Below are 43,874 nucleotides of genomic sequence, written 5' to 3'. Positions count from 1 at the left end.
GGTCTGAAAATCACCCGTTACGCCGCTCTCCGCACCCACCCCCTCCACCGCCCCCTCCCGCAGCGCGTCCCTCTCGCCTTGGTCGGGTGAGGGGGTGATGAGGGGGTGCTGTGGGTGGGGTGGGTGCGGGGTGGGTGGTGGAGGGGGTGGTTGGTGGGGGTCAGGGGAGGAGGCGGAGGTCGGTGGGGGGTTGGGTGGCGGTCTGGTGGCGGAGGAGGTGGGGGCCGAGGCGGAGGGTGAGGTCGAGTTGTTCGCCGGGGTGGGTGAGCTGGTCGGCGAAGGCGTCGAGCTGGTCGGGGGTGATCCGGCGGCCGGTGTAGCGGGTGGTGTGCTGGGTGGGGGTTTCGGTGCCCCAGCAGAGGGTCAGGTCGACGTTCGTGGGCTCCGGGCCGAGCAGGGTGCGGGCGGCTGTCCAGTAGTCGTCGGCGCCGGGGGAGTCGATGCCGAAGGCGGCCTCGATCAGGCCGTGGCGGCGGAGCAGGGCGATGGTCTCGCGGGCGTGGGCGCGGAGTACCGCGTAGGTGTCCAGGGGGTACGGCTCGCGGCGGGCGGGGGTGAGCAGCAGGCAGTGGTCGTAGCGGTGCTCGGTGGCTTGGCCGGGGCGGGGGCCGGGGAGGTCGGCGGGGTCGGTGGAGATGCGGACCCGCATGGTGCTGCGGCCGTCCGGGGCGGTGGCCTCGCCCCAGGGGCCGCCGTCCGTCCCGTACCGGAGGCCGAGCAGGGTGGCCAGTTCGCCGGTGGTGGGGGCGAGGCCGTCGGGCCAGCGCAGGTGGAGGTCGGCGTCGACGGACACGGGGTGCTCCTGGGGCTGCCGGGCGGGGGCGGGGTTGCTCGGATGCTACGGGTGCGGAAGATCGGCCTGCCAGCGGATTTCGCCGTCCACGGTGTGCGGGGTGGGGTGCAGGCCGAGGGTGCGGGCGATGCGGGCGGAGGCGTGGTGGTCGGGGTGGACGTGGGCGACGGCGGTGGTGATGCCGGCGGCGGTGAGGTGGGCGAGCAGGGCGCGGGCGGCCTCGGTGGCCAGGCCGCGGCCCTGCCAGGGGGTGCCGACCACCCAGGCGAGTTCGGCCTCGGCGGCCGCGGGGTGGACGGTGGCCTGGACGTAGCCGGTCAGGGCGTCGTCGGTGCGGAGACGGAGGACCCAGTTGCCCCAGATCTCGGCCGGGTCCGGGGAGCCGGCGGCGAGCCGGGTGCAGCGGGCGCGCCACTGCGCGGGGGTGGCCGGGCTGCCGCCGGTGAAGGTGTGCAGGGCCGGGTCGGCGAGGGCGGCGGCGAGGTCGTCGGCGTGCTCGGGGGCGAGGGGGAGGAGGTCGAGGCGCTCGCTGTGGAGGGTGGTGATCAGCATGGCGGTATTCAAGCGGGTGGGGGTGGCGGCCTCGGCGCGGCGTCCTTTCCGGTGGGCGCGGGGGAAGGTCGAATGGGTGGTTCGAGTCGGACGACGGAGGAGGCCCACGTGCGGTACCTGGTCAGGGAGAAGCTGTTCGCGGTCGGCGACGACTACTGGATCGAGGACGACCGGGGGCACAAGGCCTACCTGGTGGACGGCAAGGTGCTGAGGCTGCGGCACACCTTCGAGCTCAAGGACGCGCACGGGCACGTGGTCGCGGTGGTGAAGGAGAAGATGCTCACCGTCCGGGACGCGATGAAGATCGAGGACGCCGAGGGCGAGGTCGTCGCGACCGTCAGGGAGAAGCTGTTCACGCCGTTCCGCGACAAGTACCTGGTGGAGCTGGCCGGCGGTGGTGAGCTCAGGATCCACGGCGACCTGATCGACAAGGACTACCGGGTCGAGAACCAGCACGGCGACCGGCTCGCCCGGATCTCCCGCAAGTGGTTCCGGGTCCGCGACACCTACGGGGTGGAGGTCGCCGACGGGGCGGACACCGGGCTGCTGCTCGCGATCGCGGCCTGCGTCGACCACCTGGTGGCGGAGGAGCACTGAGTCACCGGTTCAGGACGTGGTCCCGGCCCCAGGCGCCCAGCGGGGCCAGGGCCGCGTTCAGGCGCCGCCCGGCGTCGGTCAGCGCGTACTCGACCCGGGGCGGCACCTCGTCGTAGGCCTCCCGGCGCACGATGCCGTCCGCCTCCAGTTCGCGCAGGTGGGCGGCCAGCACCTTCTCGGTGATCCCCGGCACCAGCCGGCGCAGCTCGCCGAAGCGGCAGTGCGGGCGCTCGCCGAGGGCCCAGAGGATCAGCACCTTCCACTTGCCGCCGATCACGTCCATCGCGGCGTCGATCCCGCAGACGTGCGCCCCCGGCCTCGGCACGGTCGCCATGCCCACCCCTTCCGACCTCGTCGCTCACCCCAGGGTAACCACCCACTCCGAAGTGCGTACTTGATCACGGGTGGGGCGGGGACGAGGCTGATCGGCATGGCACAGAAGACAGTTGAGACCTCACCCAAGACCCACGTCACCCTGCTCGGCCTCGGCGCGATGGGCACCGCGCTGGCCCGCGCCTGGCTCGCCGCCGGGCACCCGCTCACGGTCTGGAACCGCACCGCCGCCCGCGCCGCACCGCTCGCCGCCGAGGGCGCCGTGGTGGCGGCCACCGTCGGTGAGGCCGTCGCGGCCGGGCGGCTGGTGGTGGTCTGCCTGCTCGACGACGACTCGGTGGAGCAGGCGTTGGAGGGGGTGGAGCTGGCCGGGAAGGACCTGGTCGACCTGGTCACCAGCACCCCGGGGCAGGCCCGCGCCCGGGCGGCCTGGGCCGAGGCGCGCGGGGCCCGCTACCTGGACGGCGGGATCATGGCCGTGCCGCCGATGATCGGCGTCCCGGCGGCCGGGGCGTACGTGTTCTACAGCGGTTCGGCCGAACTCTTCGAGGAGCACCGGGAGGCGTTGGGCGTGCCGGCGGGGGCCCGGTACGTGGGTGCGGACGCCGGGTACGCGGCGCTGCACGACGTGGCGCTGCTCAGCGCGATGTACGGGATGTTCGCCGGGGTCGCCCACGCCTTCGCGCTGGTCCGGGGCGAGGCGGTGGCGCCGGGTGACCTCGCGCCGCTGCTGCGGGACTGGCTCACCGCGATGGCCGGATCGGTCGAACGGACGGCGGCGCAGCTGGAGAGCGGGGACCTCACCACCGGCGTGGTCTCCAACCTGGCGATGCAGGTCGCGGGCCGGGGGACGCTGCTGCGCACCGCCGAGGAACAGGGGGTGAGCGTCGAACTGCTGGCCCCGTACTTCCGTTTGATGGAACACCGGTTGGCGCTCGGCAGCGGCGCCGAGGACCTCACCGGGGTGGTCGACCTGCTGCGGCGGTGAGGGCCGGCCGGTAACGTACCGGCATGGCTGACCTTGAAGAACGCGCCAATGTCGTCGCGTCCGGACCTCGGCAGACCGGTGCGGGGGTGGGCGTCCGACGACGCCGCGCCGCCGATCTCGCCGACTGCGTACGGGCCCTGGGCGACGTCCACACCATCGACGGCTACCCCGCCGAGTGGCCCGAGCGGCCCGCCGCCTGGCTCAGCCCGGACGGCCTGCTGGCCGCCTGGGTCGCCGAGGCGGACGGCCGGATCGTCGGCCACGTCGGCCTGGTCCGCAGCGGCCCCGGCGACCTCGCCCCCGGGCTGTGGAGCCTGCGCACCGGCGGCAGACCGGAACTCACCGCCCTGATCGGCCGCCTGTACGTCGCCCCGGCCGCCCGCGGCCGCGGGGCCGGCACCGGGCTGCTCGCCCACGCCGTGGTGCACGCCCGGACCCTCGGCCTGCACCCCGTGCTCGACGTGCTCGCCACCGACACCGCCGCCCTGGCCCTCTACCGGCGCCTCGGCTGGACCCTGCTCGGCAGCGGCGAACAGCGCTGGGCCTCCGGCCGCACGGTCGACGTGCACTGCTTCGCCGCGCCGCGGGGGTAGCGCGCGGGTGGCTCCGGTGGCCCGGCGCCCGGGCCGCCGGGGCCGGTGGGGCCGGTGGCTCGGGGGCGAGGGGATCCCCCGGTGGGGGGAGGGGGATGGTCACGTCGGGGGAGGCCGGGGTCGGGGCGGGTGGGTGAGCCTGGGGCCATGGTGATCGGGGAGTGGGTGCGGGACGGTCGGGCGGTGGTCGGCTGGGGCCTCGGGTACGCGGGGTTCGGGGCGGGCTGCGGGTCGAGCGGGACGGCGCTGTGGGGGGCCGGCTGGGTCGGGTGGGCGGTGGCCGGGGTCGGGGCGGTGGCGGTCGGGGCCGGGTGGGCGGCGGCCCGGGGGCGACCGGGGCGGGGGCTGACCGGGGGGTTGTGGCTGCTGTGCGGGCTGGCCGCGGTGGCGTCCTGGAGCCTGCTGATGGACGTGGTGACGCTGCTGTTCGGGCAGGCCGTGGACAGCGTCCCGGACGCGGTGCACAAGGTGCTGGCGGCGGCCGGGGCGCTGCTGTTGGCGGGCACCGCGCGGGCCCGGGGGCCGGTCGCGGCGCGGACGGCCTTCCGGGCGGCGCCCTCGGCGGCCCCGGCCACCGTCCAACTCGCGGCCTGGGCGGGGACCTTGGCCTTCGTGCCGTACGTGGTGATGAAGCTGGTCTGGGCCTTCGGCGGCAGCTTCGCGGGGATCAGCGGCGACCGGATGTACGCCGACTACGTGCGCAACGGCTCCTCCGGGCTCTGGCTGGCCCTGGAGCGCCGGGGGCTGGACGGCACCGTGCTGCTGGCGGCGCTCGGGGTGTTCCTGCTGTGGGGGCTGGTGCGGCCGTGGGGGCAGGTGTTCCCGCGCTGGACCCTGCCGCTGCGCGGTCGGCCCGTACCGCGCTGGCTGCCGCTCACCCCGGCGCTGATCGGCGCGGCCACGCTGGCGCCGTACGGGCTGCTCGGGATCGGCTACCTGTCGCTGTGCGCCGCCGGGGTGACCGGGATGCGGGTGGGCGCGCTGGGGACGCCGGAGCAGGCGATGCAGATCGGGTGGGTCGGGATGGGCGCCTTCGCCGGGTACGGGGTGGCGCTGGCGGTGGCCACCCGCTCGTACTGGCGGCGGACCGGGGCGTGAGCGGGGGCGGGGAGGACCGGGAAGTGTTTGCTGAGGCGGCAACAAAGCTTGCCGATACGGGATGGTCGGTCGCAGCCTGGCGGTGGAGGTGAGCGACGATGACCGAGAAGACGACGACCGGGAAGAACGGCGCGAACGGCACGGCGGAGGGCTACGACGCGGTGGTGGTCGGCGCCGGCGCGGCGGGACTGAACGCCGCCCTGGTGCTGGGCCGGGCCCGGCGCCGGGTCGCGGTGGTGGACGCGGGTGAACCGCGCAACGCCCCCGCCGCCCACATGCACGGCTTCCTCAGCCGGGAGGGCATGCCCCCGGCCGCGCTGCTCGCGGTCGGCCGCGAGGAGGTCGCCCGGTACGGGGTACACCTGATCGACGGCCGGGTCGAACACGTCGAGCGGGCCGGACCGGCCGAACCCGGCTTCGTGGCCCGACTGGCCGGCGGACCGGTGCTGCACGCGCGCCGGCTCGTCGTCGCCACCGGGCTGCGGGACGGCCTGCCCGACCTGCCCGGCCTCGCCGAACGCTGGGGCCGGGACGTCCTGCACTGCCCGTACTGCCACGGCTGGGAGGTCCGCGACCGCCCGCTCGGGGTGCTCGGCACCGGCCCGGGGGCCGTCAACCAGGCGCTGCTGCTGCGGCAGTGGTCGGACGACGTGGTGCTGCTCGCCCACACCCTGGAACCCACCGCCGCCGAACGGGAACGGCTCGCGGCGCGCGGCGTCCGGGTCGTCGAGGGCCGGATCGTCCGGGTGGTCGCCGACGACGGGCGGCTGCGCGGCGTCGAACTCGACACCGGGCGGGTGGTCACCCGCGAGGCCGTCTTCGTCGCCCCCCGGCCGGTGCCCCGGGACGCGCTGCTCCTCGGACTGGACTGCGCCCGGGACGACGACGGCTGGGTCACCACCGACCGGACCGGCCGCACCAGCGTCCCCGGCGTCTGGGCCGTCGGCAACGTCGCCGACCCGCGCGCCCAGGTGGTCGTCGCCGCCGGGGCGGGCGCGGCCGCCGCCTTCGCCCTCGACCACGACCTGGTGGACGAGGAGATCGGACGGGCGGTCGCCCTGTGCCGCGCGTCCGGGCCGGCCCTGCCGGTCTGAGCGGGGAAGCTACCAGCGACCGACCGACCGATCCACCCACGCACCCACGCACCCACGCACCCACCACCGGAGAGGCACCACCATGTCCGCACACCAGCACGGTCAGCACCAGCACGGGCACCAGCACCAGCACGGCCACGGGCAGGTGCCGGCCGCCGACCTCGACTGGGACGCGCTCGCGGCACACCTGGAGCGGGAGGCCGAGCTGCGGGCCGACGCCGTCACCGCGGCCGGGCAGTGGCTGTCCGGCCTCGCCGGGGACGGTACGGTCCGCCGGGTCCTCGACGTCGGCGCCGGGCCCGGGGTGATCGCCCAGCAGCTCGCGGCGGTCCTCCCGGCCGCCGAGGTGGTCGCCGTCGACCGGTCGGCCGCCCTGCTGGAGCGCGCCCGGACCCGCTCCGGCGGCCGGCTCGGCATCCAACAGGCCGACCTGCCGGCCGAGTTCGACAAGCTCGGCGAGGCCGACCTGATCTGGTCCGGCAACGCGATCCACCACCTCGGCGACCAGCAGGCCGCGCTCACCGCGCTGGCCGGCCGGCTGCGCCCCGGCGGCCTGCTCGCCGTCGCGGAGAGCGGCCTGCCGCCGCGCTTCCTGCCCCGCGACTTCGGCCTCGGCCGGCCCGGCTTCCAGGCCCGGCTGGACGCCGCCCACGAGGACGGCTTCGCCGCCATGCGGGCCGAACTGCCCGACGCCACCGAGGAGGTCGAGGACTGGCCGGCCATGCTCCGGCGGGCCGGACTGGAGCCCAGCGGCACCCGGACCTTCCTGGTCGACCACCCGGCGCCGCTGGCCCGCCCGTTCCGCGAGTACCTGCACACCCAGCTGGTCCGGCGCCACGACCAGTTGGCCGAGGCGATCGACCCGCGGGACCGGGCGACCCTGGAGGCGCTGATCGACGAGGACGCGCCGACCGGGATCCTGCGGCGGCCGGACGCGTTCTACCTGTCGGCGATGACGGTGCACACCGGACGCCGGGCCTGAGGGGGTCGCCGAGCCCTGCCGACGTGGGTCAGGGAGCGACCTGGAGGAAGGCCAGGACGGCCAGCACCCGGCGGTGGTCCTCCTCGGAGGGCGGCAGGTCGAGCTTGAGGAAGATGTTCGCGGTGTGCTTCTTCACGGCCCGCTCGGTGATCACCATCCGCTCGGCGATGGCCCCGTTCGAGCGCCCCTCCGCCATGAGCTCCAGGACTTCGCGCTCACGCGGCGTCAGGCGTTCCAGCGGCTTGCTGCGGCCGGTGTTGTTGACCAGCATCGCGATCACCTGCGGGTCCAGCGCGGTGCCGCCCGCCGCCACCCGGTGGACCGTCGCCACGAACTCGTCGGGGTCGAAGACCCGGTCCTTGAGCAGGTAGCCGATCGCGCCGGTGCCGTCGGCGAGCAACTCCTTGGCGTAGAGCTGCTCCACGTACTGGGAAAGCACGAGCACCGGCAGACCGGGGATCTGCCGGCGCGCTTCCAGAGCCGCCTGCAGGCCCTCGTCGGTGAACGTCGGGGGCAGTCGTACGTCGACGACTGCCACGTCCGGCCGTTCGGTGAGGAGGGCCTGCAACAGGTCCGGTCCGGTGTCCACCGCGGCCACGACCTCGAAGTCGTAGGCCTGCAGCATCCGGACCAGGCCGTCCCTCAGGAGGAAGAGGTCCTCCGCGAGTACAACTCGCACGGCAGCTCCATCGTCAGGGTCGTGGGGCCGCCGAGCGGGCTGCGGACGGCCAGGACTCCGTCGAAGGTAGCAAGCCGGCGCTCCAGGCCGCGCAGGCCGGTGCCGCGGGAGGGGTCGGCGCCGCCGGTGCCGTCGTCCGTGATCTGGGCCTTCAGGGTGCCGTTCTCGTACCAGAGTTGGACGTCGACCTGGCTCGCGCCGGAGTGCTTGGCGGCGTTGGTGAGCGCCTCGGAGACCGCGAAGTAGACGGCGGACTCGACCGGGGCCTCGGGGCGGCCGGGCAGTTCGGCGGAGACCGTCACGTTCAGCGGGCTGTCCATGCCCAGGGCCCGGACGGCGTCGGCCAGGCCGCGGTCGGCCAGCACCGGCGGGTGGATGCCGCGGACCAGGTCGCGCAGCTCGTTCAGGGCGGAGGCGGAGGCCTGGCGGGTCTCGGCGAGCAGCTGCTTGGCGGCCTCCGGGTCACGCTCGACCAGCCGCTCGGCGACGCCCAGGTTCATGCCCATGGCCACCAGCCGGGCCTGCGCACCGTCGTGCAGGTCCCGCTCGATCCGGCGCAGTTCGGCGGCCTGGGTGGTCAGCGCGTCGCGCCGGGTCTCGGTGAGGTGGGCGACCTTGCGCTCGGCGGCCAGCGCCTCGGCCCGGGCGGTCGGGCCCAGCAGCGCCTTGGCGAGCGCGGTGTGGCCGCGCAGCGCGGCCGGGGCGATCGCCAGGCCGGCCAGCATCACCGGGACGCCGAACAGGGCGGCGGTGCCGGCGGCACCCGAGTCGGTGACGTGGATCCACAGGTACCAGGTGTTGCCGCCGTTGTCGGCGATCGACTGCCAGACCTGCGGCAGCACCAGGCCGAAGACGCCGTAGGCGACCACCAGGAGCGGGAACAGCGCCACCGTGAAGCCGATCACCGGGTCGACCACCAGCCAGAGCAGGTCGCGCCAGGTGGCCTGGTCCGCCAGCATCGCCTGGCAGCGCTTCCAGGCCCCCTGGAGGCCGGGTGCGGCCTCCGGCAGCGGCTGGTAGGGGTCACGGATCTCGACGCCGGTCCAGCGGGCGGCGAGCCGGCGCCGCAGGCCGGCCAGGCCGCGGACCGCGAGGAGCGTGGGCGGCACCAGCAGCGCGCCGACCGCGAGGCCCATCAGCGAGGCGGTGACCGTGGCGGCGGTGAGCAGCAGCAGCTGCGGCACGGCGAACGCGGCCAGCGCGGGGCCCCGCAGCAGGGACCGGACGGCGTTGCCCAGCATGCCGAGCGGGTTGCGCCGGCTGCGGCCGCCCGTGGTGTCGGTGTTCTGCACGTTGTTCACAACTCCCGTGGTGATGCTGCTGGTCATGACCGCTCGGCCCTTTCCGTGACGGCCTCGCGGCCGGTATCCCTACCCGTTGCTTGCTGACGACATCCAGATTGCCGTCCGCCGCCGCTCCGATCACTGGGCCCTGGACCCCTGTTGGTGGTACCTGGGTACACCCCCCGATCGACGCCCAGAGGCCATGTCCCGGAAACGGTGCCCGGCCTAGTGTTGCGGGTGTCGGGGAGCGACCCGCCGCAAGGGCGCCGGAGCTTCCGTAAATCACTTGTATCGAACGGGAGTTCATTATGAGCGTGCGACGTGGCGAGGCGAACCGGCCGCTGGCCCGGCGGGGTTGGGTGCGACTGGTCCTGGTGCTCGCGGCGATCGGCCTGTTCCTGTACGGGCTCACGCCGGACCGGGCCCACGCGGCCACCGCGACGGCGGGCAGCGGGAGTTCGGCGGCGGCCGGCGGCTCGGCACCACCTGACCCCGGATCGGTGAAGCGGCTCTTCGACGAGATCGTGCCGAAGCTGCTCGCCGAGCACCGGATCCCCGGCGCGGCGGTCAGCGTGGTGGCCGGCGGCCGGCAGGTCTTCGCCGGCGGCTACGGTGTCTCCGACGTGCCCGGGGACAAGGCCGTCGACCCCGACCGGACCGCGTTCTTCACGGGCTCCGACGCCAAGGTGTTCACCGCCGTCGCCGTCCTCCAGCAGGTCCGGGCCGGGAAGTTGGACCTGCACGCGGACGTCGACACCTACCTGAGCACGTTCAAGGTCAGGGACAGCTACCCGGGACACCCGGTCACCGTCGAGAACCTGCTCACCCACACCGGCGGCTTCGACGACACCTTCATGGGGCTGGCCCAGGCCGGGCCGCAGCACGTCGGGAGCCTCGGCGACGCGCTGGCCGCCCACCAGCCGGACCGGGTCCGGGCGCCGGGGGTGGTCGCCGCGTACGACAACTACGGCGTCGCACTGGCCGGCTACCTGGTCGAGGTGGTCTCCGGACAGCCCTTCGACCAGTACGTCGCGCAGCACGTGCTGCAGCCGCTCGGGATGGAGCGCACCACCTTCACCCAGCCCCACCCGGCCGCCGTCGACGCCGAACTCGCCCACGGCTACCGGCCCGAGGGCGACGGCCAGACCGAGACCGAGGGGCTGTACGGGCCGCTCACCCCGACCGGCGCGGCCGCCGTCACCACCGTCACCGACATGGGGCGGCTGATGTCGGCCCTGCTGAACGGCGGCTCCCTGGAAGGCCGTCCGGTCCTGGACCGGGACGGCACCGCGCAGCTGCTCGCCCGCCACTTCGGGCCCGACCAGCGGATGCCCGGGATGGCCTACCTGCTCGAACAGCGCAACCGCAACGGGCAGCAGCTGCTGGTCAAGGACGGCGACGTGCCCGGCTTCCACAGCAACCTGGCGCTGCTGCCGGAGCGGGGGGTCGGGCTGTACGTGACCGTCAACGGGGACGGCGAGGACTCCACCGGCGGGTGGGCGACGCAGCAGGTGCTCAACGCCTTCGTGGACCGGTTCTACCCGGCTCCGGCCGCCGCCGCCCCGGCGGTGGTGGGCGGGGACCTGGGGAAGTTCACCGGCGACTACCGGTCGACCCGGGTCAGCCAGTCCAACCTGACCAGGGCGTCGGCACTGATGGGCTCCGTGCACGTGGCGGCGCGGGGCGCGGAGCTCGTCGTGAGCGGGCCGGTCGTCCGGGACCCTCAGGCGGGCGAGACCCGGTGGCAGCAGGTGGAACCGGGCCTCTTCCAGCAGGTGGGCGGGAGCGCCCGGATCGCCTTCGAGCTGAACGGCGACGGGGACGTGGTCTCGATGCTGACGGACGGCGACCCGACCGTCGCGTACCAGCCGCTGGCCTGGTACCAGGCCCCGGAGCTGCACCAGCGGGTGGCGCTCGGGAGCCTGGTGGTGCTGGGGCTCACGGTGATCGGGTGGCTGGTCGCCGCGGTGGTGCGGTCGGTGCGGGGCAAGGGGCGGGCCGGGGCGCCGGTGGCCCGGCTGCTGGGGTGGGTGACGGGACTGCTGCTGGTCGTGGCGACCGGGTGCATCGCGCTGCTGACCTCCGACTCCAACGCCCTCAACCAGACGCTGTTCCTGGGGGATTCGCCGCTGCTGACGGTGGTGCCGGCGATGTACCTCGGGGCCCTGGGGCTGACCCTGCTGACGGTGCTCTGCGCGGTCCTCGCCTGGGTGCGGGGCTGGTGGGGGGTGTTCGGTCGGCTGCACTACACGGTGCTGGCCGTGGCGGCGGTGCTGTTCCTGGTGCTGGCCGGGGGCTACGACCTCATCGGGACCGGGCACTTGGCGGGCTCCTTGGATCTGATCGGGTGAGGCGGGGCGGGGCGGACGGAAGGGGACGGCCACGGCCCCCGGCGGCGACGCCGGGGGCCGTTGGGTGTCAGGCGACGATCTGCCAGGAGGTGGTCGGCACCGGTGGGCGGAGCGAGACGTCGTGCCAGCGGACGGTGCGGCGGGTGGGCGTGGCGGCGGCCGCCGCGGCGCGGGTGGCTCTCTGCTGGAGCAGGAGCACGGTGAGGGTGGCGATCTCCTCGGGGGTGAGGTCGTGGGCGGTGCGGAAGAGGGCGGTACGGAAGAGGGCGGGGCGGTCGGTCACGGGAGCCTCCGGGTGGGGGAACCCCGACGGCCCCCCCCCCGGGGGGCGGGGGCCCCCGGGGGGCCCCCCCCCACCCACACCCCGCCGACCGACCGCGACCGCCCACCCTGACCGCCGACCTCGACCGACAGAAGTGGCCACCATGCGTATCGTCCTGCTGCACATGCCCTGGGGTGCGATCGACGTGCCCTCGCTGGCCCTCGGGATCCTGCACACGGCCGCCGACCGGGCCGGGCACGCGACCGAAGTGCGGTACGCCAACCTGGACTTCGTGGACTGGGCCGCCGGGGCGGCCGGCTTCGGCGTGGACGACTACCAGTACTTCTCCGAGAAGTCGTACTTCCAGGGCGCGGGCGACTGGGCCTTCGCCGGCGCGCTGTACGGCGACGACGCCCCCGACGACCGTACCGACAGCCACGACGGGTCCGCCGACTACTTCGCGTACCTGGCCGCCGCCGGTGCGAGCCCGCAGGAGATCGCCCTGACCCGGTCCGTCCGGGCCCTCGCCCCCGCGTTCATCGCCCGGCTGGTCGACGAACTCGCCGCCGACCCACCGGACCTGGTCGGCTTCACCACCACCTTCCAGCAGAACACGGCCAGCCTCGCCGCCGCGAAACTGCTCAAGCAGCGCTGCCCGCAGGTGCGCACGGTCTTCGGCGGCGCGAACTGCGACGGCCCGCAGGGCGCCGCGCTGCACCGCAACTTCCCCTTCCTGGACTACGTGGTGCGCGGCGAGGGCGAGGCCGCCTTCCCGGCGCTGCTGGCGGGCGACGACCCCGCCACCGTCCCCGGCCTGTGCTGGCGCGACGCCGCCGGGAGGTCGACGGCCAACCCGATGGCCGAGCGGCCGCTGCCGCCCGCCGCGATCCTGACGCCGCGCTACGACGGCTTCTTCGAGCGGCTCGACGCCTCCGTCGCGGCCGGCTGGGTCGACCCCAAGCTGGTCCTCGAAGGTTCCCGCGGCTGCTGGTGGGGCGAGAAGCACCACTGCACCTTCTGCGGGCTCAACGGGTCCTCGATGGCGTTCCGCTCCAAGCCGCCGGCCGACTTCCTCGCCGAGGTGCTCACCCTCGCCGAACGCCACCAGCTGCTGGACGTCTACGTGGTCGACAACATCCTGGACATGGGCTACTTCGACACCGTCCTCAAGTCGCTGGCCGAGCTCCCGGTCGACCTGCGGCTGCACTTCGAGATCAAGGCCAACCTGCGCCGCCACCAGTTCCAGCTGCTCGGCGACTCGGGCGCGGCCCAGGTGCAGCCCGGCATCGAGAACCTGAGCACCCGGGTCCTGCGGATCATGGACAAGGGGGTGACCGGCTGCCAGAACGTCCGCGCGCTGCGGGACGCGCAGAGCGCCGGGGTCTCGGTGACCTGGAACTACCTCTACGGCTTCCCGGGCGAACAGCCGGACGACTACGAGTCGGTGATCCGCCAACTGCCGGTGCTGCACCACCTCGACCCGCCGACCGGGGCGGGTCGGATCGCCATCGAGCGGTTCAGTCCGTACTTCGACCGCCCCGAGCTGGGCTTCGCGATCACCCGGCCGGCCCCCCAGTACCGCGCGACCTACCGCCTCCCGGAGAGTGAACTCAACGAACTGGCCTACGTGTTCAGCGCGCCGCCGCGAGGGATCGGCGGCGACCTCGCGGAGCGGCTGGGCGCGGCGGTGGACACCTGGCTCGCGCGGTTCCCCGACAGCCGGCTCAGCTACCGGGACGCTGGCGCACGGATCGTGCTCGTCAACACCCGCCCCGGGTACGACTGGCGGGCGGTCGAGCTGACCGATCCGGTGGAGCTCGCCGTCTTCCGGCTGCTCGACCGGCCCCGGTCGGCCGCCGCGCTGGCCGCCAAGGTCCCCGGCGGCGCGGCGGCGGTCGAGCCGGTGCTGGAGCGCTTCACCGCGCTGGGCCTGCTGTTCCACGACGGCGACGGCTACCTCCAGGTCGCCGTCGAGTCCGACAACCAGGTGCTGATGCGGATGCGGCACCGGCACGGACCCGACACCGCCGTCGGCCCCGACACCCCTGCCCGTACCGGTACCCGCAGCGAGGAGGTGCCCGATGCCGTCGCGATCGGCTGAACGGACCGGGCTGTACGGTGGTGGCGCCGCCGCCTGGCGCGAGGCCGCGCCGGAGGTCGAGCTCTGGCTCGACTACGACCCCGCCGTACGGGAGTTGCCGGGCTTCGCGCTCGGCCGCCGCACCCTGACCGGCCCGGCGCAGGCCGAGGTCACCGGACTGCACCGGGCCGGGGTCCGCTGCCTGCGGCTGACCGAGCCGGTGCGGTTGTGCGCGGACACGTCGGCGGCCTCCGCCCGGGCGCTGATGCTGCTGCGCGAGGCGACCGGACAGGGGCTGGCCGTGCTCTGGCAGGCGGTCTGCCCGGACGGCTGCGCGGCGCAGCGCCGGTTCCACCACCTGTACCCGCCCGAGCAGTTGACCGGCGACGGCGTACAGGGCGTGCTCGCCGACTGGCGCGCCACCTACTTCCCGAGCAAGTGCGTGCTCCGGCGCGGCCCCGGCTTCGTCGAGGTGCGGGACCGCCGGTTCGGGACGCTGGAGCTGTTCACCATCGACGAGCCGGGCCACCTGGCGCAGCTGGAGGCGCTGTCCGAGGGCGTCGAGGTCGACCTGCTGCCGGACGTCGTCCGCCGGGACTTCGCGGAGGCCGGTCTGATCGCCGAACAGGCGGGCCGCGCCTGGTTCCTGCCGATGCAGGTGCGCCGCTGGCCGTTCCCGTCGCTGACGGTCTGACGGCCTTCGCCACTACCCGGCCGCCCAGCCGCCCAGCTGTCCGGCCGACCGGCCCGCACGAGTTCCGAGCCCGAGGAGAGAGATCCATGACCACCGCGGTCGACGACGACGCCGCAGCCCGGATGGCCGCCTTCATCCGCGACCCCTACCCCACGCTCGCCCGGATCCGCGAGGCCGGCGCGGTCTCCGTCGTGGAGTTCGGCGAGGGGCTGCCGGTCTACCTGGTGACCCGCTACCAGGACGTCCGGGCCGCGTTGACGGATCCGCGCTTCGGGCAGGACGTCCGCCGCAGCCAGGCCATCGCGAGCGGGCGCGGCGCCGGGCTGACGCTCGGTTCCGAGGTCGTCCACATGCTCAACAGCGACCCGCCGGACCACACCCGGCTGCGCCGCCTGATCCAGGGCGTCTTCACCCGCCGACGGGTCGACGAGATGCGGCCGCTGGTCGAGCGCACCGCCGACGGCCTGCTGGACGGGCTGCGCGGGCGGGGCACCGCCGACCTGATCACGGACTTCGCCTTCCCGCTGCCCATCATGATCATCTGCGAGCTGCTCGGCTTCCCCCCGGAGGACATGCAGGCCTTCCGCACCTGGTCGACGGCGATCCTCACCCAGGGCGGCGACCTGACCTTCGCCCAGGCGACCGAAGAACTGAACGACTACCTGCGGGAGTTGATGGCAGCCCGGCGGGCGTCGCCGAAGGCCGACATCCTCACCGACCTGGTGCAGGCCCGGGACGTCGGCAAACTCACCGAGCGGGAGGTGTTCTCGATGGTCTTCCTGCTGCTGATCGGCGGCCACGAGACCACCGTCAACCTGCTCGGCACCGCCACCCTGGCGCTGCTCCACCACCCCGACCAGCTCGCCCGGCTGCGCGCCGACCCGGCGTCGATGCCGGTCGCCGTCGACGAGTTCCTCCGCTACGAATCCCCGGTCAGCATGGCCACGTTGAGGTTCACCAACGCCGATGTGATGGTCGACGACGTCGAGATCCCGGCGGACGAACTGGTGCTGCTCTCGCTCGGCGCGGCCAACCGGGACCCGGCCCGCTTCACCGACCCCGACCGGCTGATCCTGGACCGGGGCGATCCCGGCCACCTGGCCTTCGGACAGGGCCTGCACCGCTGCCTCGGCTCCTTCCTCGGCCGACTGGAGAGCGAGGTCGCGCTCACCGGGCTGCTCTCGCGCTTCACCCGGATCGAGCTGGCGGCCGCGGAGGAGACCCTGCCCTGGCGCAACACCATCATGCTGCGCGGCCTGGAGTCGCTGCCGGTGTCGCTCGATGGCTAGCAGCACCGGCTCCGGTACGAGCGGCAGCGACGGGCACGGCGGCGCGGAGGCGAGCAGCCAGGTGAAACCGGGCGGCCGTACGAGCCCTGGCGGCACCGAACCCGCCCGCGCCGCAGGGCCGTTGCGGTTCCGCCCCCGGTTCGGCCTGGCGCCGCTGCGCGCCCGCGGCTTCCGGCTGCTGGTGATCGGGCAGGCCACCTCGGAGTTCGGCAACGCGTTCCAGGTGGTCGCCCTGCCGCTGCTGGTCTACTCCCTCGGCGGCGGCGCCCGCCAACTGAGCCTGGTGGTCGCCGCCTACGGCGCGGGCCGGCTGGCCGCCACCCCGCTCGGCGGGATGCTCGCCGACCGCTTCGGCGCCCGGCGGGTGATGCTGGCCGCCGACCTCGGCCGGCTGCTCGCCACCGCCGGCCTGTGCGCGGCCGCTGCCGCCGGGGCGGCGGACTTCCGGCTGATCGGCGGGCTGGCACTGCTGGTCGGCCTCGGCGCCGGGGTGTTCCTGCCGGCCGCCTGGGCGATCACCCCGACCCTGCTGCCCGCTGCGGACCTGCACGCGGGCAACGCGCTGAACAGCACGGTCACCTTCGGCGCCGGTCTGCTCGGTCCGGCGCTGGCCGGCCCGCTGGTCGCCTGGCTGGACCCGGCCGCCGCACTGGGCCTGGACGCGGCGACCTTCGCCGTGTCGGCGGCGACGCTGCTGCTGATCGGTCGCGGCAGCCCGGTCGCCGCGCCCGGCCCGATCTCCGAACGCGCATCCGTACCACGGAACTTCCGTACCCTGCTGCGGGAGTCGCCGCTGCTGCGCGCGGTGCTGACGGTGACGGTGATCGCCAATCTGACGGTGGGCGGCGCCACCCGGGTCGCCCTGCCGACCCTGGCCACCCACGGCTTCGGCGCCGGCGCCGTCGGACTCGGCCTGCTGCTGGCCGCCTTCACCGGCGGCGCGCTGGTCGGCGGCCTCTTCGCGGCCGGCCTCACCGAGCTGCGCTCGCGCGGCCGTACGGCGATGCTCTCCGGCCTGGTGATGGGTGCGGCGATCGGCCTGGTGCCGTTCACCGGCCTGGTCGGCGCCGTGCTGCTGCTCTTCCTGGCTGGCGGCGCCAGCACCGTGACCAACGTCCTGGTCGTCACCGGCGTGCAGCGCGGCACCCCGCCCGCGCTGCTGGCCCGGGTCATGGCGGCGATCACCTTCTGCGCGCTGGGGGTCTTCCCGCTCTCGGTGATCGCGGCCGGTGCGGCCGTGGACGCCTTCGGGGCCCGCGGGGTGTTCGCGACGACCGGACTGTGCCTGACGGGCGCGTTCGGGTACGCGCTGACCAGGCGCGTCATCCGCGAACTGTGAGGCCGTGGCGTCGGCGGAGGATTTGACTCCGCCGACGATCACCACGCATAGTGCCCGCATGGCTGGATACCTCGTTTCGCGCAGGCACATCGACCTGCGCCGTGTGACGGCGATGAGCTGTCGCCCCAGCTGCTGACGCACGCCCTCTTCCGGCTCTGACGCCGGGCGCCCGCGTCCCTCCGTTCCCTTTCTTCACTTCACTTCCTTCCTTCTGCTCGCCCTTTTCGCGACCGCCTTGATCCGTGCGGTCGTGCGCTGCCGTCCGCCCTGCCCCGGTCCTCCCCGGTCCCGGCCCCCGGTCCCCGTATGTCCCGGACCGGACCGAACCGAACCCGGACCGAACCCGGGCCTGGCCGGTCGGCGGCGCCTCCCCTCACCACCACACCTCTGGAGCCTCCATGGGCCCGCGCCGGGTTCTCGTCACCACTCTCGCCGTTCTCGCCTCCCTGGCCTCGCTCACCGCCTGCGGCGGCAGCTCCTCGGGCGCGAAGTCCGCCGACAATCCGTACCAGTTGTCCGTTCCCGGGACGATACGCGTCGGCACCCTCTCGGACGCGCCGCCGAACGTGTACCTCAAGGACGGCAAGTTCACCGGTTTCGACAACGACCTGTTCACCGCCGTCGCCGCCAAGGCCGGCCTCAAGGTGGAGTTCGCGGCGACGGACTTCTCGTCGCTGCTGTCCCAGGTCGCCAACCACAAGTTCGACGTGGGCAGTTCGTCCATCACCGTCACCGAGGCCCGCAAGAAGACGGTGGCCTTCACCAACGGCTACGACTTCGGCTACTTCGGCCTGGACGTCCCCGCCGGTTCGCCGATCACCGCCTTCGACCAGCTGGCGGGCAAGCGCGTCGTGGTCGTCCAGGGGACCGTCCAGGACGACTACGCGACCAAGAACAACCTCAACCCGGTGCGCGTGCCTGACTACAACGGCGCGCTGAACCAGCTCAAGGCCGGGACGGCCGAGGCCTGGATCTCGCCCGCGGAGATCGGCGAGAAGAGCGCCCAGGACAGCGGCGGCAAGGTGGTCCTCGCCCAGAAGCAGCTCAGCTCCGCGCCGACCGCCTTCGCCGTCGCCCAGAACCGCCCCGAACTGCTCGCCGCGCTGAACAAGGCCCTCGACGAGGTGATCACGGACGGCACCTGGACCCGCCTCCAGGAGCAGTACTACCCGGGACGCCCGGTGCCGGACGGCTTCAAGCCCGGCAACGGCTCGGTCACTTACCCGCCCGTCAAGGCGGCCCCGACCACGGGTGCACCGGCCGGCGCGTCCCCGACTCCCTGACCCCGCCCCCTCATCCCCTCACCCCCTCACCCGCTTACCGGACGACAAGGAGGCCGACGTGGACCAGCTGGGCACGCTGGCGGAGACGTTCTTCAACTGGGGATCGATGCGCTCCGCGATCTCCGACCTGCTCACCACCGGCGTGCCCAACACGCTGATCCTCGCGGTGACTTCGGCCGTCATCGGCACCGTCCTGGGGCTGCTGCTGGCGGTGGCCGGCATCGCCCGGACGCGCTGGCTGCGCTGGCCGGCCCGGGTCTACACCGACGTGTTCCGCGGTCTTCCGGCCGCGGTCACCATCCTGCTGATCGGTGTGGGGCTGGCCCCGCAGGGGATGGAGATCTGGGGGCCGGACCCGTACCCGCTCGGGGTCCTCGCGCTGTCCCTGATCGCCGCCGCCTACTTCGGGGAGATCTTCCGCTCCGGGATCCAGAGCGTGGAGGCGGGCCAGTTCGAGGCGGCGCGCGCGCTCGGCTTCTCGTACGCGGCGGCGATGCGGCTGATCATCCTGCCGCTCGGCGTCCGGCGGGTGCTGCCGGCCTGGGTGAACCAGCTCATCTCGCTGATCAAGGACTCCAGCCTGATCTACTTCCTCGGCCTGACGGCCGAGCAGCGCGACCTCTTCCGGATCGGCCAGGACTCCGCGGCCACCACCGGCAACGAGTCCGCGCTGGTGCTCGCCGGCCTGTTCTACCTCCTGCTCACCGTGCCGCTGACGCACCTGGTCAACGTGGTCGACCGGCGGCTCCGCCACGGACGCGGCGCACCGGCCGCCCCCTCCCCCTCCGAGACCCGGCCCTCGCCCGAGCCCACCCCCGCGCCCGAAGGAGCGGCACGTGTCTGACCACCGCCCCACCGAGACCGCCGGCACCACCGCGACGGCCACCAGCCCCACCGCGACGGCCGCCGGCACCGCCACCCGTACGCCGTTCTCCCCGGTCAGCCTGGCCACCCGGGACCTCCACCTGTCCCTGGGCGGCACCCCGATCCTGCGCGGCGTGGACCTCGACGTCCCCTCCGGACACACCCTCTCCGTGATCGGTCCCTCCGGCTCCGGCAAGTCCACCCTGCTGCGCACGATCAACCGCCTGCTGGAGCCCGACCGCGGCGACGTCCTGCTGGACGGCGAGAGCGTCCTGCACCGCGACCCCGACCTGCTGCGCCGCCAGGTCGGCATGGTCTTCCAGCAGTTCAACCTCTTCCCACACCTGAGCGTGCTGCGCAACCTCACCCTCCCGCTCCGCAAGCTCCGGGGCCTCTCCCGCGAGGAGGCGACCGGGACCGCCCTGCGCCAACTCGACCTGGTCGGCCTGCGGCACAAGGCCGACGTGCGGCCCGCCCGGCTGTCCGGCGGCCAGCAGCAGCGGGTGGCGATCGCCCGCGCGCTGGCCATGGAACCCCAGGTGATGCTCTTCGACGAGGCGACCTCGGCCCTGGACCCGGAGCTCGTCAAGGGCGTCCTGTCCCTGATGGCCGACCTCGGCCGCGCGGGCATGACCATGGTGGTGGTCACCCACGAGATGGGCTTCGCCCGCTCGGTCTCCGACACCGTCGCCTTCATGGACGACGGGGTGGTGGTCGAGTCCGGCCCACCGGGGGCGGTCTTCGACGCACCGCGCAGCCCGCGCCTGCGGCAGTTCCTCGCGGACGTGCTCTGACCCCGGCCCGGCGCTCGGAGCGGGACCGTTGACAGTGCCACGCCGGGCTCCTAACGTGGCGGCGCAGTCGATTACCCGTGAGTAGGGAACGTTGATGGCCGAGCCCCGCCCGTACGACCTCGTCCTGTTCGGCGCCACCGGGTTCACCGGCGGGCTCACCGCCGAGTACCTGGCCCGGGCCGCACCCGAGGGCTGCCGCTGGGCCCTCGCCGGACGGGACGAGCGCAGGCTCGCCGCCGTCCGGGCGCGGCTGACGCGGATCGACCCGCGCTGCGCGGACCTCCCGCTGCTGGTGGCCGACGCCGCCGACCACCGGGCGCTGCGCGAGGTGGCCGCCTCGGCCCGGGTGGTGGTGTCCACCGTCGGCCCCTACCTTCGGCACGGCGAGCCGCTGGTGGCGGCCTGCGCGGACACCGGCACCGACTACGTGGACCTCACCGGAGAGCCGGAGTTCGTCGACCGGATGTACCTCCGCCACCACGAGCGGGCGGTGGCCAGCGGCGCCCGGCTGGTGCACGCCTGCGGCTTCGACTCGGTGCCGCACGACCTCGGCGTGCTCTTCACCGTCGACGAACTGGTCCGCCGCGGCGGCCCGGTGGCCCGGCTCTCCGTCGAGGGCTTCGTCCGCGTCGGCGGCACCGTCTCCGGCGGCACCTTCGCCTCCGCGCTCACGGCCCTCTCCCGGCCGCGGGCCATGGCCCGGGCCGCCCGCGCCCGCCGCGCCGCGCCGCCGAACCCCGACCGAAGGGCCGGCTGGTCCGCACCCCCACCGGCCGACCGCACCACTCCCGGGCGGCCCGTGCCTGGGCCGTTCCGCTGCCCACGATCGACCCCCAGGTGGTGTCCCGCTCGGCCGCCGCACTGGACGCGTACGGACCGGACTTCGGCTACGCCCACTACGCGGCGGTGCGCCGGCTGCCGGTCGCCCTCGCCGGCCTCACCGCCGTCGCGGCGCTCGCCCTCGCCGCCCAACTCCCCACGCTGCGACACGCCCTGGAGCGGCTGCGCAAGCCCGGCGACGGCCCGGGCCCGGAACAGCGGGCCCGCTCCTGGTTCGCCGTCCGCTTCGCCGCCCGGGCCCACGACGGCCGCACCCTCCTCACCGAGGTCACCGGCGGCGACCCCGGCTACCAGGAGACGGCCAAGATGCTCGCCGAGTCCGCCCTCTGCCTCGCCTACGACGACCTGCCCCCACTGGCCGGCCAACTCACCACGGCGGTCGCCATGGGCCGCCCCCTGATCGACCGCCTCACCGCAGCGGGCCTCTCCTTCCGCGTCCTCCCCACCCCACCCCGCACCGCCCCCGGCCACTGACCCCGTCACGGGGCACTCCCCGGTTCGACGAACCGCCGCTGGCCTTCCCACCCTGCCGTAGCGGGCGAGGGCGGGGGCCCGGGTACGTGGAAGGTGTAGGCGGCGGGGTCGAAGCGGCGCAGCCGTCGCACGAGCCGCCCGGTGGACCAAGGCCAGGCGAAGGTGTTCCGCCCGCTCGGGGTGAAGTAGTAGCTGGTGCAGCCACCGGAGTTGTACACGGTGGTCCGTAACGCGTCCTGCACCGCCGCGTTGTGTGCGGCCTGCGCGGCGGCCCGGACCTCCAGCACCCGCCGGTCGTCGCGGTCGAGGTGGGCCAGGGCGTCGGTGAGGTAGGCCAGTTGGGCTTCCAGGACGGTGATCGCGGAGGTGGAGCCCCCGAGCAGGTTGGGGCCCAGCAGCAGGAAGAGGTTGGGGAAGCCGCTGACGGTGGTCCCCAGGTACGCCTGCGGCTCGCCGCCCCAGGTGTCGTGCAGCGTCCGGCCGCCGCTGCCGTACAGGCTCCGGGCGAGCGGCGGCTCGCCCATGCTGAAACCGGTGGCCGTGACGAGGACGTCCGCCCGGGCGGTGGTGCCGTCGGCGCCGATGACCTCGTCGCCGCGTACGGCGGCCACGGCGGTGGGGTGCAGGTGGACGTGCGGCTGGGCGAGGGCCTGGTAGAAGGTGCTGGAGGTCAGCAGACGCTTGCAGCCCAGTCGGTAGGTGGGCGTGAGCGCCCGGCGCAGTGCCCGGTCACGGACCGTGAGCCGCAGGTGCGCACGCGCCCCCGTCTCCAGCAGGCGGGCCAGGCGCGGGTGGCGGAAGGCGTAGCCGAAGCCCTCCTGCAGCGCGTACTGCCCGGCGCGCAGCGCCTTGCGGGAACAAGGCAGGTGGTCGAGCAGCCAGTTGGCCACCGCGGGCACCGGCAGGTCGGGCTTGGGAAGCACCCACTGGGCGGTTCGCTGGAAGAGGTGCACGGCGGCCGCCCGGGAGGCGATGGCCGGGACCAGCTGCACGGCGGAGGCGCCGGTGCCCACCACGCCCACCCGACGCCCCGTCAGGTCGACGCTGCGGTCCCACCGGGCGGTGTGGAGCACCGGCCCGGTGAACTCCTCGACCCCGGGGACGTCGAGGTGGCGCGGAACGTGCCACGGTCCGGTGGCCAGGACCAGCACCTCGGCACTGTACGGCCCCTCACTGGTCTCCAGCAGCCAGCGCCCGGCCACCGGATCCCACCGGGCCCCGCGCACCTGCACGCCGAAGCGCAGCACCTCGCCGAGCCCGTGCCGCTCGGCCGTCGCCCGCAGATAGGAGTGGATCTCCCGCTGCCCGGCGAACACCCGGCTCCAGGCGGTGTCCGGGGTGAACGAGTAGCTGTAGAGCGTCGAGGGCACATCGCAGGCGCAGCCCGGGTAGGTGTTCTCCCGCCAGGTGCCCCCGAGTTGCGGCGCCTTCTCCAGCACGAGGAGATCACGCACCCCCGCCTGGCGCAGCCGGACGGCGGCACCGATGCCCGAGAAGCCCGCGCCGACCACCAGGACGCGCACGTCTCTCCTGGGCCGGGTGGCCTGAGTCGGGACGACGGCGCCGGTCCGCAGGTCGGTCGCATTCATGGGTGCCTTCTGACTTCCGCAGCAACAGGACGAACCGGCTTGGAGAACACCGGAGTTGTTCCTGGAGAACGGCAGAGGAGGCCGGGAGGTCACTCCCCGACCGACGACCCGCGGCGTGCGGGCAGGCGATCGTCAACACGCTCGCGACAGCCGGGCGCGGTCCGCCGCGAGGGCGGACACCGCCCTCCGGGGCCGGTCAGCGGGCGAGGACGTGGCCGTCGTGGGGGCGGTGGTCGCGGGAGCGGCGCAGATCGGTGGTGACGTAGGTGCGTTGCAGCCAGCGGTCCGCTCCGTCGTACCGGGGCTGGAAGGCGGTACGGCCGTGGACGGTGACGCGGTTGTCGAGGACGACCAGGTCGCCCGGCGTCAGGCGCAGCGTGCGGGCACTCGCCTCGCAGGCGCGGCCGAACTCGGCCAGCGCCGCTGCGGCCCGAGGGGTGAGCGGGGTGGTGACGAGTTGGGCCATGCGGATGTCGGGGTCCTCGGCCGCGCCCGACAGTACCCCTCGGGGTTCGGCTCCCCTCCCGTTCGCGGCGTCGGCGTCGGGGCCGGGGCCGGGGCCGGGGCCGAAGGAAGGTGGCGGTGTGGTGATGAACTCCGGGGCGAACAGGGCCTCGCGGTCGGCCGGAGTAAGGAGCGGCAGGGCTCGGCGGATACCGGCGACGCGCATGCCGGCCACTCGGTCGTGGTCGGCGCGCAGGCACAGGAAGACCACGTAGTCGGGCGGGTGGGGGTGGAAACCGTTCTCGGTGTGGAAGGAGAGCGGCACCGATCCGGCGTTGCCGTGGAAGGTCTCCTGCCCGGGCACGGGCACCACGTCCTGTACCAGGGCGCCGGATTTCTCGGCCCGGTAGGCGAGCGGTTCGCCGAGCCCGCACGCCACCATGGTGAGAAGCGCGGCCTGGACGGTGGCCCGGCGCTGGACCGAGCCGGGTACGGCCGGTGTCGGGGGCAGCGCCGTCCGGTCGACGGGCAGGCCGCCGACCACCAGGGTGCCGTGCGGGCCGGAGTGCCTGCGGAAGCGGCGCACCGCGCGGCGCAGCGGCAGCGGCAGTTCGTCCCAAGCATCCCGGGCCCTCGCCACCCACTCCGGGCTGTCGACCTGGTCGTGCCCGGCGGCGGACAGGGTGCGGGCCAGACGCTCGCAGGCGTCCGCGTCGGCCGGGTCGAGGTTCCAGTCGGCGACGGCGGCGGTGTTCCGTGGGGTGCCGGACATCAGGTCTCCTTCCGGTGGTGCGGACGACGGGGGCCGGGCTCACAGGTGGCGCAGGCCGGCGACGGCGTCGGCGATGTAGTGGTCCCCGAACCGGATCAAGGGGGCGTACTGGGCCGCGCGGCGGTGGCGCATGAGCCGCAGTTCGGCGACGGCGTTGTCGGGTCCTTCGGGCCGCTGGGCGATGGAACGGCGCAGGTGCACCATCGAGTAGGCCAGGGTGACGTGCCGTTCGGCGTCCACGATGTCGGCTTCCAGGAGGGCGCCCCGTGCCTCGGCCAGCTCGGGGGCGCGGGCCGCCAGTTGCTCGTATGAATCGGGAAGCACCGTCAGGAGGTCCCTCATCGCCGCCCGGAACAGCTTGTACCCGCGGTGCTGGCGCCCGCTGAGCGGGACGTCCGTCGACGGCGGCGCCATGGTCCGGCGGATCTCCGCCATGTAGTGGTCGGTCGGGATCGTACTGGCGTGGTTCATGGCCGCCGGGAAGCCGCGCACGTACACGGTCGCGTCCGCCAGCCGCCCCAGCGCGGAGTCGAGGTCGCCGTCCCGCAGCCGGCCCGTGGCGTCGGCCACGGCGACAGCCGCGCAGACGTTGAACAGGACGTGGACCTGGTGCCCGATCAGCCACCGGGCGCTCCAGACGCTCTCCGGCGACGGCCCCGTGCTGGGCCCGGGAACGGCTGCCGGAGGCAGGGAGTCGGTGACGTCTCCGGCGGCCGGCGACGCGCCCGTGAGGTCGAACACCGACTGCCGCATCCCGGCCACCTCCAGCGTCAGATCGGCACCTGACAGCGGCGCCTCGCAGAGATCCTCCAATCCGCGGTGGACGACCAGGACGCCGTGCAGGGCGGCTTGCTGGTCCGACAGCTCCACCTCACGGACCCGGAAGTACGACTGGCTCGTCGACTCCGCCGGCACGTCCTCACCGGCCACGGCCGGAGCCAGCGCCGACAGCGCGGCCACCAGGTCATGCGTCACCGCGGTGGCTTGCCGCAGCGCGGCAGTCCGCTCGACGGGTCTGCCATGGGTTTCCACGCCGGCCAGCACGCGGGCGGCCCGCTGCGCCGCGGCGTCGACCAGGGGGCCCAGCACCGGGACGGGCCACCCGCCTCGGGGCTCACGAAAGACAGCGACAGCAGGATGAGCGGCAATCGGTGACAAGCCCATGGTGGAGATAGTTCGCCAGGAACACGCCGCGCCAAACCCCCGAGCGGCACGTCGATTCCTCTACGGTGCAACGGAGTTGGCCGGGACGCCGCCGGCGCCGGATCAGATGGACCGCCACAGGTGGTCGCCGGTGCCGTTGTCGTCCCAGAGCACGGCCTGCGCTCCCCAGGCGGTGGAGGCACCGGCGATGCCGAGGACGCGGCCGCTGTTGGCGCACTCGATCCTGAAGGTGTCGCCGCCGCCGGGGCGAAGGCGCCACCGGTGGTCGGCGGCGCCGTTGTCGGCCCACTGGACGATCCGGGTGCCGTTGGCAGTGCCACCGTTCTCCGCGGCGAGGACCTTGCCGCTGTTGGAGTTGCGCAGCCGCAGGTAGCCGCCGGTGTCGGGGACGGCCGTCCAGAGGTGGTCGGCGGTTCCGCTGTCGCCCCACTGGATGGCGAGGCCGCCGTCGGCGGTGGACATGTTCTGGATGCCGAGGACGAGTCCGCTGGCCGCGTTGACCAGACGGAAGCCCACGCTGTCGGTCCGCCAGTAGACGGTGTAGTTGAAGCCCTGGGCGTCGTGGAACGGGCCGAGGTCGACCGTCGCTCCGTCGGCGGTGGCCGTGAAGGCGAGAGCGGTGCTGCTGGTCCTGGTGATCGTGGTGGCGTCCAGGGCCGGGAGGGCGGACAGCGCGGTGCTGCCGTAGTCGCCGGCCAGGACGGCGGGGCCGTAGGTGATCGCCGCGACACCGGGGTTGTCGTTGGCGGCTTCGAGAGCCACCCGCATGGGGAGCTTCACGGTGACGGTGTCGCCGGAGGCCCAGGACCGGGTGAGGGTGGCGTACGTGCCCGGGGTGGCCGCGACGCTCTGCGCGACGCCGTTGACGCTGACGATGGCGCCCGAGGTCCACCCGGGGATGCGGACGCGCACGGACCACGTCCCGCCGACGCTGCCGGTGACCTTGAGCGTCGTGGTGTCCTCGGCCGGGAACGCGGTGGTCTGGGTGACCGTGATGCCCCGCTCGGTCCAGTCCAGGACGGACGGGAGGAACAGGTTCACCGTGAGGGTGGTGCCGTCGTGGAAGTAGATGGAGTCCATCAGCTTGGTGTTGGACTCGATGCCCGTTCCCTGGCAGCACCAGAACGTGCCGTAGTCGGTGCTCCAGGTGCCGCCGCCCCAGGCCGGGCCCTTGCCCCGGCGGCCGCCCGGGTTGAGGGAGGTGAAGTACGTGATGTGGCCGTGCGGGTCGGCCGGGTTCTGGGCGCCGATGACGTGGTTGAGCAGCACCTTCTCGTAGAAGTCGAAGTACGAGGCCCGATCCGGGTTCAGCTGCCACAGCTCCCGGGTGAGCTTGAGCATGTTGTAGGAGTTGCAGAGCTCGCAGGTGTCGTCGGCGAGGTAGCCGGAGATGGCGTTCGCGGGCCGGAAGTGCTCCGCCTGGCTGTTGCCGCCGATGGCGTAGGTGTGCGAACCGGTGGTGATCGCCCAGGCGTTGGCGGCGATGTCGCGGTAGCGGGTCGTCCCGGTGGCCTTGTACTCGCGGACGGCCCCGATCCACTTGGGCACCTGGGTGTTGGCGTGCAATCCGTTGAGCTGGTCCAGGTCGGCGGCGAGCGGGTCGAAGACCGCGGCGTGGTCGAATCGCTGAGCCGTCGTCAGCCACCTTTGGTCACCGGTCTGTTGGTAGAGACCGGCCAGCACGTCGTTCATGCCGCCGAACTCGGTGCCCAGCACCGACTGCATCGTGCTGTGGCCGAGCGCGGCGGTGCGGCGGTCGACCCAGCCGGCGAGCGCGAGGAGCACGTCGCGGGCCTGGGTGCTGCCCAGGAGGCGCCACACGTCGAGCAGACCGGCCATGGTCTTGTGGACGCAGTAGTACGGGACGTTGCCGTTGCTCGGCCTGCCCGCTTCGAGGCCGGCGAAGTCCGCCTCGGGGAAGCCCGACAGATAGCCGGCGGAGAAGCCCGCGGCAGCGTTGTTGGCCTGGCACTTGGCGAGTTCGGCCACCATCCGGTCGGCCTTGTCGCGACAGGTGGCGTCCCCGAGCGCGGCGGCGGCCTGTGCCCACGCCGAGAGGAAGTGGCCCTGCACGTGGGTGCGGAAGGGGAACCCGGGGTCGTCCCAACCACCGTTCGTGGCAGCGGCGTTGGTCGAGAGCCGGTGGTTGGCGCGGAAGTTGTACAGCAGGCGGTCGACGTCGACGAAGCGGAGGTAGGCCAGGGTGCGGTTCTGGTTGTCGAGCCATCGGCTGCTGGTGAGCCGGACCTGACCCAGCTCGAACGGGACCGTCGACACTCCGACGTCGGACCTGACCGGGGGCGTCCGCGCCGCGGCGGAGACGGGGCCGAGGACGGGGCCGAGGACGGGGCCGGCGGCTGCGGCCACGGCCGCGACGCCGGTCGCCTTGACCATGGTGCGACGACTGAACGGGTGAGCCGGCATGGCGAACTCCATCGTGCGCAGGAGAAGAGAACGGGGAGTACAGCGGCCAGGGGATCCACGCGCAAGGGCCGTATGGCTCCGACCGGCGACCGCAGGAGGGACGCTACGGCTTCGCTCCGGGGCCCGGTGCGGCGCCCGCCTGCTACAAGAGTGTTAACGCTCACATGCAGCGCGTCAACACTCTCGACGGAACGGCGGGGGCACCGGCACGGCGTTCATCACAATCAGGTTTCAGCCATCCGCTCAAGGCTTGCCCTGCGGGCATGTAATCGATTCCAATCGTGGGAGCACATCGATGTAATCGATTCCACGAGGAGGTGGAGCGGCTGTGCCGAGCATCAAGGACGTCGCCGCCGAGGCAGGCGTGTCCGTCGCGACTGTCTCGCGTGTCCTGAATGAGCACCCTTCGGTCAGCGAGGACGCGCGGGCGCGGGTGCTGGCCGCCGTCGCGTCGCTCGGCTACCGGCCCAACGCCGTGGCGCGGTCGCTGCGTACCGACCAGACCCGCACCCTCGGCCTCGTGATCAGCGACGTGCTGAATCCGTACTTCACCGAGCTCGCACGGTCCGTGGAGGAAGAGGCGCGGGCGCTGGGGTACAGCGTGATCATCGGGAACGCCGACGAGCGGCCGGAACTGCAGGACCACCACGTACGGACGCTGCTGGACCGCCGTATCGACGGACTGCTGGTCTCGCCCACCGACGGCGGTTCGCCGCTCATGCTGGACGCCGCCCGGGCCGGGACACCGATGGTGTTCGTGGACCGGTGGATCCCCGGCGTCGACGTGCCGGTGGTGCGGGCGGACGGGCGGGGTGCCGTACGGGACCTCGTCGTGCACCTGCACCGGCTGGGGCACCGGCGGCTGGCGATCATCGCCGGGCCGGCCGCCACCACGACCGGGCAGGAGCGTGTGGAGGCGTTCCGCGAGGCGCTGGCGGAGTGCGGCCTCGACCTGCCGGACCAGTACATCGGCCAGGGTGACTTCCAGGCCGCCAGCGGCCGACGGGCGACCGAGCGGTTCCTCGACCTCGCCGAGCCCCCGCAGGTCGTGTTCGCGGCGGACAACCTGATGGCGCTGGGGGCCCTGGACGCCGTACGCGCCCGTGGTCTGCGCGTGCCGGACGACATCGCGCTCGCCGCGTTCGACGACATCCGCTGGTTCGTGCACACGGACCCGCCGATCACCGCGATCGCCCAACCCACGGGCGAGCTGGGCCGGGCCGCCGTGCGCGCGCTCGTGGACCGCATCGAGGGGCGGACACCGCGATCCGTGACGCTCCCCGCCCGTCTCGTCGTTCGCCGCTCGTGCGGCGAGACCCCGGTGACCGAAACCCCGGCGACCGAAGCCCCGGCGACCGAAACCCCCGTGGTCGAAACCCCCGTGACCGAGACCCCCGTGACGAACAGGAGCCAGTCGTGAGCGACCCGGACGAGTTGCTGCGCATCGAGGGCATTCGGAAGACCTTCCCCGGGGTGGTCGCGCTGGACCGCGTCGACTTCGACCTGCGGCGGGGCGAGGTCCATGTGCTGCTCGGTGAGAACGGCGCGGGAAAGAGCACCCTGATCAAGACGCTCTCCGGCGCCCACACACCCGACGAGGGCCGCGTCCTGGTCGGTGGTGAGGAGGTCCGCATCCATGGTGCGCAGGACTCCGAGCGACTCGGGATCGCCACCATCTACCAGGAGTTCAACCTCGTCCCCGATCTGACGGTCGCCGAGAACATCTTCCTGGGGCGCCAGCCGCGCCGGTTCGGGATGATCGACCGGAAGAGGATGGAGGCGGACGCTTCGGAGCTCCTGGAGCGCGTCGGCGTCAGCGTGTCGCCCCGCGCGCGGGTGCGCGAACTCGGCATCGCGCGCCTGCAGATGGTCGAGATCGCGAAGGCGCTGAGCCTGGACGCGCGGGTTCTGATCATGGACGAGCCGACCGCCGTGCTGACCTCCGAGGAGGTCGAGAAGCTGTTCGTGATCGTGCGCAAGCTGCGCGAGGACGGCGCCGGGATCGTCTTCATCACCCACCACCTGGAGGAGATCGCCGCCCTCGGGGACCGGGTCACGGTCATCCGGGACGGCAGGTCGGTCGGGCAGGTGCCTGCCTCCACTCCGGAGGAGGAACTCGTCCGGCTGATGGTGGGCCGGTCCATCGAGCAGCAGTACCCGCGCGAGCGCGCCGTCCCGGGCAGCGCTCTGCTGTCCGTGGAGGGGCTGTCCCGGGACGGTGTCTTCCACGACGTCAGCTTCGAGGTTCGGGCCGGCGAGGTCGTCGGCGTCGCGGGGCTGGTCGGGGCGGGTCGTACCGAGGTGGTCCGGGCGGTCTTCGGAGCCGACCCGTACGACCGCGGTTCGGTCCGCGTCGCCGGGGCCGCCTTGAAGCGGCACGACATCGGCGCCGCCATGACCGCGGGACTCGGGCTGGTACCGGAGGACCGCAAGGCTCAGGGGCTGGTGCTCGACCAGTCGGTCGAGGAGAACCTCGGACTCGTCACCCTCAAGTCCGCCACCCGAGCCGGAATCGTCGACCTCAAGGCCCAGCACGTCGCCGCCGAGCGGATCGCCGGGCAACTCGGCGTACGGATGGCCGGGCTCGGTCAGCAGGTGCGCACGCTGTCCGGCGGCAACCAGCAGAAGGTCGTCATCGGCAAGTGGCTCCTGGCCGACACCAAGGTGCTGATCCTCGACGAGCCCACGCGCGGCATCGACGTCGGCGCCAAGGTCGAGATCTACCAGCTCATCAACGAACTGACGGCGGCCGGGGCCGCCGTACTCATGATCTCCAGCGATCTGCCCGAGGTGCTCGGGATGAGCGACCGGGTGCTGGTGATGGCCCAGGGCCGGATCGCGGGCGAGTTGTCCGCCGACGAGGCCACGCAGGACGCGGTCATGTCGCTGGCCGTGAGCAATCCCACTACCGAACTGGAGGCCCCCCGTGGCCGCTGAAACGCTCAAGAGCGGTACGGGCGCCGGTGGCGCCGCGGCGTTGCGCCGTCTGCTGCTCGACAACGGCGCACTGACCGCGCTGATCGTCCTCGTCATCGCCATGTCGGCGCTGTCGGGCGACTTCCTCACCACCGACAACCTGCTCAACGTCGGTGTCCAGGCGGCCGTGACCGCCGTCCTCGCCTTCGGTGTCACCTTCGTGATCGTCTCGGCGGGCATCGACCTGTCGGTCGGTTCGGTGGCCGCGCTGTCGGCGACCGTGCTGGGGTGGAGCGCCACGGCGCACGGAGTGCCGGTGGTCCTCGCGGTGCTGCTGGCACTGGCGACGGGTGTGGCCGCCGGCCTGGTGAACGGTTTCCTGATCTCGTACGGCAAGCTGCCGCCGTTCATCGCGACGCTCGCGATGCTGTCGGTGGCGCGTGGTCTGGCACTGGTGATCTCGGACGGCTCGCCGATCGCGTTCCCGGGCTCGGTCTCCCACCTGGGCGACACGCTCGGCGGGTGGCTGCCGGTGCCGGTGCTCGTCATGGTGGCCATGGGACTCGTCGCGGCGTTCGTCCTCGGCCGTACGTACATCGGCCGCTCCATGTACGCCATCGGCGGCAACGAGGAGGCGGCCCGGCTCTCGGGTCTGCGGGTGTCCCGGCAGAAGCTGGCGATCTACGCGCTGTCCGGTGTGTTCGCCGCGATCGCCGGTGTCGTCCTGGCCTCCCGGCTCTCCTCCGCGCAGCCGCAGGCCGCCACCGGGTACGAGCTGGACGCCATCGCCTCCGTCGTCATCGGCGGCGCCTCCCTCTCCGGGGGTACGGGCAAGGCGTCGGGGACGCTGATCGGCGCGCTCATCCTCGCGGTGCTGCGCAACGGGCTGAACCTGCTGAACGTCTCCGCGTTCTGGCAGCAGGTCGTCATCGGTGTCGTCATCGCGCTGGCGGTGCTGCTCGACACCGTGCGGCGCAAGGCCGGGGCCACGCCCACGGCGATCGGGGCGCCCGGCGGCGGACGGGGCAAGCAGGCCGCCACGTACGGGCTCGCGGCCGTCGTCGCCGTGGCCATCGTGGGTGCGACCTCGTTCCTGCACGGCGATCCGAAGTCCGGCACCCAGAAGATCGGCCTCTCGCTCTCCACGCTCAACAACCCGTTCTTCGTACAGATCCGGGCGGGTGCGCAGGCCGAGGCGACGAGCCTGGGCGTGGACCTGACGGTCACCGACGCGCAGAACGACGCCTCGCAGCAGGCCAACCAGCTGCAGAACTTCACCAGTTCGAAGCTCGGGGCGATCGTCGTCAATCCGGTGGACTCCGACGCGGCGAGCAACTCCGTGCAGGCCGCCGGCGCGGCGAAGATCCCGGTCATCGCCGTCGACCGGGGCGTCAACAAGGCCGAGGTGAACGCTTTGGTCGCCTCCGACAACGTCGCCGGCGGTGAGCAGGCCGCGAAGGCCCTCGCCGAGAAGCTCGGTGGCAGCGGGAAGATCGTGGTCCTCCAGGGGCTGGCCGGCACCTCCGCCGCGCGCGAGCGGGCCGAGGGCTTCGCCAAGGGACTGGAGGCGTACCCGGGGATCGAGGTCGTCGCGCAGCAGCCGGCCGACTTCGACCGGACGAAGGGTCTCGACGTCATGTCGAACCTGCTCCAGGCGCACCCGGACGTCCAGGGTGTCATCGCCGCGAACGACGAGATGGCGCTCGGCGCGGCGAAGGCGCTCGGCTCCAAGGCCGGCGGATCCGTGCAGGTCGTCGGCTTCGACGGAACCCCCGACGGGCTCAAGGCGGTCGAGCAGGGGACGCTGTACGCCTCCGTGGCCCAGCAGCCGTCGCAGCTCGGGAAGATCGCCGTGGACAACGCGGTCAAGGCGATCAGGGGCGAGAAGGTCGAGCAGACCATCAAGGTGCCGGTGAAGGTGGTCACGAAGGAGAACGTGGCCGGATTCAGCGGCTGAGACGGGGAAAGGGGTGGCCGGGGTGCCCGCGGAAGCGGGGCTCCGGCCGCCCCGTTCCGGATTTCCTGATTGGGGAGTTTCATGTACGACTACGACGTGTTGGTCGTCGGTTCGGCCAACGTCGATCTCGTGATCGGTGTCGAGCGCAGGCCCGCAGCCGGGGAGACGGTGCTCGGCTCGGACCTCGCCGTCCATCCCGGCGGCAAGGGGGCCAACCAGGCGGTCGCCGCCGCGCGGCTCGGGGCTCGCACGGCGCTGCTCGCGCGGGTCGGGGACGATGCCAACGGGCGGCTGCTGCTGGAGTCGCAGCAGAACGCAGGGGTCGACACGGAGGGCGTCCTGGTGGGCGGGGCCCCGACCGGCGTCGCGCTGATCACCGTCGACCCGTCGGGGGACAACAGCATCGTGGTGTCGCCCGGCGCGAACGGGCGGCTCACGCCGGAGGACGTCCGGGCCGCCGGGCCGCTGTTCCACGCCTCACGGGTGGTCTCGGCGCAGTTGGAGATCCCGTTGGAGTCGGTCGTGGAGGTCGTACGGCAACTGCCGTCCGGCACGAGGTTCGTGTTGAACCCTTCGCCGCCGCAGGCGCTTCCGGCCGAGGTTCTGGCGGCCTGCGACCCGCTGATCGTCAACGAGCACGAGGCCCGGGTGATCCTGGGCGGCGGGGCCGTCGGCGACGATCCCGCCGCATGGGCACGGGAGTTGCTCGCGAGCGGACCCGCATCGGTCGTGGTGACACTCGGTTCGGAGGGCGCGTTGGTGGCGTCCGCCGAGGAGGAGGCCGTGCGGGTCGCGCGGGTCGTGCCGGTGAAGGTCGACGCCGTCGACACGACCGGTGCCGGAGATTCCTTCACGGCCGCACTGGCCTGGAAGTTGGGCGCGGGCGCCTCGCTCGTGGAGGCCGCCGCGTACGCCGCCCGGGTGGGCGCCGTCGCCGTGACCCGGCGGGGGGCCCAGGAATCGTTCCCCACCACCGAGGAGGTCGAGGCGCTGTGAAGAAGGGCGGGATTCTGAATCGCCATCTCGCCGGAGCCGTCGCCGAGTTGGGACACGGTGACCAGGTGCTCCTGTGCGACGCGGGAATGCCGATTCCGGACGGGCCCCGGGTGGTCGACCTCGCGTTCCGGGCGGGGATCCCGTCGTTCGAGGACGTACTGGCCGGGCTCCTCGACGAGTTGGTGATCGAGGGGGCGCTCGCGGCGCAGGAGGTACGGGAGGCGAACCCCGCCGCAGACGGGCTGCTGACCGGCACCTTCGCCGAACTGGCCTACGTGCCGCACGAAACGCTCAAGGAGCTGAGCACGGGGGCGCGCTTGGTGGTGCGCACCGGGGAAGCCCGGCCGTACGCGAACGTGCTGCTGCGGTGCGGAGTGTTCTTCTGACGAGCTGATGCGTGATGCGTGGGCTGGGCTTGATCAGCCACGAACGGCATGAGCAGGAGACGACCCAGCCACTCACGGCCTGCCACGCACACACCCACGCCCACGTGAGATGACGACTCGCCGTCATGAACGTCCGAATGCGGAGGCAGAACCTGCTGTCGATTGTCCTGCCATGGCCGCGTACGAGAGGCGTGTGCCTCCGTTCAGACAGGTCAGCGGTGTTCGGGGTTCTCGAAGTCGAAGCGGCAGCCGGCGTCCCACTCGGAGCGCTGGTTGCCGTGGGCCGGGACGCCGCCGGCGTCCTTGAGCATGCGGGCGAGGTGGAGCTGGTTCCAGGTCATGAAGGTGGTGTTGCGGTTGGTGAAGTCGTTCTGCGGGCCGCCGGAGCCCGAGTCCAGGTACGACGGCCCCGGACCGGCCTCGCCCACCCAACCCGCGTCGGCCTGCGGCGGGATGACGTAGCCGAGGTGCTGCAGGCTGTAGAGGACGTTCATCGCGCAGTGCTTCGCACCGTCCTCGTTCCCGGTGATCAGGCAGCCGCCGACGCGACCGTAGTAGGCGTACTGCCCTTCGGAGTTGAGGATCGAGGAGCACGAGTAGAGGCGCTCGATGACCTTCTTCATCACGGAGGAGTTGTCCCCCAGCCAGATCGGGCCGGCCAGGGTGAGGATGTCGGCCGCCATCACCTGGGAGTAGATGACCGGCCAGTCGTCGGTGTCCCAGCCGTGTTCGGTCATGTCGGGCCAGACGCCGGTGGCGATGTCGAGGTCGACGGCACGGAGGACCTCGACCTCGACGCCCTGGCGTTGCAGGATGCCGGTGCTGACGTCGATCAGGCCCTGGGTGTGGCTGCGCTCCGGGGAGCGTTTGAGGGTGCAGTTGATCACCAAGGCGCGCAGGTCGGCGTACGAGGTCGTCGGGTCCGGCACGGGGTCTCCTTCGGGCGGTCCGGGAGGCCGGCCGGTCGGTGGCGGGCTCCCCGCACAGCTCACCAGGCCGGGTCGGCGGGCGCGCGCGGGGCTGGGCCGGTTGCCTGACGGCGGGGCCCCGCCCGGGGTCGAGTCGGGACCTCGGCCCCTGTTCGACCGAACGCCTGATCAGTAGCATGAACTCGCCTTCCACCATGGCCCCGAGGGGACGAGTGACCGCCGTGCTCACGCTCACCACGAACAGCCTGCCCGTCGACGTCGTGGACATCGACGTGGACTTCGACCTCACTCTGGCCGGTGACACCGCTACGGACCTCGCCACCGCCGGGGCACTGCCGCAGAGCCCCCTGCCGCAGGTCATCCAGATGGATCCGCCGACGCCGCAGATCACCCAGATGGGCTTCGACCTCGACACCACCACCGCTCTGGCGGAGCCCGCACCGCAGGTGGTGCAGACGTACGTCCAGCTCGACCCGCCGCTCCTGGTCGACGCGCTGACTCCGCAGGTCACCGTCGCAGCCGCCGAGGGTGCCCACGCCCCCGACACGGTCTGAGGCCGCGCCGCGCGCATGGACCACGACCTGCCCTCCGGCCATCACTACACCCGCCCCTTCGACCGCTTCCCGTCCCGGCACGAACACCAGGAACGGTGGGCCGAACTGACCCGCGCGATCGCCGCCGCCGGCCGGCCCGGCGGTGATTCCGGTGATGAATGCGGTGATGAATGCGGTGGTGAATCCGGCTGCGCCAAGGGCGAGTTGACGGTGCTCGGCTCGGGCATCGAGGCGGCCGGGTTCACCCGGGCCGACGAGCGCCTGCTTCGCGAGGCCGACCACGTCTTCCACTGCGTGGCCGACCCGGCCACCGTGGTCCGGATCAACGCCTGGCGCCCGGACGCCTACGACCTGGGCGTCCTCTACGACGACGCCAAGGACCGCTACCTGACGTACGTCCAGATGTCCGAAGCCGTGCTGCACTTCGTCCGCGCGGGGCGGCGGGTGGCCGCGGTCTTCTACGGCCACCCGGGCATCTTCGTGCTCTCCTCCCACCGCGCCGTCCGGATCGCCCGCCGGGAGGGGCACCGCGCCGTGATGCGGCCCGGCATCAGCGCCCTGGACGTGCTCTGCGCCGACCTCGGGGTGGACCCGAGCACCCCCGGCATGCAGACCTTCGAGGCCTCCGACCTGCTGATCCGCGGCCGGCGCATCGACCCGGGCCTGCACCTGGTGCTCTGGCAGGTCGGCATCGTCGGCGAACTCGACTACCAGCGCGCCGGGTTCACCAACCGGCACCTGCCCGTCCTGCTGGACCGGCTGGAGGAGGTCTACGGGCCGGACCACACCGTGGTCAACTACATCGGCGCCCGCTACCGCGGCCTCGCGCCCGTCACCGCCGAGCACACCGTCGCCGCCCTGCGCGACCCGGCCGTGCAGCGCACCGTCACCAGCGCCTCCACCTGGTACCTGGCCCCCACCGCCGCCGCGCCGGCCGACCCCCAGGTGCTCCGCCGCCTCGGCCTGCTCCAGCCCGGCCAGACCGTCCGCCCGCCCGACGGGCCGCTGCGCACCATCGACGAGTACGGCCCGCGCGAACTCGCCGCCCTCGACGGCTTCGCCGACTTCCGCATTCCGGCCGCGTACCACTGGCAGGAGGACACGCCCGGCGCCCGCTTCGTCCTCGCCCTCGGCGAGGACAGCGCCCTGCGCGCACGCTACATCCGTGAGCCCGCGGCCGCCGTCGCCGACTGGGCGCCACCGGAGCTCGGCGCGGCCGAACGCGCCCTGCTGTCCCGGCGCGAGGACCTCGCCCTCCAGGCCGCCGTCCGCGGCGTACAGCATCGGCCCGCCCCGGAGGCCGCGCGGCGACTGCGCACCCTGCTCACCCGCAAGTCCGAGGCGCGCGCACTGCTGCGGGACGGCATCACGGCCTGGCCGTCGCTCCGCCAGGACCTGGACTCCGTTCTGGATGACGCCCTCTACCCCTGGACCGGCCTGTACGGCACGCCGGACGGCGAGCTCTCCGTCTACGTCCTGGGCCGCGCGACCGACCCGCCCCGGCACCGGGTCCACGTCGACGGCCGCCGGATCGCCGACCCGCGCTACGAGCGCGGCGCGCTGCGCTGGCGCGAGCCGGACGGCAGCGGCGGCGAACTGCGCACCGAGTTCGGTCGGGACGGCCGGCGCCGACTCGTCGGCACCGTCCGCGCTACCGGTGTCGGCGGTGCTGCGGGTTCCGTCGCACGCGCTGTCCGCCTGACGGAGTACCCGCTGCCGGAGACTCCGCCGCTCGCCGACCTGGTGGGCGGGTACCGAGCCGGTGGCGTCCGGGTGGACGTGGTGTCCGACGCCCCCGGCGCGCTCCCGCGCCTGGACGTCAGCGTCGACGGCGAACCCGTCACCGCGGCGGTGCTGCTCGGCCCGGCAGGCTTCGAGGTGACGGGCTTCGAGGTGGACGCGGTCACCGTCCCCTTCGACCAGTCGCTGCCGGACGTGCCGCCCTGCCTGTACGGCGACTACCGGCTGCGGCTGCCGTCCCGGCCGGACACCGGCACCCGACTGCGGATCGCGGTGGACGGCGTCACCCTCGACGGACGGCCCATGCCCAAGGCTGGGTCGAGCGGCCGGCGCCTCGGCTGGCAGGACGGCCCGGCCCCGGTGCCCGGCGCCGAGCTCACCCTGCTGCTCGACCCGATCACCCTCCACCCGATGCTGAGCGGCACCGGCCGGACCGCGGACGGCACGCCGTTCCCGCTGGTCGGCATGGTCCCGGTCGAGGCCGAGGCGGCCCGACGGCTCGCTGCCCGGCCCCGGTTCGGCATCCCGCCCGGCCCCTGGACCCACCTGACCGCGCTCGCCGCCGAGGCCAGCCAGGACGGCGGGCTGTTCTGGTGGCACGGCTGGGAACAGTCGGCCACCGCCCTGCGGACCGTCCAGCTCGCCCTGTGGGAGAGCGGGCGGTAGGCGCGCCACCGCGCGGTCGGGCGCGTAGCAGTCGGACCCGGTCAGGTCAGGTCAGGTCAGGTCAGGTGAATCTGGTCAGTTGATTCTGGTCGGGTCAATCGTCCAGGTCCTCCCGGTCCAGGCCGTGGTAGGCCAGGACCTTCGTCAGCTCCTCCTCGGCGCCCCGGGCCCGCAGGGCCTTGCCGAGCAGCAGGGCCTCCTCCCAGGCCTCGTCCGGCTCGTCCAACAGTGCGATGGCGGCGCGGGCGGACTCCTCGGCGCCCGCCACGTCGCCGAGTTGCAGCTGCACCTCCCCGAGATCGGTGAGCACCGTGCCCCGCCGCTCGGCAGCCTCGGTGTCCGGGTGTGCGTCGAGCAGGGCGCGGGCCGCCCGCAACCGGTCGGCAGCCTCCTCCAACCGCCCGACGGCGCGCAGGTGCTCGGCGTAGGCGATCAGGATGACGACGGTGGACGCGACGACCGGGCCCGGCACACCGGCCGCACCGAGGAGCCGGTCGAGCACCGTACGGGCCTCCTCCAGCAGGTCGGCGAGGACGCCGTCCACGGGTTCGGCGTCGGCGTCCGGGTGTCGGGCCAGCGCCTCGCCGAGTGCCGTCAGCCCTTCCTCCTCCCGCCCGGCGGCCGCGAAGCCACGCGCTGCGGCGAGCCCCCGGGCCGCGCCCTCGGAACCGTAGCCCAGCCACCGACCGAGGGCGGCTTCGACCTCCGGGCGCGACGGGAGCGAGGGCGCTGAGGGCAGCGATGGCAGCACCGGCTCCGGCTCCGGCTCCGGCACCCGCACCGGCACCGGCACCGACAGCGGCGCCACCGGGCCACCGCCCCGCAGCTCCTGCCCCCACGGGTCCGCGTCCAGCAGGTCGCGCAGTACCCGGGCGCCGGTGCCGCTCCCACCGTGCATCCGGTAGGCGCGCGCCAGCACCCACCGGCAGGCTGCCGCGTCCACCGTCAGGCCGAGCCGGTCGAGCTCGCGAACGGCCTCCTCGGCAGCCTCCGCGGCCTCGGCGTACTGCTCGTCCGCGAGCAGCGCCGCGGCGGCGGCCGCCCGGGTGCGGGCCGCTCCGGTCAGGTCGCCCGCCGCCGTCCGGGCCGCGACCTGGTCGAGCAGGCCGCGGAGGCCCTCCCCCCTGCGGGAGTTCAGGTCGCGCTCGAAGACCGACAGCGGTGTGGGCTCGCCGATCGGGCCGGCATCCATCCAGCCGCGTATTCGAGTGCTCTGGTGGGTGTTGCCGTTGCGGGCGTCGAAGCGTTCCGCGATGCCGAGGGCGCGCTCGCGCAGTTCCACCGCGAGGTCGGCCACGCGGGTGTCCGGGCGCCGCGTCCCCTCCACGGTGGGGAAGCGCAGCACCACGTCGCCGTCGCCGTTCTGTTCCTGGCTGCGGGACAGGACGGCCGCGGCGGCGGCCGCGAACTCCATCTCCGTCAGCGGCGTGCGCGGCCGGTCGAGCCAGGAGAGGTGGCGCTCGATCAGGTCGAGCCCGCGCCCGAGGTTGCCGCTGTGCACGCAGAACAGCAGGTTCAGCGCCAACTCCCCGAGGTGGTGCGGGTTGTCGCGGATCCTCCGGTAGGCGGCGCGGTGCGCCTCGACGGCCCGCTCCCCCAGGCCGGAGCGGAGGAACGGCAGCAGCAGCTCGGAGTAGATCAGCTGCGGCTGTTCGGTGCAGCCGGAGCGGACCGCCGACTCGCCGATCCGGATCGCCTCCTCGTCCCGGCCGAGTGCCACCAGGGTCTGCACCTGGCTGCTCGGCACGCAGCCCGCGCAGTCGGAGAGGGCGTCCCGGCGGGTGAGCGCCATCTCCTCGTAGTGGGCCTGGGCCCGCTCGACCTCGCCGATGGACTGCGCGGCCTCGCCGCGGTGCTGGAGGACGGCGTGCATGCTGTGGCCGCCCCGGCGGTAGCGCCGCTCCATGTCGGCGAGCAGGTCCGTCCCCCGCTGCAGCGGGATCTCGGGGTACTGGTAGACGCTGTAGACCATCCACTTGAACTGCCACAGCAGGGTGTGCTCGTGTCCGGAGCCGAAGCGGTGCGGCTCCCGGTCGTAGGCCGCCAGGCACCAGGAGAAGGTGAGGAAGGCCTTCTCCGGCGCCCAGCTGTGCTGGAAGACCGAGGTCGCCGACATCCGCACGTCGAAGGCGAACTCGACCAGGCCGAGCGCGTCGGCGTGCCGGATCACCTCCTCCAGGGCGGCGAACTTCGCCGCGCCCGTGGGCATCCCGAAGGTGCTGTCGTAGAGCCGGCGGAGCTCCTTCTCGGTACGGCTCATCGCGCACCTCCGGCGACGGCCCGGCCGATCAGGCCGAGGAAGGACTGGTTGAGGGCCGCGGTGTCGGCCGGGCGCAGCGGGTGGTGGCCGAGCAGCAGCGCCTGGGTGTACAGGCCTTCCAGGCACATGCCCTGGAGCTCCGGGTCGGCCAGCGCGAGGACCTGGCGGGCCAGCGGGTTGCGGTGGTTGAGCACCAGCCGGGGCCGGGGCGGGGTGTCGGCCTGGAAGCTGCCGAGGATCGCGGCCCAGGTCTCGTCCACCTGCTCCCGGGCCCCCTGGACGTCCAGTTGGAACGCGGTTTCCTCGTCCAGGAGGTAGAGCGAGGGCAGTCCGGAGGGCTCGAAGAAGCGGACCAGCAGGTCGCAGCCGAGCCGGTCGAGCACCCGGTCGGCCACGGCCAGGAACGGGGCGATCGCCTGTTCGTCGGCCGGGTCGAGGCGCTGCAGGTGGGTGGTGAGGTCGGCGGCGCGCAGCTGCTCGACCTCCAGGGCCCGGTCCACCGTCGCGAGCCGGTCGACCAGCTCGGCGTCGTACACGTAGCCGGCGTTGACGACGGCCAGGCCCTGCGCGGCGGCCACCGGTGCCAGTTGCCGGAACTCGTCCAGCAAGGGGGTGAAGCGCAGCAGGCCGTAGCGGTCGGTGAACTCGGCGAGGGTGAGCGGGCCGACGTTGGTCTCCATCGGCCAGAACTCGGCCACCAGGCGCAGCATGTCGTCGTCGTGCAGGGCCAGCGCCTTGACGCCCAGGTGGTGGACGCGCAGGAAGGAGCGCAGCCGGGCGGGCTCCTGGCGGCTCAACCGCACCAGCCAGCCGCGCAGTCGGTCGCCGAGGGCGTCGCGGGTCGCCTCCAGCAGGGAGTCCTCGTAGAGCGCCTCCCGGCTGGCGGTGGGCCGCAGCTCGGAGGTGTCGACGACGCACCGTACGAAGAAGGCCCACTCCGGCAGCAGGCGTTCGGCCCCCTCGGCGAGCAGCATCTGCTTGAGGTACACCCGGTGCGCGGCCGGGACGGCCGGGTTGGCCGGCATCGGCAGGACGAAGGCGACGCCGCGCAGGCCCGCCTCCGCGGTGGCCACGTCGATCACGTCGAAGGGCGCGAAGCCGAAGACCTCCTCGCAGTAGGCCTCCAGGCGGGCGCGGCGGGCCGGTTCGCCCTCGCCTTCGGGGCGGTCCCAGGGGGCGGGGCCGCCGGTGACCGTGGTGCCGTCCACCGTGACCGGGTGCGGCAGCCGGGCGCCGTAGTGGCCGACCAGTTCGGTGACGGCCCGGCGGGTGAGCAGGTGCTCGCAGCCGGGGCGGGGGCGCAAGGTGACGGTGGTGCCGGGCTCGGCGCGCTGCTCGTCGGCGGGCGCGAGCTCGACGGTGTAGCCGCCGTCCGAGGAGCCGTGCCAGCGCACGGTGGGCTCGCCGGCCCGGCGGGTGGTGACCTCGATGGCGTCGGAGACCATGAAGCAGGAGAGCAGGCCGATGCCGAACTGCCCCATGAACTCGTGCCGGGCGAACCCCAGATCGTCGCGCTTCGAGCTGCGCCCGATCGTCGCCAGCAGCTCGTGCACCTGTGCCTCGGTGAGGCCGATGCCGTTGTCGCTGATGGTCAGCGAGCCGTCGCCGTTGGCATCGCTGGAGGCGATCGCGATCCGGGCCTCCCGCGACGCCGTGGCGGCGGCGCCCGGGTGCCGGGCCGTGATCGCGTCCACCGCGTTCTGCAGCAGCTCGCGCACGTACACCTGCGGGCTGGTGTAGAGGTGGTGGCTCAGGAGGTCGACGATGCCGCGCAGGTCGACGCGAAAGGTTCGGCTCAACGGACTCTCTCTCAGGTCGGTTCGGGAGCACCCTAGAACGGGGGTACGACACGGGAAACCGAATATCCGCGCGACGGGCGCCCGGACGGTCGACCGTCCGGGCTGCGGCCTGGGTGCGCACGGATAACCGCAGGTCAGGGCGGGGACGGCGGCCGATGGTGCGGACTTGGTAAGGGAGCGCGCGCGGACCGTTGGCGCGCCCCCTCCGGCTGGTTAGACTCGCGCGGCCGACAGGGCATCGCGACCGGCCGACAGGGCATCGCGACCGGCCGACCGGGCATCGCGGCCGACCGGACGGGCGACACGCACGCCCGACCGGGCGCCGGCTCCCGTTCGGCACCGGAGCAGAGCACAGCGCGGCACCACCCAGGACACCAGGCACGTACCGCCGACGACCATGGGGGTCTCCATGCAGTTCCGCACCAGGGCACCGCTCGCCACCGCGACCGCGGCGCTCCTCCTCGCCGCCGTCGCCGTCGGCACCCCGGCCGGCGCGGCCACGGACGGTACGAACCCGCCCGACACCTCGCCCGGCGCACCGCTCGCCGTGATCTCACCCGGCGATCCGTACGCCTCCTGCGACCTCGGCGCGGACGGCGACGGCACCAACTACCCGGGCGCGGAGGACGAACCGTACGCCGCCGCCAACCCGCTCGACCCGGCGAACACGATCACCGTCTACCAGCAGGACCGCTGGTCCAACGGCGGTGCCCGGGGCCTGAGCTCCAGCTACACCACGGACGGCGTGCACTTCACCCAGACGGCCCTGCCCTTCACCCACTGCGCGCCGGGCGGGCTGGCCTACCAGCGGGCCTCCGACGGCTGGGTGAGCTTCGGTCCCGACGGCACCGCGTACGCCAGCGCCCTGGTCTTCGACGCCACCACGCCCCGCAGCGCGGTGGCCGCCGCCACCTCCACCGACGGCGGGCGCAGCTGGCAGCACGTCACCGAACTGATCGGCGACGACGACCCGGCGATCACCGACGACAAGAACGCCGTCACCGCCGACCCGGTGCACCCGGGCGTGGCCTACCAGGTCTGGGACCGGGTGGACCAGGCCACCGGCCCGACCCCGGTCTTCGACGGGCCGGGCTACCTGTCCGTCACCCGGGACCACGGCCGGACCTGGACCCCGGCGAAGCCCTTCGTGATCACGGCCACGACGCCGAACACCCAGACCATCGGCAACCAGATCGTGGTCGACCCGCGCACCGACACGCTGTACGACTTCTTCGACTGGATCACCTTCACCGACGCGACCGCCACCACCGTCAGCGACGTGCACTTCGGCATGGTCAGCTCCACCGACCAGGGCCGCACCTGGAGCCGACCGGTCCGGGTCGCCGCCGACACCTCCGTCCCCGAGGTCCACCCGAACGCGCCCGCCGACGCCACCAAGTCCCTCCGGGCCGGCGCCGGACTGCCCAGCGTGGCGATCGACCCGCAGACCGGCGAGCTGTACCTCGCCTATGAGGGCTCGGAGTCCACCGGCGGCAGGTACGACGCGATCCAGCTGGTGCACTCCACCGACGGCGGCCGGACCTGGAGCGGCCCGACCCGGCTCAACCAGGCCCCGGGCGCGCCGGCGTTCACCCCGTCGATCACCGTGACGGCCGACGGCACCGTCGCCGTCAGCTACTACGACCTGCGCTACCTCACCCCGAACGACACCACCACGCTGCCCACCGCCGCCTGGCTGCTCAGCTTCCCGCGCGGCGGCGAGAACAGTCCGGTCGAGCGGCAGATCTCGCCGGTCTTCGACTGGCTCCAGGCGCCGTACGCCGGGGGCCACTTCCTCGGCGACTACCAGGCCCTGATCACCGACGGCCACCGGATCCGCCCCGTGCTGGTGACGGCCAACAGCGGCGCCCCGCTGAACTCCACCGACGTGTACAGCGGCCGCTTCCGGCCCGACACCCTGCGCAGCCCGGGCGCGGCCGCACCGAACACCGCTGCGGCGCGCACCGGGGCGCCCGCCGCCGGCCCGCGCGCCGTGCAGCACCTGCGGCGCTGACC

At 73.4% G+C, this 43,874-nt stretch carries 35 protein-coding genes and 1 pseudogene; 23 read left to right on the top strand and 13 right to left on the bottom strand.

The window, feature by feature from the left end; genetic code table 11:
• Positions 1–160: 160 nt before the first annotated feature.
• Together ACFV8H_RS31960 and ACFV8H_RS31955 are read right to left on the bottom strand one after the other, a co-directional pair.
• A complete protein-coding gene (locus tag ACFV8H_RS31960; RefSeq protein WP_380406958.1) occupies positions 161–793 on the bottom strand; it encodes a hypothetical protein in 633 nt (210 codons plus the stop codon).
• Between the two features lie 45 nt (positions 794–838).
• The gene (locus tag ACFV8H_RS31955; protein WP_380406956.1) at positions 839–1,345 is read right to left on the bottom strand and encodes a GNAT family N-acetyltransferase; all 507 of its coding nucleotides are present in this window, start codon (positions 1,343–1,345) and stop codon (positions 839–841) included.
• A gap of 108 nt (positions 1,346–1,453) precedes the next feature.
• Between ACFV8H_RS31955 and ACFV8H_RS31950 the strand changes: the two genes are divergently transcribed.
• Positions 1,454–1,942: an LURP-one-related/scramblase family protein gene (locus ACFV8H_RS31950; protein WP_380406954.1), complete on the top strand. Its 489-nt coding sequence runs from the start codon at positions 1,454–1,456 to the stop codon at positions 1,940–1,942.
• Position 1,943: 1 nt separating this feature from the next.
• Here the strand turns inward: ACFV8H_RS31950 and ACFV8H_RS31945 are convergent, their stop codons facing one another.
• Positions 1,944–2,276 (bottom strand): winged helix-turn-helix transcriptional regulator, encoded by a 333-nt coding sequence (locus ACFV8H_RS31945; protein ID WP_380406952.1) that lies wholly within the window; start codon positions 2,274–2,276, stop codon positions 1,944–1,946.
• Positions 2,277–2,372: 96 nt separating this feature from the next.
• Between ACFV8H_RS31945 and ACFV8H_RS31940 the strand changes: the two genes are divergently transcribed.
• The 5 genes from ACFV8H_RS31940 (at position 2,373) to ACFV8H_RS31920 (ending at position 7,030) form a co-directional block, all read left to right on the top strand.
• Positions 2,373–3,263, top strand: a complete 891-nt coding sequence (locus tag ACFV8H_RS31940) for an NAD(P)-dependent oxidoreductase (RefSeq protein ID WP_380406950.1) — start codon at positions 2,373–2,375, stop codon at positions 3,261–3,263.
• Positions 3,264–3,286: 23 nt separating this feature from the next.
• A complete protein-coding gene (locus tag ACFV8H_RS31935) occupies positions 3,287–3,856 on the top strand; it encodes a GNAT family N-acetyltransferase (protein WP_375895598.1) in 570 nt (189 codons plus the stop codon).
• Positions 3,857–4,003: 147 nt separating this feature from the next.
• On the top strand, positions 4,004–4,954 hold the full coding sequence (locus tag ACFV8H_RS31930; RefSeq protein WP_380406949.1) for a hypothetical protein: 951 nt from the start codon (positions 4,004–4,006) through the stop codon (positions 4,952–4,954).
• Between the two features lie 98 nt (positions 4,955–5,052).
• Positions 5,053–6,048, top strand: coding sequence for an NAD(P)/FAD-dependent oxidoreductase (locus tag ACFV8H_RS31925; protein WP_380406947.1), 996 nt, complete (start codon positions 5,053–5,055; stop codon positions 6,046–6,048).
• A gap of 82 nt (positions 6,049–6,130) precedes the next feature.
• Complete coding sequence (locus ACFV8H_RS31920; RefSeq protein ID WP_380406946.1) at positions 6,131–7,030, top strand: class I SAM-dependent methyltransferase; 900 nt, start codon at positions 6,131–6,133, stop codon at positions 7,028–7,030.
• Positions 7,031–7,058: 28 nt separating this feature from the next.
• Here the strand turns inward: ACFV8H_RS31920 and ACFV8H_RS31915 are convergent, their stop codons facing one another.
• Positions 7,059–7,709: a LuxR C-terminal-related transcriptional regulator gene (locus tag ACFV8H_RS31915; protein WP_375895613.1), complete on the bottom strand. Its 651-nt coding sequence runs from the start codon at positions 7,707–7,709 to the stop codon at positions 7,059–7,061.
• Positions 7,673–9,037, bottom strand: coding sequence for a sensor histidine kinase (locus ACFV8H_RS31910; RefSeq protein ID WP_380406944.1), 1,365 nt, complete (start codon positions 9,035–9,037; stop codon positions 7,673–7,675). Before ACFV8H_RS31910 ends, ACFV8H_RS31915 begins: the two co-directional genes overlap by 37 nt.
• A 263-nt stretch (positions 9,038–9,300) precedes the next feature.
• Here ACFV8H_RS31910 and ACFV8H_RS31905 point away from each other — a divergent pair, with 263 nt between their 5' ends.
• Positions 9,301–11,343, top strand: coding sequence for a serine hydrolase domain-containing protein (locus ACFV8H_RS31905; protein WP_380406942.1), 2,043 nt, complete (start codon positions 9,301–9,303; stop codon positions 11,341–11,343).
• Positions 11,344–11,410: 67 nt separating this feature from the next.
• Here the strand turns inward: ACFV8H_RS31905 and ACFV8H_RS31900 are convergent, their stop codons facing one another.
• On the bottom strand, positions 11,411–11,626 hold the full coding sequence (locus ACFV8H_RS31900; protein ID WP_380406940.1) for an acyl-CoA carboxylase epsilon subunit: 216 nt from the start codon (positions 11,624–11,626) through the stop codon (positions 11,411–11,413).
• A 142-nt stretch (positions 11,627–11,768) separates the two neighbouring features.
• Here ACFV8H_RS31900 and ACFV8H_RS31895 point away from each other — a divergent pair, with 142 nt between their 5' ends.
• From ACFV8H_RS31895 to ACFV8H_RS31860, 8 genes and pseudogenes are all read left to right on the top strand, one after another.
• Positions 11,769–13,706 (top strand): RiPP maturation radical SAM C-methyltransferase, encoded by a 1,938-nt coding sequence (locus ACFV8H_RS31895; protein WP_380406938.1) that lies wholly within the window; start codon positions 11,769–11,771, stop codon positions 13,704–13,706.
• Positions 13,687–14,379 carry a DUF5825 family protein gene (locus ACFV8H_RS31890; protein ID WP_380406936.1) on the top strand — a complete coding sequence of 231 codons (693 nt, stop codon included), beginning with the start codon at positions 13,687–13,689 and terminating at the stop codon, positions 14,377–14,379. The genes ACFV8H_RS31895 and ACFV8H_RS31890 overlap by 20 nt, the downstream gene beginning before the upstream one ends.
• 86 nt (positions 14,380–14,465) lie before the next feature.
• A complete protein-coding gene (locus ACFV8H_RS31885; protein ID WP_380406934.1) occupies positions 14,466–15,668 on the top strand; it encodes a cytochrome P450 in 1,203 nt (400 codons plus the stop codon).
• Complete coding sequence (locus ACFV8H_RS31880) at positions 15,661–17,007, top strand: MFS transporter (RefSeq protein WP_380406932.1); 1,347 nt, start codon at positions 15,661–15,663, stop codon at positions 17,005–17,007. The genes ACFV8H_RS31885 and ACFV8H_RS31880 overlap by 8 nt, the downstream gene beginning before the upstream one ends.
• A 398-nt stretch (positions 17,008–17,405) precedes the next feature.
• Complete coding sequence (locus tag ACFV8H_RS31875) at positions 17,406–18,290, top strand: ABC transporter substrate-binding protein (RefSeq protein WP_380406930.1); 885 nt, start codon at positions 17,406–17,408, stop codon at positions 18,288–18,290.
• 58 nt (positions 18,291–18,348) lie between these two features.
• A complete protein-coding gene (locus ACFV8H_RS31870; RefSeq protein WP_380406928.1) occupies positions 18,349–19,134 on the top strand; it encodes an amino acid ABC transporter permease in 786 nt (261 codons plus the stop codon).
• Positions 19,127–19,948 carry an amino acid ABC transporter ATP-binding protein gene (locus ACFV8H_RS31865; protein ID WP_380406926.1) on the top strand — a complete coding sequence of 274 codons (822 nt, stop codon included), beginning with the start codon at positions 19,127–19,129 and terminating at the stop codon, positions 19,946–19,948. The genes ACFV8H_RS31870 and ACFV8H_RS31865 overlap by 8 nt, the downstream gene beginning before the upstream one ends.
• Positions 19,949–20,042: 94 nt before the next feature.
• Positions 20,043–21,262, top strand: a pseudogene (locus ACFV8H_RS31860) (saccharopine dehydrogenase family protein).
• Positions 21,263–21,267: 5 nt separating this feature from the next.
• On the opposite strand, the gene ACFV8H_RS31855 reads toward ACFV8H_RS31860, so the two are convergent.
• The 4 genes from ACFV8H_RS31855 to ACFV8H_RS31840 all read right to left on the bottom strand — a co-directional run bounded on the left by ACFV8H_RS31855 (position 21,268) and on the right by ACFV8H_RS31840 (position 27,655).
• A complete protein-coding gene (locus tag ACFV8H_RS31855; RefSeq protein WP_380406924.1) occupies positions 21,268–22,851 on the bottom strand; it encodes a flavin-containing monooxygenase in 1,584 nt (527 codons plus the stop codon).
• Positions 22,852–23,047: 196 nt separating this feature from the next.
• Positions 23,048–24,067: a TauD/TfdA family dioxygenase gene (locus ACFV8H_RS31850; protein ID WP_380406922.1), complete on the bottom strand. Its 1,020-nt coding sequence runs from the start codon at positions 24,065–24,067 to the stop codon at positions 23,048–23,050.
• Positions 24,068–24,106: 39 nt separating this feature from the next.
• Positions 24,107–25,156, bottom strand: coding sequence for a hypothetical protein (locus ACFV8H_RS31845; protein ID WP_380406920.1), 1,050 nt, complete (start codon positions 25,154–25,156; stop codon positions 24,107–24,109).
• 177 nt (positions 25,157–25,333) lie between these two features.
• On the bottom strand, positions 25,334–27,655 hold the full coding sequence (locus ACFV8H_RS31840; protein ID WP_380406919.1) for a beta-L-arabinofuranosidase domain-containing protein: 2,322 nt from the start codon (positions 27,653–27,655) through the stop codon (positions 25,334–25,336).
• 328 nt (positions 27,656–27,983) lie between these two features.
• Between ACFV8H_RS31840 and ACFV8H_RS31835 the strand changes: the two genes are divergently transcribed.
• The 5 genes from ACFV8H_RS31835 (at position 27,984) to rbsD (ending at position 33,910) form a co-directional block, all read left to right on the top strand.
• Entirely contained in the window at positions 27,984–29,075 is a 1,092-nt protein-coding gene (locus ACFV8H_RS31835) for a LacI family DNA-binding transcriptional regulator (protein ID WP_380406917.1), read from the top strand.
• Complete coding sequence (locus tag ACFV8H_RS31830; RefSeq protein ID WP_380406915.1) at positions 29,072–30,592, top strand: sugar ABC transporter ATP-binding protein; 1,521 nt, start codon at positions 29,072–29,074, stop codon at positions 30,590–30,592. The genes ACFV8H_RS31835 and ACFV8H_RS31830 overlap by 4 nt, the downstream gene beginning before the upstream one ends.
• Complete coding sequence (locus tag ACFV8H_RS31825; RefSeq protein ID WP_380406913.1) at positions 30,582–32,528, top strand: substrate-binding domain-containing protein; 1,947 nt, start codon at positions 30,582–30,584, stop codon at positions 32,526–32,528. Before ACFV8H_RS31830 ends, ACFV8H_RS31825 begins: the two co-directional genes overlap by 11 nt.
• 81 nt (positions 32,529–32,609) lie before the next feature.
• Positions 32,610–33,524, top strand: a complete 915-nt coding sequence (locus ACFV8H_RS31820) for a ribokinase (RefSeq protein ID WP_380406911.1) — start codon at positions 32,610–32,612, stop codon at positions 33,522–33,524.
• A complete protein-coding gene (rbsD, locus tag ACFV8H_RS31815) occupies positions 33,521–33,910 on the top strand; it encodes a D-ribose pyranase (RefSeq protein WP_380406909.1) in 390 nt (129 codons plus the stop codon). The genes ACFV8H_RS31820 and rbsD overlap by 4 nt, the downstream gene beginning before the upstream one ends.
• 212 nt (positions 33,911–34,122) lie before the next feature.
• On the opposite strand, the gene ACFV8H_RS31810 is transcribed toward rbsD, so the two are convergent.
• Positions 34,123–34,839, bottom strand: coding sequence for a flavodoxin family protein (locus ACFV8H_RS31810; protein ID WP_380406907.1), 717 nt, complete (start codon positions 34,837–34,839; stop codon positions 34,123–34,125).
• 212 nt (positions 34,840–35,051) lie between these two features.
• Between ACFV8H_RS31810 and ACFV8H_RS31805 the strand changes: the two genes are divergently transcribed.
• Both ACFV8H_RS31805 and ACFV8H_RS31800 read left to right on the top strand, forming a co-directional pair.
• Positions 35,052–35,393, top strand: a complete 342-nt coding sequence (locus ACFV8H_RS31805) for a hypothetical protein (protein ID WP_380406905.1) — start codon at positions 35,052–35,054, stop codon at positions 35,391–35,393.
• Positions 35,394–35,408: 15 nt separating this feature from the next.
• Complete coding sequence (locus ACFV8H_RS31800; RefSeq protein WP_380406903.1) at positions 35,409–37,799, top strand: SAM-dependent methyltransferase; 2,391 nt, start codon at positions 35,409–35,411, stop codon at positions 37,797–37,799.
• Between the two features lie 94 nt (positions 37,800–37,893).
• Here the strand turns inward: ACFV8H_RS31800 and ACFV8H_RS31795 are convergent, their stop codons facing one another.
• Together ACFV8H_RS31795 and ACFV8H_RS31790 are read right to left on the bottom strand one after the other, a co-directional pair.
• Positions 37,894–40,059 (bottom strand): hypothetical protein, encoded by a 2,166-nt coding sequence (locus ACFV8H_RS31795; RefSeq protein ID WP_380406901.1) that lies wholly within the window; start codon positions 40,057–40,059, stop codon positions 37,894–37,896.
• Complete coding sequence (locus ACFV8H_RS31790) at positions 40,056–41,858, bottom strand: HSP90 family protein (RefSeq protein ID WP_380406899.1); 1,803 nt, start codon at positions 41,856–41,858, stop codon at positions 40,056–40,058. Before ACFV8H_RS31790 ends, ACFV8H_RS31795 begins: the two co-directional genes overlap by 4 nt.
• 409 nt (positions 41,859–42,267) lie before the next feature.
• Between ACFV8H_RS31790 and ACFV8H_RS31785 the strand changes: the two genes are divergently transcribed.
• Positions 42,268–43,872: a neuraminidase (sialidase) gene (locus ACFV8H_RS31785; RefSeq protein ID WP_380406897.1), complete on the top strand. Its 1,605-nt coding sequence runs from the start codon at positions 42,268–42,270 to the stop codon at positions 43,870–43,872.
• Positions 43,873–43,874 lie beyond the last annotated feature (2 nt).

Source organism: Kitasatospora sp. NPDC059827, from assembly GCF_042731675.1.
GTDB lineage: Bacteria > Actinomycetota > Actinomycetes > Streptomycetales > Streptomycetaceae > Kitasatospora.
This window is presented reverse-complemented; position numbering and strand designations above follow the sequence as displayed.

Coding starts and splice junctions, on each gene's coding strand:
- ACFV8H_RS31800 (WP_380406903.1), top strand. CDS start 35,409: ATGGACCACGACCTGCCCTCCGGCCATCACTACACCCGCCCCTTCGAC.
- ACFV8H_RS31920 (WP_380406946.1), top strand. CDS start 6,131: ATGTCCGCACACCAGCACGGTCAGCACCAGCACGGGCACCAGCACCAG.
- ACFV8H_RS31955 (WP_380406956.1), bottom strand. CDS start 1,345: ATGCTGATCACCACCCTCCACAGCGAGCGCCTCGACCTCCTCCCCCTC.
- ACFV8H_RS31895 (WP_380406938.1), top strand. CDS start 11,769: ATGCGTATCGTCCTGCTGCACATGCCCTGGGGTGCGATCGACGTGCCC.
- ACFV8H_RS31925 (WP_380406947.1), top strand. CDS start 5,053: ATGACCGAGAAGACGACGACCGGGAAGAACGGCGCGAACGGCACGGCG.
- ACFV8H_RS31785 (WP_380406897.1), top strand. CDS start 42,268: ATGCAGTTCCGCACCAGGGCACCGCTCGCCACCGCGACCGCGGCGCTC.
- ACFV8H_RS31795 (WP_380406901.1), bottom strand. CDS start 40,059: ATGAGCCGTACCGAGAAGGAGCTCCGCCGGCTCTACGACAGCACCTTC.
- ACFV8H_RS31855 (WP_380406924.1), bottom strand. CDS start 22,851: ATGAATGCGACCGACCTGCGGACCGGCGCCGTCGTCCCGACTCAGGCC.
- ACFV8H_RS31905 (WP_380406942.1), top strand. CDS start 9,301: ATGAGCGTGCGACGTGGCGAGGCGAACCGGCCGCTGGCCCGGCGGGGT.
- ACFV8H_RS31940 (WP_380406950.1), top strand. CDS start 2,373: ATGGCACAGAAGACAGTTGAGACCTCACCCAAGACCCACGTCACCCTG.
- ACFV8H_RS31840 (WP_380406919.1), bottom strand. CDS start 27,655: ATGCCGGCTCACCCGTTCAGTCGTCGCACCATGGTCAAGGCGACCGGC.
- ACFV8H_RS31885 (WP_380406934.1), top strand. CDS start 14,466: ATGACCACCGCGGTCGACGACGACGCCGCAGCCCGGATGGCCGCCTTC.
- ACFV8H_RS31850 (WP_380406922.1), bottom strand. CDS start 24,067: ATGTCCGGCACCCCACGGAACACCGCCGCCGTCGCCGACTGGAACCTC.
- ACFV8H_RS31820 (WP_380406911.1), top strand. CDS start 32,610: ATGTACGACTACGACGTGTTGGTCGTCGGTTCGGCCAACGTCGATCTC.
- ACFV8H_RS31875 (WP_380406930.1), top strand. CDS start 17,406: ATGGGCCCGCGCCGGGTTCTCGTCACCACTCTCGCCGTTCTCGCCTCC.
- ACFV8H_RS31880 (WP_380406932.1), top strand. CDS start 15,661: ATGGCTAGCAGCACCGGCTCCGGTACGAGCGGCAGCGACGGGCACGGC.
- ACFV8H_RS31935 (WP_375895598.1), top strand. CDS start 3,287: ATGGCTGACCTTGAAGAACGCGCCAATGTCGTCGCGTCCGGACCTCGG.
- ACFV8H_RS31945 (WP_380406952.1), bottom strand. CDS start 2,276: ATGGCGACCGTGCCGAGGCCGGGGGCGCACGTCTGCGGGATCGACGCC.
- ACFV8H_RS31930 (WP_380406949.1), top strand. CDS start 4,004: ATGGTGATCGGGGAGTGGGTGCGGGACGGTCGGGCGGTGGTCGGCTGG.
- ACFV8H_RS31890 (WP_380406936.1), top strand. CDS start 13,687: ATGCCGTCGCGATCGGCTGAACGGACCGGGCTGTACGGTGGTGGCGCC.
- ACFV8H_RS31910 (WP_380406944.1), bottom strand. CDS start 9,037: ATGACCAGCAGCATCACCACGGGAGTTGTGAACAACGTGCAGAACACC.